53 protein-coding genes and 1 riboswitch (1 of these 54 running past the window's edge) are annotated in these 56,819 nt (G+C 60.4%); of the genes, 21 read left to right on the top strand and 32 right to left on the bottom strand.

The genetic code is table 11. The features are described from left to right. A protein-coding gene (locus tag HTT03_RS14080; protein WP_174860423.1) for an acyl-CoA dehydrogenase family protein crosses the window boundary here: on the bottom strand, positions 1-170 show its beginning. Its footprint begins 1,453 nt before the window's first position; 170 of the gene's 1,623 nt are visible here — the first part of the coding sequence; its start codon is at positions 168-170; its stop codon lies beyond the left edge, outside the window. A 184-nt stretch (positions 171-354) separates the two neighbouring features. Continuing rightward, positions 355-1,488 carry a patatin-like phospholipase family protein gene (locus HTT03_RS14075; protein WP_174860422.1) on the bottom strand — a complete coding sequence of 378 codons (1,134 nt, stop codon included), beginning with the start codon at positions 1,486-1,488 and terminating at the stop codon, positions 355-357. Positions 1,489-1,830: 342 nt separating this feature from the next. Between HTT03_RS14075 and HTT03_RS14070 the strand changes: the two genes are divergently transcribed. Both HTT03_RS14070 and HTT03_RS14065 read left to right on the top strand, forming a co-directional pair. Continuing rightward, a complete protein-coding gene (locus tag HTT03_RS14070) occupies positions 1,831-2,628 on the top strand; it encodes a glutathione S-transferase family protein (RefSeq protein WP_174860421.1) in 798 nt (265 codons plus the stop codon). 147 nt (positions 2,629-2,775) lie between these two features. Next, the gene (locus HTT03_RS14065) at positions 2,776-2,940 is read left to right on the top strand and encodes a hypothetical protein (protein ID WP_217482838.1); all 165 of its coding nucleotides are present in this window, start codon (positions 2,776-2,778) and stop codon (positions 2,938-2,940) included. 88 nt (positions 2,941-3,028) lie between these two features. Here the strand turns inward: HTT03_RS14065 and HTT03_RS14060 are convergent, their stop codons facing one another. Next, positions 3,029-3,316, bottom strand: coding sequence for a hypothetical protein (locus HTT03_RS14060; RefSeq protein ID WP_174860420.1), 288 nt, complete (start codon positions 3,314-3,316; stop codon positions 3,029-3,031). A gap of 352 nt (positions 3,317-3,668) precedes the next feature. Next, on the bottom strand, positions 3,669-3,980 hold the full coding sequence (locus tag HTT03_RS14055) for an ETC complex I subunit (protein ID WP_174860419.1): 312 nt from the start codon (positions 3,978-3,980) through the stop codon (positions 3,669-3,671). Positions 3,981-4,119: 139 nt separating this feature from the next. On the opposite strand from HTT03_RS14055, the gene HTT03_RS14050 reads away from it, so the two are divergent. Together HTT03_RS14050 and uvrB are read left to right on the top strand one after the other, a co-directional pair. Next, the gene (locus HTT03_RS14050; protein WP_174860418.1) at positions 4,120-4,404 is read left to right on the top strand and encodes an antifreeze protein; all 285 of its coding nucleotides are present in this window, start codon (positions 4,120-4,122) and stop codon (positions 4,402-4,404) included. Positions 4,405-4,504: 100 nt separating this feature from the next. After that, the gene (gene uvrB, locus HTT03_RS14045; protein ID WP_281361063.1) at positions 4,505-6,712 is read left to right on the top strand and encodes an excinuclease ABC subunit UvrB; all 2,208 of its coding nucleotides are present in this window, start codon (positions 4,505-4,507) and stop codon (positions 6,710-6,712) included. 45 nt (positions 6,713-6,757) lie between these two features. On the opposite strand, the gene HTT03_RS14040 is transcribed toward uvrB, so the two are convergent. Further along, complete coding sequence (locus HTT03_RS14040) at positions 6,758-7,027, bottom strand: GlsB/YeaQ/YmgE family stress response membrane protein (protein ID WP_174860417.1); 270 nt, start codon at positions 7,025-7,027, stop codon at positions 6,758-6,760. Between the two features lie 265 nt (positions 7,028-7,292). Then, positions 7,293-7,649 carry a PRC-barrel domain-containing protein gene (locus HTT03_RS14035; RefSeq protein ID WP_174860416.1) on the bottom strand — a complete coding sequence of 119 codons (357 nt, stop codon included), beginning with the start codon at positions 7,647-7,649 and terminating at the stop codon, positions 7,293-7,295. 180 nt (positions 7,650-7,829) lie between these two features. On the opposite strand from HTT03_RS14035, the gene HTT03_RS14030 reads away from it, so the two are divergent. Beyond that, on the top strand, positions 7,830-8,015 hold the full coding sequence (locus tag HTT03_RS14030; RefSeq protein WP_174860415.1) for a PLDc N-terminal domain-containing protein: 186 nt from the start codon (positions 7,830-7,832) through the stop codon (positions 8,013-8,015). 136 nt (positions 8,016-8,151) lie between these two features. Beyond that, positions 8,152-8,823, top strand: coding sequence for a hypothetical protein (locus HTT03_RS14025; protein ID WP_174860414.1), 672 nt, complete (start codon positions 8,152-8,154; stop codon positions 8,821-8,823). Positions 8,824-8,861: 38 nt separating this feature from the next. Here HTT03_RS14025 and HTT03_RS14020 read toward each other — a convergent pair whose 3' ends face one another. The 3 genes from HTT03_RS14020 to HTT03_RS14010 form a co-directional block, all read right to left on the bottom strand. Continuing rightward, positions 8,862-11,150 (bottom strand): glycosyl hydrolase family 28-related protein, encoded by a 2,289-nt coding sequence (locus HTT03_RS14020; protein WP_174860413.1) that lies wholly within the window; start codon positions 11,148-11,150, stop codon positions 8,862-8,864. 142 nt (positions 11,151-11,292) lie between these two features. Beyond that, entirely contained in the window at positions 11,293-11,706 is a 414-nt protein-coding gene (locus HTT03_RS14015; protein WP_174860412.1) for a DUF4864 domain-containing protein, read from the bottom strand. Between the two features lie 60 nt (positions 11,707-11,766). Continuing rightward, on the bottom strand, positions 11,767-13,347 hold the full coding sequence (locus HTT03_RS14010; protein ID WP_174860411.1) for a lysine--tRNA ligase: 1,581 nt from the start codon (positions 13,345-13,347) through the stop codon (positions 11,767-11,769). Between the two features lie 123 nt (positions 13,348-13,470). Here HTT03_RS14010 and HTT03_RS14005 point away from each other — a divergent pair, with 123 nt between their 5' ends. After that, entirely contained in the window at positions 13,471-13,893 is a 423-nt protein-coding gene (locus tag HTT03_RS14005) for a tellurite resistance TerB family protein (protein ID WP_174860410.1), read from the top strand. Positions 13,894-13,899: 6 nt separating this feature from the next. On the opposite strand, the gene dacB is transcribed toward HTT03_RS14005, so the two are convergent. Then, complete coding sequence (gene dacB, locus HTT03_RS14000) at positions 13,900-15,516, bottom strand: D-alanyl-D-alanine carboxypeptidase/D-alanyl-D-alanine endopeptidase (protein ID WP_174860409.1); 1,617 nt, start codon at positions 15,514-15,516, stop codon at positions 13,900-13,902. A gap of 100 nt (positions 15,517-15,616) precedes the next feature. On the opposite strand from dacB, the gene HTT03_RS13995 reads away from it, so the two are divergent. Further along, entirely contained in the window at positions 15,617-16,450 is an 834-nt protein-coding gene (locus HTT03_RS13995; protein ID WP_174860408.1) for a DMT family transporter, read from the top strand. On the opposite strand, the gene HTT03_RS13990 is transcribed toward HTT03_RS13995, so the two are convergent. The 3 genes from HTT03_RS13990 to HTT03_RS13980 form a co-directional block, all read right to left on the bottom strand. After that, a complete protein-coding gene (locus HTT03_RS13990; protein WP_174860538.1) occupies positions 16,442-17,035 on the bottom strand; it encodes a nicotinate-nucleotide adenylyltransferase in 594 nt (197 codons plus the stop codon). The two genes, HTT03_RS13995 and HTT03_RS13990, sit on opposite strands and share 9 nt — an antisense overlap. 82 nt (positions 17,036-17,117) lie before the next feature. Further along, complete coding sequence (locus HTT03_RS13985; protein WP_174860407.1) at positions 17,118-18,665, bottom strand: alanine/glycine:cation symporter family protein; 1,548 nt, start codon at positions 18,663-18,665, stop codon at positions 17,118-17,120. A gap of 11 nt (positions 18,666-18,676) precedes the next feature. Beyond that, entirely contained in the window at positions 18,677-19,114 is a 438-nt protein-coding gene (locus tag HTT03_RS13980) for a universal stress protein (RefSeq protein WP_174860406.1), read from the bottom strand. A 339-nt stretch (positions 19,115-19,453) separates the two neighbouring features. Between HTT03_RS13980 and ettA the strand changes: the two genes are divergently transcribed. Continuing rightward, positions 19,454-21,109 carry an energy-dependent translational throttle protein EttA gene (ettA, locus tag HTT03_RS13975; RefSeq protein WP_174860405.1) on the top strand — a complete coding sequence of 552 codons (1,656 nt, stop codon included), beginning with the start codon at positions 19,454-19,456 and terminating at the stop codon, positions 21,107-21,109. A gap of 188 nt (positions 21,110-21,297) precedes the next feature. Here the strand turns inward: ettA and HTT03_RS13970 are convergent, their stop codons facing one another. After that, complete coding sequence (locus tag HTT03_RS13970; protein ID WP_246253542.1) at positions 21,298-22,275, bottom strand: response regulator; 978 nt, start codon at positions 22,273-22,275, stop codon at positions 21,298-21,300. A gap of 372 nt (positions 22,276-22,647) precedes the next feature. On the opposite strand from HTT03_RS13970, the gene HTT03_RS13965 reads away from it, so the two are divergent. After that, on the top strand, positions 22,648-22,854 hold the full coding sequence (locus tag HTT03_RS13965; RefSeq protein WP_007117950.1) for a cold-shock protein: 207 nt from the start codon (positions 22,648-22,650) through the stop codon (positions 22,852-22,854). A gap of 138 nt (positions 22,855-22,992) precedes the next feature. Further along, positions 22,993-23,544: a L,D-transpeptidase gene (locus HTT03_RS13960; protein WP_174860404.1), complete on the top strand. Its 552-nt coding sequence runs from the start codon at positions 22,993-22,995 to the stop codon at positions 23,542-23,544. A gap of 246 nt (positions 23,545-23,790) precedes the next feature. On the opposite strand, the gene HTT03_RS13955 is transcribed toward HTT03_RS13960, so the two are convergent. From HTT03_RS13955 to HTT03_RS13930, 6 genes are all read right to left on the bottom strand, one after another. Continuing rightward, the gene (locus HTT03_RS13955; protein ID WP_174860403.1) at positions 23,791-24,771 is read right to left on the bottom strand and encodes an ABC transporter substrate-binding protein; all 981 of its coding nucleotides are present in this window, start codon (positions 24,769-24,771) and stop codon (positions 23,791-23,793) included. 27 nt (positions 24,772-24,798) lie between these two features. Continuing rightward, positions 24,799-25,638, bottom strand: a complete 840-nt coding sequence (locus tag HTT03_RS13950; protein WP_174860536.1) for an ABC transporter permease — start codon at positions 25,636-25,638, stop codon at positions 24,799-24,801. Beyond that, on the bottom strand, positions 25,638-26,498 hold the full coding sequence (locus HTT03_RS13945; RefSeq protein ID WP_174860402.1) for an ABC transporter permease: 861 nt from the start codon (positions 26,496-26,498) through the stop codon (positions 25,638-25,640). Before HTT03_RS13945 ends, HTT03_RS13950 begins: the two co-directional genes overlap by 1 nt. Further along, positions 26,498-27,283 carry an ATP-binding cassette domain-containing protein gene (locus HTT03_RS13940; RefSeq protein WP_174860401.1) on the bottom strand — a complete coding sequence of 262 codons (786 nt, stop codon included), beginning with the start codon at positions 27,281-27,283 and terminating at the stop codon, positions 26,498-26,500. Before HTT03_RS13940 ends, HTT03_RS13945 begins: the two co-directional genes overlap by 1 nt. Positions 27,284-27,357: 74 nt before the next feature. After that, complete coding sequence (gene hydA, locus HTT03_RS13935; protein ID WP_174860400.1) at positions 27,358-28,818, bottom strand: dihydropyrimidinase; 1,461 nt, start codon at positions 28,816-28,818, stop codon at positions 27,358-27,360. Positions 28,819-28,896: 78 nt separating this feature from the next. After that, positions 28,897-30,147: a Zn-dependent hydrolase gene (locus HTT03_RS13930; protein WP_174860399.1), complete on the bottom strand. Its 1,251-nt coding sequence runs from the start codon at positions 30,145-30,147 to the stop codon at positions 28,897-28,899. A 165-nt stretch (positions 30,148-30,312) separates the two neighbouring features. Here HTT03_RS13930 and HTT03_RS13925 point away from each other — a divergent pair, with 165 nt between their 5' ends. Together HTT03_RS13925 and HTT03_RS13920 are read left to right on the top strand one after the other, a co-directional pair. Continuing rightward, positions 30,313-30,936, top strand: a complete 624-nt coding sequence (locus HTT03_RS13925; RefSeq protein ID WP_174860398.1) for a TetR family transcriptional regulator C-terminal domain-containing protein — start codon at positions 30,313-30,315, stop codon at positions 30,934-30,936. A gap of 116 nt (positions 30,937-31,052) precedes the next feature. After that, entirely contained in the window at positions 31,053-31,547 is a 495-nt protein-coding gene (locus HTT03_RS13920) for a hypothetical protein (protein WP_174860397.1), read from the top strand. 24 nt (positions 31,548-31,571) lie between these two features. On the opposite strand, the gene preA is transcribed toward HTT03_RS13920, so the two are convergent. Both preA and HTT03_RS13910 read right to left on the bottom strand, forming a co-directional pair. Then, entirely contained in the window at positions 31,572-32,891 is a 1,320-nt protein-coding gene (gene preA / locus HTT03_RS13915) for an NAD-dependent dihydropyrimidine dehydrogenase subunit PreA (RefSeq protein ID WP_174860396.1), read from the bottom strand. A 25-nt stretch (positions 32,892-32,916) separates the two neighbouring features. Continuing rightward, positions 32,917-34,248: an NAD(P)-dependent oxidoreductase gene (locus tag HTT03_RS13910; RefSeq protein WP_174860395.1), complete on the bottom strand. Its 1,332-nt coding sequence runs from the start codon at positions 34,246-34,248 to the stop codon at positions 32,917-32,919. Between the two features lie 328 nt (positions 34,249-34,576). Between HTT03_RS13910 and HTT03_RS13905 the strand changes: the two genes are divergently transcribed. Continuing rightward, positions 34,577-34,783 carry a cold-shock protein gene (locus HTT03_RS13905; protein WP_067623368.1) on the top strand — a complete coding sequence of 69 codons (207 nt, stop codon included), beginning with the start codon at positions 34,577-34,579 and terminating at the stop codon, positions 34,781-34,783. Between the two features lie 59 nt (positions 34,784-34,842). On the opposite strand, the gene HTT03_RS13900 is transcribed toward HTT03_RS13905, so the two are convergent. Next, complete coding sequence (locus HTT03_RS13900; RefSeq protein ID WP_174860394.1) at positions 34,843-35,496, bottom strand: arylesterase; 654 nt, start codon at positions 35,494-35,496, stop codon at positions 34,843-34,845. A gap of 49 nt (positions 35,497-35,545) precedes the next feature. Between HTT03_RS13900 and HTT03_RS13895 the strand changes: the two genes are divergently transcribed. Together HTT03_RS13895 and HTT03_RS13890 are read left to right on the top strand one after the other, a co-directional pair. Then, the gene (locus HTT03_RS13895; protein WP_174860393.1) at positions 35,546-36,214 is read left to right on the top strand and encodes an ABC transporter ATP-binding protein; all 669 of its coding nucleotides are present in this window, start codon (positions 35,546-35,548) and stop codon (positions 36,212-36,214) included. Then, a complete protein-coding gene (locus HTT03_RS13890) occupies positions 36,211-38,739 on the top strand; it encodes an ABC transporter permease (RefSeq protein ID WP_174860392.1) in 2,529 nt (842 codons plus the stop codon). Before HTT03_RS13895 ends, HTT03_RS13890 begins: the two co-directional genes overlap by 4 nt. Positions 38,740-38,771: 32 nt before the next feature. On the opposite strand, the gene gcvP is transcribed toward HTT03_RS13890, so the two are convergent. From gcvP to gcvT, 3 genes are all read right to left on the bottom strand, one after another. After that, positions 38,772-41,618 (bottom strand): aminomethyl-transferring glycine dehydrogenase, encoded by a 2,847-nt coding sequence (gene gcvP, locus HTT03_RS13885; protein ID WP_174860391.1) that lies wholly within the window; start codon positions 41,616-41,618, stop codon positions 38,772-38,774. Between the two features lie 113 nt (positions 41,619-41,731). Next, positions 41,732-42,091, bottom strand: coding sequence for a glycine cleavage system protein GcvH (gcvH, locus tag HTT03_RS13880; protein ID WP_174860390.1), 360 nt, complete (start codon positions 42,089-42,091; stop codon positions 41,732-41,734). 21 nt (positions 42,092-42,112) lie between these two features. Further along, positions 42,113-43,246 carry a glycine cleavage system aminomethyltransferase GcvT gene (gene gcvT / locus HTT03_RS13875; RefSeq protein ID WP_174860389.1) on the bottom strand — a complete coding sequence of 378 codons (1,134 nt, stop codon included), beginning with the start codon at positions 43,244-43,246 and terminating at the stop codon, positions 42,113-42,115. Between the two features lie 150 nt (positions 43,247-43,396). Then, positions 43,397-43,483: riboswitch (glycine riboswitch) on the bottom strand. A 101-nt stretch (positions 43,484-43,584) separates the two neighbouring features. Here gcvT and HTT03_RS13870 point away from each other — a divergent pair. Then, entirely contained in the window at positions 43,585-44,175 is a 591-nt protein-coding gene (locus HTT03_RS13870) for a gamma-glutamylcyclotransferase family protein (RefSeq protein ID WP_174860388.1), read from the top strand. Here the strand turns inward: HTT03_RS13870 and HTT03_RS13865 are convergent. From HTT03_RS13865 to HTT03_RS13850, 4 genes are all read right to left on the bottom strand, one after another. Beyond that, a complete protein-coding gene (locus tag HTT03_RS13865; RefSeq protein WP_174860387.1) occupies positions 44,119-45,516 on the bottom strand; it encodes an MATE family efflux transporter in 1,398 nt (465 codons plus the stop codon). The genes HTT03_RS13870 and HTT03_RS13865 overlap by 57 nt on opposite strands. A 195-nt stretch (positions 45,517-45,711) precedes the next feature. Next, complete coding sequence (gene gltX, locus HTT03_RS13860) at positions 45,712-47,049, bottom strand: glutamate--tRNA ligase (RefSeq protein ID WP_174860386.1); 1,338 nt, start codon at positions 47,047-47,049, stop codon at positions 45,712-45,714. 80 nt (positions 47,050-47,129) lie between these two features. Then, entirely contained in the window at positions 47,130-47,546 is a 417-nt protein-coding gene (locus tag HTT03_RS13855; protein ID WP_174860385.1) for a DUF1801 domain-containing protein, read from the bottom strand. 4 nt (positions 47,547-47,550) lie between these two features. Then, the gene (locus tag HTT03_RS13850; protein ID WP_174860384.1) at positions 47,551-49,104 is read right to left on the bottom strand and encodes an MORN repeat-containing protein; all 1,554 of its coding nucleotides are present in this window, start codon (positions 49,102-49,104) and stop codon (positions 47,551-47,553) included. Between the two features lie 204 nt (positions 49,105-49,308). Between HTT03_RS13850 and HTT03_RS13845 the strand changes: the two genes are divergently transcribed. The 3 genes from HTT03_RS13845 (at position 49,309) to HTT03_RS13835 (ending at position 52,270) form a co-directional block, all read left to right on the top strand. Beyond that, the gene (locus HTT03_RS13845) at positions 49,309-50,874 is read left to right on the top strand and encodes a nitrilase-related carbon-nitrogen hydrolase (RefSeq protein WP_174860383.1); all 1,566 of its coding nucleotides are present in this window, start codon (positions 49,309-49,311) and stop codon (positions 50,872-50,874) included. Positions 50,875-51,109: 235 nt separating this feature from the next. Further along, complete coding sequence (locus HTT03_RS13840) at positions 51,110-51,790, top strand: DUF1236 domain-containing protein (RefSeq protein WP_174860382.1); 681 nt, start codon at positions 51,110-51,112, stop codon at positions 51,788-51,790. A gap of 123 nt (positions 51,791-51,913) precedes the next feature. Further along, entirely contained in the window at positions 51,914-52,270 is a 357-nt protein-coding gene (locus tag HTT03_RS13835) for an antibiotic biosynthesis monooxygenase family protein (protein WP_174860381.1), read from the top strand. Positions 52,271-52,275: 5 nt separating this feature from the next. Here the strand turns inward: HTT03_RS13835 and HTT03_RS13830 are convergent, their stop codons facing one another. Further along, the gene (locus HTT03_RS13830) at positions 52,276-53,802 is read right to left on the bottom strand and encodes a cryptochrome/photolyase family protein (protein WP_174860380.1); all 1,527 of its coding nucleotides are present in this window, start codon (positions 53,800-53,802) and stop codon (positions 52,276-52,278) included. Continuing rightward, positions 53,799-54,467: an SDR family NAD(P)-dependent oxidoreductase gene (locus HTT03_RS13825; RefSeq protein WP_174860379.1), complete on the bottom strand. Its 669-nt coding sequence runs from the start codon at positions 54,465-54,467 to the stop codon at positions 53,799-53,801. The genes HTT03_RS13830 and HTT03_RS13825 overlap by 4 nt, the downstream gene beginning before the upstream one ends. Positions 54,468-54,768: 301 nt before the next feature. On the opposite strand from HTT03_RS13825, the gene HTT03_RS13820 reads away from it, so the two are divergent. Further along, positions 54,769-56,337, top strand: a complete 1,569-nt coding sequence (locus HTT03_RS13820) for a 2-isopropylmalate synthase (protein ID WP_174860378.1) — start codon at positions 54,769-54,771, stop codon at positions 56,335-56,337. Positions 56,338-56,819 lie beyond the last annotated feature (482 nt).

Genomic DNA, 56,819 nt, shown 5'->3' with positions numbered 1-56,819 from the left:
TGTCCTAACGTCTGCGCGTAGCTGCGGAGCGGGTCGGCCTGCGCACCCATCTGTGGCGCCATCGACCGCAAAACCGGGTCTGACTCCCACAGGTCGCTGTCGCCCCGGCTCTTCGGCTGGTTATAGACCTCATGTGTGCCAAGATCCGATTGCGGGACAGTGTGCGTCATGACAGCCTCATTAATGCAGACAGACCGGGCCAGCGGGGTGCCACATGGCACGCCAAAGCCGCCCACGGTTGATGCTGAAGTTTAGTACCTATCGTGTTTTCAGTCCATCATAACGCTATCGCGGCCTCGATGTGGCGGGTGCATGGAAATTGCCCGATGATGCCCCAACCCGCCTGCCCCGCCCTTAATCGGCCAAAAATGACGCTAATTCATCTCTGCGTGCGATGGTGTCGGCATAGCCCCGATCGATCAAATCACCGATATAGGCAGGTTCGAACATCAGATAACTTTCCAACCGCCCATCATGGTCCCAAGCGCCGAGCATCTTCATCAGCAGGCGAATTGTGCGCGGCAGGTCACCTGAATGGGGTCGAGCGATGTCCCGCAGGTCGGTCGAAGGCGCGAGCAGCAATGCAGAGATGGGGCGCAGTCTTGCGTTTTGCCGCTGGTCCCTACTCATAATGCTGAGCGTCTCGTTGATCCGCAACATCCGCTCATAGTCGGCTTCAAAGTTGTCATTGAACAAAATGTCGAGCGCATGGCCTGCAATGTCACCAAAGGTTGGTGGCGCTGTTGGCAACTCTTGTGGCGAGACCTGTAGCGACGGGTCGCGTGTGGCGATAACCAAGACCCGATCGGCACCCGTTCGGATCGCAGGCGACAAGGGTGAGGTGGACCTGAGGGACCCATCGCCAAAGTATTCGTCCCCAATCTCTACAGGATCGAAAGCAAATGGCAGGGACGCAGAGGCCAGTAGATGCGCAGGCCCTATCGACACCCGCCGCCCGAGCCGACGTGCACGGTGCCAGTCGGCGACGCCCTCCGCCCCATCAAAGAACGTCACCGCGACACCGTGGCTGTAGCTCGACGCGGTGACGCAAAGGGCATGAAGCGCACCGCTGGATATCGCCTGATCCAACCTTTCGCGATTGAATTCACGTTCCAGCAACTTTCGCAGCGGCGTGTGGTCAAGCAGGCTGCCCCCTGTCCGCGTCCTCCCGAAACGCGATAGGAGAGTCCCGGCCAAGCGAGAACTGCTCAGAAGGGCCGTGAGCGGAATGGTCTCGTAGATTGAAGTGCAATGGAGCCCTCTCCACAACTTTTCAAGATGGCGAACCGCGACTTGAAAGTCCTGCGCCATGACAGCGACCGGGGCCGCGTTAATAGCCCCAGCAGATGCGCCGCAGACAATTTGAAAGGGCGACCGCCGTGCGCCGGTGATCTGCGCAATAGCTTTGAGAACGCCGACCTGATAGGCGCCGCGCGCGCCGCCGCCTTGAAGCACCAAAGCGGTCTTTCCGTAATCTTCCTTGACCATACGCGCATCCCATTGCCGCAGATCGACGGGCAGCTGACCACCCGCCTTGCATCGATCATGCGCCGGTCGCGGCGGCGAATAAAGCACTGTTCGCAATAAAGACTGTCGCGGCATGGCCCGCCCGCACACCCCGCAAGCTGGAAAATGCGTCATAGGCCGTGGACCGCGAAAGCCCCCACCGCGCATCGCGCCATGAAAAACATTTTGGCAGTTTGCGATATATCCGGCTACACTTTCGCCCAAGACAGCGCTTTCGCGTCAGCTCCCCGATCAGGATTGACGCGATATAAAACTTAAGAAGCGATTACTCGACCTCAACCGGCCTGCCAAGGGAGCGATCTGATGTCCGGCAAACATATCGTCTATCACATTCCCGTCTGCCCCTTCTCGCAGCGGCTTGAAATCCTGCTTGCCCTACGGGGACAGAAAGACGCTGTTGAGTTTCGCGTCGTCGACATTACAAAACCGCGCGACCCGGCCCTGCTGGCAAAAACGCAGGGCACCACAGCACTGCCCGTTCTGGAAACCCCGAGCGGCGCAATTTTAAAAGAAAGTCTGGTGATCCTTCGTTATCTGGACGAAGTGATCGAAGGCCCGACGCTCCGCCAAGAGGACCCGTTAGACCATGCGATCGAATCCATGTTGATCACCCGAGAGGGGCCGTTCACCATGGCGGGATATCTCTTTGTGATGAACCAAGATCCGGACCAGCGCGACACACACGCCGAAAAATTGCTCGGCATTTACCGCGATATTGACAGTTTCCTGCGTCATCACAGCCGCAAGGAACCTTTCCTTTTCGATGAGTTCGGGCTCGCCGAAACGGTGTTCACCCCGATGTTCAAACGCTTTTGGTTTCTCGATTACTACGAGGGCTTTGAATTGCCCGACACGCCGGACTACCGGCGGGTACGGGCATGGAAAGACGCCTGCATGGCCCATCCTGCAACCCAGCAAGTCAACAAAGAAGAGATCGTGAAACTGTATTACGATTATGCTCTCGGCGCAGGGAATGGCGCGCTGGTCGAAGGTCGCACAGTCTCAAGCTTTGCGTTCTTGCCGCACTGGAGAGACCGCCCTTGGCCACCGCGCGACAAATATGCAGACAGCGCCAGCGACGAAGCGTTAGGGTTGGTTTAAGCAAGGCCCGCGCTCGTGGGATGTGGCTGTCAGACCGCCGCCAGAAATTGAAGTGCGGAGGTAAGTAACACTTCTAGTCGACGGCGGGTACGGAAAGACGCCTGCGCAACCCATCCCGCAGCCCAGTAAGTCAACAAAGAAGAGGTTGTGAAGCTGTATTACGATTACGCCCTTGGCGCAGGGAATGGCGCGCTGGTCGAAGGTCGCACAGTCTCAAGCTTTGCGTTCATGCCGCACTGGAGAGACCGCCCCTGGCCACCGCGCGACAAATATACAGACAGCGCCAGCGACGAAGCGTTAGGGTTGGTTTAACCACGGCCCGCGTTCGTGGGATGTGGTCTGTCAGGTTGCCGCTCGTAATTGAAGTGCGGAGGTGACTTACACTTCTGGTCGACGGCGCCTATGCCTTCCAGTTCGCCACGACCTCGCAGCCATGGGGCGTTGGCATCTCGGCCAGATGATCGGCCATCCTGCCCCAGAGCTCACGCACCTTTTCGGCATTGTCGTCTGATGTTTTCTGGCTCTCTACGACCGAGATCACATAGCCGCTTCCGTCGTCGTTCAGCACATTCAAGAACTGCTTCAGCCCCGGAAGTGCCAAGATATCGGCTTTCATTTCGCTTAATGTGTTTAACGCAGCCTCTCGGGCTCCGGACTTCAGTTGGTATGGTGTTACACGCGCAAACATAGGACTATCTCCCAATAGTTTTTGAGTGTGCCATGTACCGAGCACTTGATGAGAGTAGCACACAAACGATCCGTCCGGGGAAAAACCGTCGCGGGTCGGCCCTCTCGGCGTTGGTACGCGCAGAACCAACCGCCAGTGCAGACAGGCCGCAGCAGAGCCCTTTTTGCCCCGAAACTCGGGGGCCACCTTAGCGCTGGCGGAAAATCAAGTTGTCGGACCAGTCAAAATGCCACTGTAACCCAGCGGCGCTCATCTAGATAGAACGCCGCGAAGCACACAGTGCCTCGGATCGCGCCGTAATTCGCACAACCTTTACCCGGCTTCCGAGACAGCTTTACCCTGTCTCACAGCCTCAATGCGTCCAAGCGCCCCGCCGTCCGGTCGCGAAGTTCTCGCCATAGCCCCCGGGGCGGATGTTGGGCTTGCGCTTGTTGGGGTCTTGGACCAGCGCATCAATGCCATGGTCGCGGGCGTATTCTTCGGCGGCTTCGCGGGTGTCGAACTGCAAGCGCACTTGGCTTTGCGTATCCCCCGAAGACGTCCAGCCCATGAGCGGATCAACCGAACGCGCCTCTGCCGGGGCGAATTCGAGCACCCAGACGCGGGTCTTGGCGGTGCCGGAGGACATCGCAGTGCGGGCGGGTTGATAGATACGTGCGGGCATGTCGCGTCTCTCATTTCTGGAACCTGTGAACTTATCTAATATTCCACGGCAATGGGCAAGGGACGGCGAGATGCAACTGCTGCACTGGAATGCTGCACCGCAGAGACTACATAAGACCCACCTCAATGGAGCGCCCTTAATGTCCCCCTTCGCTTTCTTCGCCCTGCAAAGCCAGTTCGCCGCGCTTGCAGTGGAAACTCAGATCGTTATGTCCCTGCGCCTTATGGCTATGGCGGGCGCTCTGCCTGCGCGTCCGGGTGAAAACAGCCGGATGATTTCGGAAAAAGGCCCGGCCCTTACGAAAGCCGTCAGCGCCGGAGCACAGGCGGCAATGGCGGGCAAGGCGCCGGAGCAGATTATTAACGCGTCCCTCGCCCCGCTCACGCGTAAGGTGCGGCAAAATCGTAAACGATTGATGAAGTAAGGCGGTTTCGTCGTGAAAACCTTGCATAGCAGCCTCCCGCCCCCTTGAACACAGCGCGAAAGGGGGCACCTATGTCTCTGCCCGACCGAGGATATCCGCGATGCCCTATGCCCATTCCGACAAATCCGAGGGGATGCCCCTGCTGGCTAACCCCGCGCCAGACGTGCGCAACCGCCCCAAGCTTGAGGGCGGCAAGAAGTTCAACCTTGTCACCGAGTTCGACCCGGCAGGCGACCAGCCCACGGCGATCAAAGAGCTGACCGAAGGGGTGATGTCGGGCGAGCGCGATCAAGTGCTTTTGGGCGCGACCGGCACAGGCAAGACCTTCACCATGGCCAAGGTGATCGAAGAGACGCAGCGTCCGGCGATTATCCTTGCCCCGAACAAAACATTGGCCGCCCAGCTTTACGGCGAGTTCAAAGGTTTCTTCCCTGATAACGCGGTGGAGTATTTCGTCTCCTACTACGACTATTACCAGCCCGAAGCCTATGTCGCGCGGTCGGATACTTTCATTGAGAAAGAATCGCAGATCAACGAACAGATCGACCGGATGCGCCACTCTGCCACCCGCGCGCTGCTAGAGCGTGACGACGTGATCATCGTGGCCTCAGTGTCTTGCATCTACGGCATCGGCTCGGTTGAGACCTATGGCGCGATGACTCAAGATCTGAAAGCGGGCGAGATGTATGACCAGCGCAAGGTCATCGCGGACTTGGTGGCGCAGCAGTACAAACGCAACGACGCGGCTTTCCAGCGTGGCTCTTTCCGCGTGCGCGGTGACAGTCTTGAGATTTTCCCCGCCCACCTTGATGACCGCGCATGGCGGCTGTCTTTCTTTGGTGAGGAGTTGGAGAGCATCACCGAGTTCGACCCGCTCACTGGGGAGAAGACCGACACCTTTGACCAAATCCGCGTCTATGCGAACAGCCACTATGTGACGCCCAAGCCCACGATGTCGCAGGCGATCATCGGCATAAAAAAAGAGCTGCGCACGCGACTGGACCAGCTGGTCGCCGAGGGCAAGCTGCTCGAAGCGCAGCGGCTGGAGCAGCGCACGAACTTCGACATTGAGATGCTGGAGGCCACCGGGGTCTGCAACGGGATCGAGAACTACTCGCGCTACCTCACCGGCCGCGCACCGGGCGAGCCGCCCCCGACCCTGTTCGAGTTTATCCCCGACAACGCGATCGTTTTTGCGGACGAAAGCCACGTCTCGGTCCCGCAGATCGGCGGCATGTACAAGGGCGACTACCGGCGCAAGTTCACGCTGGCCGAACACGGTTTCCGCCTGCCGTCCTGCATGGACAACCGCCCGCTGAAGTTCGAGGAATGGGACGCGATGCGCCCGCAGTCTGTCTTTGTCTCCGCCACGCCCGCCGCGTGGGAAATTGAACAGACCGGCGGCGTTTTCACCGAACAGGTCATTCGCCCCACTGGCCTTTTGGACCCTAAGGTTGAAATCCGTCCGGTTGAGATGCAGGTCGATGACCTCTTGGACGAGGTGCGCAAAGTGGCCGCTGATGGCTACCGCACGCTCTGCACCGTGTTGACAAAGCGCATGGCCGAAGACCTTACCGAATATATGCATGAACAGGGCATCCGCGTGCGCTACATGCATTCGGACATCGACACGATTGAGCGGATCGAAATCCTGCGCGACCTGCGGCTCGGGGCCTTTGACGTGCTGATCGGGATCAACCTTTTGCGCGAAGGCTTGGACATTCCCGAATGTGGCCTCGTGGCCATTCTCGACGCGGATAAGGAAGGGTTCCTGCGTTCTGAGACTTCGCTTATCCAGACCATCGGCCGGGCCGCGCGGAACGCCGAAGGGCGCGTTATCATGTATGCCGACCGCATCACCGGTTCGATGGAGCGTGCGATGGGCGAAACCGACCGGCGCCGCGCGAAGCAGATCGCTTATAACGAAGAGCACGGCATTACCCCGGCCACGGTCAAAAAGAACGTGGAGGATATTCTTGCCGGTCTGTACAAAGGCGACGTCGATATGAACCGCGTGACCGCCAAGGTCGACAATCCGCTCGCGGGCGGGAACCTTCAGGCGGTGCTCGATGGCCTGCGCAGCGATATGCGCAAAGCGGCAGAAAATCTCGAATTCGAAGAGGCCGCGCGCCTGCGCGATGAGGTCAAACGGTTGGAGGCGGTCGATCTGGCCGTCGCTGACGATCCAATGGCCCGCCAACAAGCGATCGAAAAGGCAGTTGATACCGCGCAACAAGCCTCAGGCCGCAGCACCAGCGGGCGTGGGGGCATGCGCGGTGGCAATGTCAAACGGCGCAAAAAGCGTTAGGGGCCGCTTCATATCGACCCCCAACCGCTTGTCGTTCACCCTGCGCTAGCGCCGTAGGGCCGCCACCAAAGCCAAAACCAGCGCCGCGCCAATGGCCGCGACGATGAGCAGCACAAGTATCCCGCCCGCGGCGACGACAGTCACCCCAAGGGCGGCGAGGATAAAGGGCAATGCCACTGCGCCCGCCACGCCAAGGATCAGGTACATAAGCCGATTGCGTCCAGCCACAGCGCCCGCAATGGCGCCAGCGGCGAGACCGACAACGACGAGGGCGATCAGCGCAACAGCGCCCAGTGCATCAAGAAAAGCTTCCATAATTTCCGACTTTGTCTTGGAGCAGGCTCTGGGCCCGCCCGCGTGAATTTAAATAAACGGAACGAAAGGCACGCCGCATCCGGCAAGGGACAGCAGCATGCCAAGGATCATCATACGGCGCATTAAAAACCTCAGGTTGGGGCGAAAGTGCCTGCCTGACCATTTGGCCTGAACACCGATGAATATTCAATGACCAAGGTCAGGCGCTTTCCTTAATCCGCCGATACCGCGCGGTTAATGAGGCAGCGAGTTGACGATCTGCCCTTCAGAGCCAGTAATACGGCACGCCGTAATAGTCCAAGGACCGTTCCTGCCAAGCGCGATCTGTGTGCCAATTATCATTCCGCTCCGGAGCGCCTTTGACCTTTTGCTCGTCGATATCGGTCATGAAGCCATCGCGCGCGGGATCATATTTCAGCGCATCCCATGGGACGGGATAATGCTCTTCGCCCAGCCCCAAAAAGCCACCAAAGCCCATTACAGCATAGGCAACCTTGCCGGATTTTTTGTCGATCATAAGGTGATCAATATGGCCGATCTCCGTTCCATCGCGGCCAAAAACCACGGTGCCATTTACATTGTCAGAGGAAACCAAAGATGCGGGTGCAAGCGTATCAGTCATGGCCTGTTCCTTTCGTTGCTAGGTCAGGAATAAAACGCTTTGCTGTTGGGGCCGGTTCCGCGCACTTGCCTACATCTGCGGCAAATGGCCGACCGCCTACCGATCAGGCCCGGCGGAACAAAACCGCGCCGAGCGCTGTTGGTTCGCCAAGCAAACGTAAAAATTTTAAGGAGATCACCAGTGGAATATGGACTTCTCGGCCTCATCATCTTCATCGCGGACATCTACGCCATCTATCAGGTCGTCACCTCTGGCGCCTCTGGTGTTGCGAAAATCGCCTGGGTGCTGGGGATCATCATCTTGCCCGTCCTCGGCTTTATCGCATGGCTGATCGCAGGCCCGCGCGGCAACAAGGCGCATGTATAACGGCGCTACGCCCTGCCGATGACGTCGCCCAAGACGACAACAAACCCGGCGCTTCCCGCGTCGGGTTTTTACATTCCTGAACTCGTCGCAACGAAATGTTAACCACGATTAACCAAGATCGCAGCAGGAGCCTGCCATGCGATCTGTCCCTTCTCTGCTCGTCCTGCTGTATCCGCTTGTCGCCACCCCGGCTCTTGCGGGGCCGTGGCTGCGGGAAGAGGGCAAGGGCTTCCGGTCCACAAGCGTATCGGCCTCTTATTTCTATGACCTGAGCCAAAGCACCTATCTAGAATACGGCTGGCGCGACGATCTTACTCTTGGTCTTGATATCACCACCTCCCAAAGCCGGTTCGGTGAGCTAAAGGGCAGTGGCACTCTGTTTCTCCGGCTCCCGCTCGGCACCCCCGGTGACACGGGCAGATGGGCCTATGACCTTGGCCTTGGAGCCAGTTGGAGGGGGGAGTTGGTGTCGCCTCATATCAAGGCGGGACTTTCATGGGGGCGCGGCTTTACCAAGGGGGACCGAAATGGCTGGCTGACGGTCGATGCCTCTCTCAAATGGGACTTTGGCCTTGCCGAGCAAGAGATCAAAATCGACAGCACCGCCGGGTTTGACTTTACCGACCTTACCAGCGCAATGGTTCAGCTTTTCGTAACCACCACGCCCACCACCACGTCGGTAAGCCTTGCCCCCTCGGTCATTCTATCGCCTGACTGGGCCAAACATCGCATTCAAATCGGCACCGAAACACCCATCGACCGGCCCGAAGACACCTTGCTTAAGCTCGGACTATGGCGGGAGTTTTAATGGACGCCCGCCATAGACCTTTAGGAACGCGTCGCCCCCTAACGGTTGTCCATCCGCACCAAGACCGACACTTTCCCCTTTACCGGCGTTCTCCAAACCACATGCAATTGGTCCCTGTCCGGCCCTTCGGAATGTCGCACATAGGGCATATCGAACTGCGCGACATTATTTCCATTCCGGATCGCCCCATGGGCCACCACCGCATCACTGTGCAACGCCTGCCCCTCAAACGGCAAATGCCCCGCCGTATCGATCACCCAAATGTCCGACGGCGTGGTCTGGCTATGCTCAATCTCGGCCACATTCTCCACCTGCGTGGTAACGGCGTGGAAGGAATTACCCTTCATCACAACATTCTTGCAGCGCGACCGATCAAGATCGGCATAGGTGCTGTCCACCCGTTCAACGCGGTCGATGTTGCCATTAAGGCTGCGGAAACGATTGCCGGTGATATTCACGCCATTGAGGTAATGCCCCGCCCCATGCGGCTTAACGATGATATAGCTGAACCACGGCGCCACCTCGCCTGACAGAAAGATGTTGTCACTAATGGTGAGCGCGCTGAAGGAATAGCCGTTCGAATGATCCGGCGTCGGGTCCTGCTCATTGGTCCATTCGACAAAGCAATTGTCGATGTAATTGCCCGACACCACCGTGCTCGTATGCGCCGCCGCGAGGATGAGCCCCGCTGATCGGACGCCATTCTCGATCGCGTCACCCTGGAAAAAGTGGTTGCCCACTACAATGCTATTGCCCCCGGCAAGCATCGCGAAATGCCGAAACTTTGTGGCCCGGCAATCGCGCAGCTTGACGTCATTGGCATTGGTGTTCAGCGCGATGGTCTTGCGGTTCGGCACTGTCAGCGCATCTTCGGCCGACAGGAACTGGCAGCGGTCAATCAGCATCCCCTGACAGCCCACCCCGGTTGAAGTTACACCCCGATCCATCGGGCGGCTGATGAAACAGTCCCGCAGGTGAAAGATCAGCCCGGAGGGCGCGAGGTTGACCGCACTGCAACGGTTGTTGCACTGAAATTCGACATCCGCCATCACGAATTTCGACAGCGAGGCAAAGCCGCTGAAATCCACCAGATATTGAAACTTGCGGAAGGTGAAGTTCTGCGTGCCTGCCGCATCGAACAAAGGCGCGTTCAGCGTAACCTCCCGCGTGGCCACGTTTTTAGACTTCACGTAGATCTCACGCCCAACCCCGTTGCCTTCGATCAATGCCCCCACCGGCACATTGGCGACATTGGTCACATTGGTCAGCCTGCGGGCGTTGGACGGCGAATAGGTCGCCTGCGAGGTCACCACTTGCGTGTCCCAAGCGCTGCTCGCTCCGGCTTCGATCTGGCCGTTGCGGATTACCCGGCGCGTGGCATAGCTGGTCTTGTCCGGCACCGCGGTCTGCATGTCGAGCGGGCTGGTCACCGTGATCTTGCGCCCGCCCATATCTAGGGAATCGTGATCGGCATTGCTCAACAAGGCCTGAAACGCCTTCAGGAACGCCACACGCTCATTCTCAAAGGCTTCGACATAGCTCGGCAGGTCAAAGTTGCGCCGCAGGATGAGTACAGCAGCCGTGGGCATGGTGACATGACCTTCGAACTTCACCGGCGTGTCGAATGTCACATCCCCGTTCAGCAGGTAATTCCCCGCCGGCACCAACACCGTGCGCCCGTCTGCGGCGGCATTGGCGGCCTCAAAAGCAGCGGTGTCATCCGTCACGCCATTGCCGACCGCCCCGTAATCCCGCACATCGACTTGCGCCAGCATATCCCGCAGAAAGACCGAGGTGACGTCCTCAATAACAATATCATCGATCCGCACCACGCCCCCGCTCGGCCCGGTCAAGTCCAACCCCAAATGGCCATAGGCGGCGCCCGCGCCCCAAACCATATCGACCCCGCCCCGGTCCCCGCTGCCAATGATCGCCGTGACCTCAACCACATCGCCATAGCTGGATAGCTCGGTCGCCGGGCCAAACTCGGCCACCCCGCTCACCTTGGCCCCGCCCGACCGCGCCGGGTAGCCCGCGATCCGCACAGATGGCAGATTGCCGCTCACCGCTTTAACCCGCGCCGTCACCCGCAGATAGCAGCCCGGCAGCAGCGTGGTCTGGCGCATGTAGCGCAGTCTCTGTGTGGCCTCTGTCTTGACCAGTTCCAGCGCCCCGCCAAAATCCTGATCCGCCGGGACAAAGGCCGCATTGGCCGCGTTTTCATAGGAATCCGATCCCGGCGTGCCATTGCCGCTCGACCAGACATCCAGACCCGCTGCAAAGGGTGTGGGCATCAGCACCACGCCATCGGTAATCGCCTTATTCATCGCATTTCCTTTCCCCCGGCCGCCAACGGGGCGCGCCGTACAATTCCTCTGGCTCGGTCAAGCCGAACCGCGAGGTCAGGGAAATATCAACGATGTGTTAAACGGGGCTGAGACGACCGTGCGCTAGAGCCGCAACAAAGGCTCAAACATTCATCCCCGGTGCGTCGAGAATCTGCACCGCACCGATGCGCCACCCTTCGTCAGTCTGCTGCATCAGATAGGCGAGCAAATGCGTAAACCCGGCCGCATCCGTGATCTGCACCACCTGAAATATGTCGCGGCCCTCCCCGCGCCGCTCCAAAAACCGCACCTCGGCGGGGTTCTGGACCATCGGGTAGCCGCTGGTCACCATCTGGCGAAAGTTCTCGGGCGTCTGGAAAAACCGCTGCAACTGCGGCGTGGCAAATTCGAGCGCGCCCGCGAAATCATCGGCGCGAAAGGCGTCGAATTGCCCGGTGATCGTCGCTTCGATCTCAGCCTGCTGTGCGGCTGCGCCAAAGCTTAGGAGGGCCGATAGAACCAGCCCTCCGAAGACTGTCAGGATGCCGTTGCGCATGTCTTTCCCCTTCGCCCTTGCTGACTTAATCTAAGTCACGCAAGAGCGAGGGCAAAAGTTTCACGCCGTGGTCAGCTTGCCTGCCAGCGCATCATCGATAAGTGCCACGGTCTCATCCACGCCATAAAGCGCAATGAACCCGCCGAAACGCGGCCCTTGGCTGGCGCCCAGCAGAACCTCATAAAGCGCCGTGAACCAGTCGCGCAGCGGATCGAAACGCTCCTTGCCCACCGCGAAGACCATGCTCTGCAACGCTTCAGCATCCAGTCCGCCATCCCAGACCTTGAGCCGGTCGCGGAGGTCTTCCAACGCCTCGCGTTCCAACTCCGTGGGCGCACGGAACACCTTCTGCGGCTTTACGAAGTCATTGAAATAGCGCACCGCATGGCCCGCTGCCTGATCCATACCGGGGTTGGTCTCCGGCGTGGCCTCCGGCGCATAGCGTTGAATGAAGCCCCAAAGCTGCGACTTGTCCTCGGCGCTCGACACGCTCGCGAGGTTCAGCAGCATAGAGAATGGCACCACCATATCCGACTTCGGCACGTCACCCCCGTGGATATGCCAGACGGGGTTGTTCAGCCGCGCCTTCACGTCCTGCGTCTCATAGGCGCGCAGCTGTTGGTGGTATTCATCCACCGCCTTAGGGATCACGTCGAAATACATGCGCTTGGCCGTTTTCGGCTTTTGGAACATGAAATACGACAGGCTTTCCGTGCTGGCATAGGTCAGCCACTGGTCGATCGAAATGCCGTTGCCGGAGGATTTCGAAATCTTCTGCCCGTTCTCATCAAGGAACAATTCATAACTGAAATGCTCCGGCTTCTTACCGCCCAAGATCTCGCAAATCCGGTCATAGATCGCCGTGTTGGTTGCGTGTTCCTTACCGTACATCTCAAAATCGACGTCCAGCGCGGCCCACCGTGCGCCAAAGTCCGGCTTCCATTGCAGTTTCACATTGCCGCCAGTCACTGGCAGCGTCATCTCAGTGCCGTCCTCATCGTCAAAGGTGATCGTGCCCTCTTTGGCGTTGACCTCCTTCATCGGCACATACATCACACGGCCTGTTTCAGGGTGGATCGGCAGGAAGATCGAATAGGTCTGCCGCCGCTCTTCGCGCAGAGACTTCAGCATTACCGCCATGATCTCATCGTATTTCTCGCAAGCGCGCAGCAGCACCTCGTCGAACTGGCCGGAGCGATAAAACTCGCGGGCAGAGTAAAACTCATACTCGAACCCAAAGGTATCCAAGAACCGGCGCAGCATCGCGTTGTTGTGGTGGCCAAAACTCTCATGCGTGCCGAAAGGGTCCGGCACCGAGGTCAGGGGCTTATGCATATGCTCTTCCAGCATCTCGCGCTGCGGCACATTGCCCGGCACCTTGCGCATCCCGTCCAGATCGTCCGAGAAACAGACCAGCTTGGTCGGAATGTCACTGATCTCCTCAAAGGCACGCTTGATCATCGTGGTGCGCAGCACCTCGCCAAAGGTGCCGATATGCGGCAGGCCAGAAGGGCCATAGCCCGTCTCAAACAGCACAAACCCCTTTTCTGGCGGCTTCTTCGCATAGCGTTTGAGCACCCGGCGCGCTTCTTCAAAGGGCCATGCTTTGCTGCTGAGTGCCGCGTCTCGGGTCTCGGACATGTCAGATCATCCATATTTTGCTGCCCCCGCGCCCTATGCGCGGCAGGTCGCCTGTTCCTATTGCGTCACCGGGGTCGGGTCAATATTCTGCGCCGCAACATACCTGTTCAAAGGATATACACCATGGACGACGATACCTCCCCTTCCTTTAACGCGCAGGACAGTCTCGTCGCCCTGATGGTCGCGGTTTCTGCGTCAGACGAAGACATCCGCACCGCTGAATTGGTCAAGATCGAAGCCGCACTCTACCTGCTGCCGATCTTTGCAGGCTATGACAATGACCGCGTGTCAACGATCAGCAAGACGGTTCTGGACCTGTTTGAGCAGGAAGAGGGGCTAGATGCCCTGTTCGGCCTGATCCGCGACGCCCTGCCCGAACGGCTGAATGAGACTGCCTATGCGCTCGCCTGCGATGTGGCTGCGGCGGATGGCAAGTTGGGCGAGGCCGAGCTGCGTCTGCTCGAAGAGATCCGCTATGAGTTGAACATCGACCGGCTACACGCGGCCGCGATTGAGCGCGGCGCACGGGCGCGGCATCTGACCTAAGCGGCCTTAAAGCTCCGGTTCCAACTCCGCATCAGGCGCGGGCGCATTGTCCGCCACCGCCTCCGATGCCGGGTCCGACGTGGTCTCGGTCTCCGGCTCTGGCGCGACGACGGGCGCAGGCTCCGGCACCACTGTCACGTTGTAAAGCAGCGCCCAGCGTTCCAACAACCCGCGCTGAACGCGTTTCGCCCGCCCATTCCATGTGCGCGCACCGGGGGGGCGCTCGCGTTCTTCCCGGCTGATCTTGGCGCGTTCCTCCGGGTTGGCTGACAAGACCGCAAAGGCTAGCACCCGCCCTTCCGGCGTTGTCACGAAGCCTGCGAGTGCAGAGACAAAGTTCAGCGTCCCGGTCTTGGCGTCGATCTTGATTGGATTGTCACGCTCTGGCCGCCCCCGGTCATCGCGCAGATAGACAGGTTTTAGGATCGGCCGCAGTCCGGTACCGTGGATGCGGCCCAAAGCCCCCGCCATGTCTCGCGCTGTCATCTTGCTGTCGTCGCTGAGGCCCGAATGATCCACCATCTGCGGGTTTTCCATCCCCAGTTTTTCCACCGACCAACGGTTCATTTCCGCCGCCGATGCGCGCAGACTGTCGAGCGGCCCGGCCCGCGCAACGCTCGCTGCCATCCCAACCATCTCGGCGGTCAGGTTGGTTGAATATTTCAGCATGTCCTTCAGGATCGACCGCAGATCGGCGCTGGTATGAACAATCAAAGCCTTACCACCCGGCAGGCTGTCGATCATCTCAGCCTCCGGCAGATCAATGTCCAAGCTCTTGGCAATGGTGACAAAAACATCACCGGCATAAGGCCCCGGCCTGCGCACCGGCAACCAACGCGCACCGCTTTTGCCCAAAGCGCCTTTCGCCACCGTCCACACATCGCGCCCGGCCTTGTCCTCATAGGTATAGACGGGCCCCCTGCGATCCACGACCTCCATCGTAGCAATGCGCACCGCAGGTTGATAGCGGGCCGAGCGGCCTTCCATCGTGACATCATACCCATTGCTGCCGCGTTGCCATTCGAAATGCACCCGGTTGTAATTCAGCGCAATGCCGGAAAGACCGGGGTTATAGCCGACCTGATCGGGCTGCTCTGGATCAATCGCGGGCGTCCGAGGGAAATCGCCCTCATAGACTTTGAAACCGCCCTTCACCCCTGTGATCCCTGCGGTTTTCAGCTTTTCCGCCATCACGCCAAGATCATCGGAATCCAGTGTCGGGTCTCCGCCTCCCGCGAGGATCAGATCCCCCTGCACGACACCATCGACAACATCGCCGGTCGCAATCAGACGGGTTTCAAACACATGATTTGGCCCCAGCACATCCAGTGCATAAAGCGCAGTGATCGCCTTGGCACTGCTGGCCGGCGGAATGCCCATATTGGCATTTGCGGCCTCCAGCCAAATCCCGCTGTCCACATCGACTACGGCAAAGGCCACATGGCCTTTGATCCCGCTGTCGGCAAGGATCTCCGAGACGTTGGGAATCGCCTGTTTGTAGAGATCCGCATCCCGCCCCACCGGGCGCAGAGAGGCTGTTGGCGGCTCGGCCATGGCAGAGACCGCAGCAAAGGCAGAGACGGCTGCGCCGAGGAAAAATCGTCGTGTGTAAATCTGGCTCATGGGGCTGATATAAAGCGCAAGCTGGACTTGGCCACAACCACTCTGGCGGTCCGGCGCCTTTCGCGGTTGCACAAATCCGCCGACCTGCTAACCCATTGCAATGCAACGCGCCATTCCCATCATGTTTATCGCCATGTCACTTATTCCCGCGGGCGACAGTGCTGGCAAGATTCTGACCGGCAGCTTGGGCGTCGCCCCGGTGTTCGTGGCATGGTCGCGTTTTGCGATTGGAACGCTGCTGGTGCTGCCCTTCCTGTCGTCCGGCACTTGGGCCTTGATGCGCGACTGGCGGCTTTGGCTGCGGGCGGGGACTTTGGCGGCGGGCATCACCTGTATCCAAACCGCGTTGCAAACCGAAGCGCTCGCCAATGTCTTTGCGGCCTTCTTTATCGGTCCGATGTTCAGCTATCTGCTGGCCGCGCTGTTTCTGCGCGAACGTATCTCGTTGCTGCGCAGTGCGCTGATCCTGCTGGGCTTCTGCGGCGTGCTCTTGGTGGTCCGCCCCGGCGTGAACGCCACATCGGGCGGCGCGGGTCTGCTCTTTGCCGTGGCGGCGGGGATGTTCTACGGTGTTTTCCTCACCATGTCGCGCTGGCTTTCAGACATGGCAAGCCCGCTGGCGCTGACCTTTACCCAACTGGCGATGAGCGCGCTGATGTTGCTGCCGCTGGGTCTGATGAACCTGCCCGCCGCAACGGTCGAGATCGCCGGACTGGCCACCGCCAGCGCTGCCTTTTCGATGTTGGGGAACCTGCTGCTGCTCTATGCCTACCGCCGAGCCCCTGCCACGCGGCTTGCGCCCTTGGTCTATTTTCAACTCATCGCAGCTGTGCTCTTGGGGCTGTTGTTGTTCAACACCCTGCCCGATGCGCTAACATGGGCCGGTCTGGCGGTGATCATTACGGCTGGCATCACCTCGGCCCGGCTACGTTGACCGCCACCCCCCGGCGGCCCGCAACGCGGTCGAAGAGATATCCACCATCGGCACATTCACAAAACACCACGCAGGCGTTTCGGCATGGGCCAAAAGCTGACTGTTGCGCCCTGCGATCCGGTAAGGTGCATAAAGCGCTGCCGCCCGGCTCATGCGCGCCGAAATGCGTTGGCCGGGCCGGGCCAGCACGCCCACCGGCACGGTCTGCATGATCTGCTGCCAATCCTGCCAAAGGTGAAACTGCGCGAGGTTATCGGCCCCCATCAGCCAGACAAAGCGCACACCGGGATAACGGTGCCGTAGCGCAGCGAGGGTCTGCGCCGTGTAGCGCGTGCCAAGCTGCGCTTCGATGTCCGTGATCTCGACCTTCGGGTGATCCATCACTGCCTGCGCCCGCGCTTTGCGCTGCGCCATCGGCGCGGGGCCGTGTTCCTTGAGCGGGTTGCCGGGGCTCAGCAGCCACCAGACCCGATCCAAGCCAAAACGTTTCAATGCCTCGCGCGTGATATGCGCGTGCCCGTCATGCGCCGGGTCAAACGACCCGCCCAAAAGGCCGATGACTTGGCCTTTGGTGGCGAATGGCATGGTATTGCGAAACAAAATGGCCCCCGATCCGAAATCAGGGGCCAAAGGAGGGGCATCGCTGCCCTTTGTCAATGCGCAGCGCTTACTTGTGCTTCACGATCTCGCCTGAGCGCAGCCGTGCAACATAGCTGTTTAGCTCGCGCTTCACGATCGGCATCAGGAAGTAGAGCGCAATGATGTTCACAATCGCCATGGAGAACAGCATCGCATCCGAGAAGTCGATCACCGGCCCGAGGCTCGCCGCCGCACCGATCACGATGAAGATGCAGAAGATCACCTTGAAGACCAATTCCTTGGCCGCCCCTTCCCCAAACAGATAGGTCCAGGCTTTAAGCCCGTAGTAGGACCAGCTGATCATGGTCGAGAAGGCAAAGAGCACCACCGCAACCATCAGCAGAACCGGGAACCACGAGAAGGCCCGCGCATAGGCCGCAGAGGTCAGCGCCACGCCGCTGACTTCGCCTTCGGTCGCGATCCGGCCCGCCTCGGCGTTCCAGATGTAAAGACCGGTTTCGGGGTCTTGGTTCAACACGCCGCTGATGACGATCACCAGCGCGGTCATGGTACAGATCACCACCGTGTCGATGAAGGGCTCCAGCAGGGCCACATAGCCCTCGGTCACAGGCTCTTTGGTCCGCACCGCCGAGTGGGCGATGGCCGCAGAGCCGATGCCCGCCTCGTTGGAGAATGCCGCCCGGCGGAAACCTTGGATCAAAGCCCCGGTAAAGCCACCGACAACGCCAAGGCCGGTGAAGGCCCCCATAAAGATCTGACCAAAGGCCCAGCCGATCATATCCCAATTAATCAGCAGGATCAGGATCGACACCAGCACATAGAAGACACCCATAAACGGCACGATCTTTTCCGTCACCCGCGCGATGGACTGCAAACCGCCCGCGATCACTGCAAAGGTCACACCGGCAAGGATGACGCCAGTAATCCAGCCCGGATAGTCGCCCAACACGCCTGCAAGCTGTGCATGGGCTTGGTTGGCTTGGAACATATTGCCCCCGCCGAGCGCGCCCAGAATGGTGAAGATCGAAAACAACACAGCCATAAAGCCACCCAGTGGCAAGCCACGCTCGGAGAAGCCTTTCACAATGTAATACATCGGCCCGCCTGAGACATGGCCGTCGGGAAACTCGTTGCGGTATTTCACGCCAAGCGTACATTCGGTGAATTTGGTCGCCATGCCAAAGAGGCCCGCGATAACCATCCAGAATGTCGCCCCCGGTCCACCGATGCTGACCGCCACCGCGACGCCCGCGATATTGCCCAGACCCACGGTGCCCGACAGCGCCGTCGCCAACGCCTGAAAGTGGCTTACCTCGCCCGCGTCATTGGGGTCTGAGTAATCGCCCTTCACCAGTTGGATCGAATGCCAGAAGCCTTTTAGCTGAATGGCCCCGAAATAGACGGTAAAGACCACCGCACCCACAACCAGCCACAAGGCGATCCATGAGAAATTCGTGCCCGGCAGTGGGGCGAAGATAAAGGAAACATACCAACCGGTATAATCAGCAAAAATCTGGTTAATACGCTCGTCGATGCCGACAGCCTCCTGCGCCGCAGCAAGGGTCGGCAGCAATGACGCGAAAGCGGCCATCGCAACGGTAAATAGCTTGTTCATAGCTTATCCTTTCAAGGAATGATCGTGACCGGCACGCTGGAGCCTGCGACCAACCGGCCGGTCACCCCGCCAAAGAGCCGCTTCAGCCCACGCTCGCCAACCCGACCGACAACGATCTGGATCGCGTCGCGCTGCTTGGCGACAGCTTCAAGGATATCAGCCACGTCCCCATGCCGCACGATCCCCTCAACCTCGATGCCCGAAGTTTTGGCCTTGGCGACGGCTGGATCGAGCACCACCTCGCGGGCGCGCTGCAACTCTTCCTCGCGCCGCTTGTGGCGCTGCTCATTCTCTTCTTTGGTTTGAAAGGTAAAAGGCGACCATTCGATCACATAGCAGAGCGTGATGGCGCAATCCCCGATCTGCTTGGCCTGCGACTGGGCAAAAGATAGCGCGCGCGCGCCGGCCTCCGACCCGTCCAGACCCACAACGATTGTGGCTTTTGACATGCGTTTTTCCCTGTTGTTGTGCCAAGAATGCACGCACCCCAGATGATGCGCCCCATCTCGGCCATCTTGATCTACGCTTGATATGGCGTCGCCCAACAGCGCAGCTGATTGCAATCTTACCGCGAAAAAACGCAAAAAGTCGACTGTTTATCAATGCAATGCCACAGGTAAGCCCGGTAAAGCCTCTCAAGGCTCGGCCAAACGTTGCGCCAGCGCCATATGCGCAGCACCGTGCCTGGCGCCTGAACCGGGGCTGCCCCATCGACAGAGTGTTTGATCTTGTCCGGTCCGAGCGATATGGCACTGCAAACCCCAAAACGCGTTTCGAGGATTCTCCAAATGGCTGCCTATCAATACGTCTATCACATGTCCGGCGTCTCCAAGACCTACCCCGGGGGCAAGAAGACATTCGAAAACATCCACCTGAACTTCCTGCCCGGCGTGAAGATCGGTGTCGTCGGCGTCAACGGCGCGGGTAAATCCACCCTGCTCAAGATCATGGCCGGGCTCGACAAGGATTTCACCGGCGAAGCATGGGCCGCTGAGGGCGCCAAGGTCGGCTACCTGCCGCAGGAGCCCAAGCTCGACCCGACCAAGACCGTGCGCGAAAACGTCATGGAGGGCGTGGCCGAGAAAAAGGCGATCCTCGACCGCTACAACGAACTGGCGATGAACTACAGCGACGAGACCGCCGATGAGATGGCCAAGTTGCAAGACGACATTGACGCGCAGAACCTGTGGGATCTCGACAGCCAGATCGACGTGTCGATGGAAGCCCTGCGCTGCCCGCCGGATGACGCGATGCCGGAAAACCTCTCGGGCGGTGAAGCCCGTCGCGTGGCGCTGTGCAAACTGCTGCTCGAAGCGCCCGACATGCTGCTGCTCGATGAGCCGACCAACCACCTCGACGCCGAGACCATTGCTTGGCTGCAACAGCACCTGATTGAGTACAAAGGCACGATCCTGACGGTCACCCACGACCGTTACTTCCTCGATGACATCACAAGCTGGATTCTCGAATTGGACCGTGGCCGCGGCATCCCCTACGAGGGCAACTACTCCGACTGGCTGGAGCAGAAGGCCAAGCGGCTGGCGCAGGAAGCCCGTGAGGATAAATCCAAGCAGAAGACGCTGGAACGCGAACTTGAATGGATGCGCCAAGGCGCAAAGGCCCGTCAGGCGAAATCCAAAGCCCGGATCGCGGCCTATAACGAGATGGCCGAGACCTCCGAGCGCGAAAAGCTGTCCCGCGCCCAGATCGTCATCCCCAACGGCCCGCGCCTTGGCAACAAGGTGATCGAGGTCGAAGGTCTGAAGAAACACATGGGTGACAAGCAGTTGATCGACGGGTTGGACTTCTCCCTGCCGCCGGGTGGCATCGTCGGGGTGATCGGCCCTAACGGCGCGGGTAAATCGACGCTGTTCAAAATGCTCACCGGCCATGAGAAGCCCGATGCGGGCACCATCGAATATGGTGACACGGTTGAACTGTCCTATGTCGACCAGTCGCGCGATGACCTGAACCATGAGGACACTGTCTGGCAGGCGATCACAGGCGGGGCCGAAGTGATCAAACTGGGTGACGCCGAGGTGAACTCCCGCGCCTATTGCTCGTCCTTCAACTTCAAAGGCGGCGACCAGCAAAAGAAAGTCGGCCTGCTCTCGGGTGGTGAACGTAACCGCGTGCATATGGCGCGGCTGCTCAAAGAAGGCGGCAACGTGCTGCTGCTCGATGAACCGACCAACGATCTGGACGTCGAAACCCTGCGTGCGCTCGAAGACGCGCTGGTCGATTTCGCAGGCTGCGCCGTGGTCATTTCGCACGACCGCTTCTTCCTCGACCGTATCTGTACCCACATCCTTGCCTTCGAAGGCGAAGCGCATGTGGAATGGTTCGAAGGCAACTTCGAGGATTACGAAGAGGACAAGAAGCGCCGTCTGGGTGCTGATGCGCTTGAGCCAAAGCGTCTGAAGCACAAGAAGTTCGCGCGGTAATTTTTACGGAATAGCGATTTGGAGGGCGTCGGATTTCCGGCGCCCTTTTTTGTGCGCACCGTCTCAGCGCCCCGCCCGGTGGCACACCGGGCATCGCCCCCAGGGAGGGCGCTGCCCTTACCGCATACCTCCAACGTAAAAACCCGCCCGCAATGCGGACGGGTTTAATCCCTTAACCTCCGACGCCCTCAGCGTTCGTCGTCAATCGCCGTTTCAAGCTGGGCAAAGAGGTTGTCCTCATCATGCCGCGCCAAGCCGTGCAGCGGATCCCAGCTTTCCAAATGCTCGCGCAGCTTGTTGCTGGCCGACAGCCCCGACCACAGACGCTGCTCACTGACCGAAGTCACGCGAAGGCTCGGCGGGAGCGCATTGTTCATGCCCTTCCCGTCCCAATTCTTCTCCAGATACTCATGCATCCGCTCTTCCATCACCTCGGTGTTCAACCGCGCACGGCTCAGGACCACGCCGACATATCGGCCACTGCCCGCATAGGCGAGGTGAAACCGCATACCGTGAAGCGAATGGATGGTCGCAGAGGCGACCTGTTCCATTTGGCGGCGGAAAGCGGGCGCTTTGACAGCGCGGTAAATCCCCCGCGCCCCTTCAACCGCGACGGAGAAAAGGTTCATCGAGAAACAGCCGCTCGGCAGGCGCAGCAGGTAGTTTTCCAAGGCGAGGAAATCGCTGCACCCCTCGACATTCAGGTCGAAACCTTCGTCGAAGCGGATTTTCATCATCTCCGTCAGTTCAGACAGGGTATGCTGCGCTTCGCGTTCCCGCAGCAAAGAGGCATTCAGCATGCTGGCCGAGTTGATCCGAGCGCTCAGTTCGACCCCATCAAGAGGTTTGCACAGAAAGTCGGTGGCACCGGCGTCGAAAGCCCGTTGCATCATCGCAGGCTCGCGGCTGGCGGTGATCATGACAATCGGCGCGGCACGGTAATACGGCACGTCACGGATCGTCTCGCACAGGCTGATACCGCTGATACCGGGCAACATAATATCGAGCAGGAAGGAATCAAACGGCTTGTCCGAGTCTCGTAGGATGTCCAGCGCTTCCTCCGAACTCTCAGCGCAGACCAATTCGTAATTGTCGTTCTCGGTCAGGCATCCGGTTAACAGGTCGAGGATGACCGGATCGTCATCCACGGCAAGAATTCTCATCATTGTGCAATCTCCGCATGGGGCGCTGGCAGGCGCAATTGGGGCTTTCCGGCAGAAAACCACTTGTGGCGGGCAGCAATGCGACGGGTTTTAGACAATCTTTAGACAGCCGCTGACCCGCAGGCGGCCTGAAAAACAGGGATTGCACCGCGCAACATGGCAGGAAAGTGCCGAAACAGCCTGCCAAAAGGGCCGGGAAAAGCGGTCTGAATCGATCCCTCTTGAACGAATCCCCCTCTAATGCGATAAAGACGGTGCAGACGTTATCTTTTTCGACCCACTGTCTCCCTCATACGGCGCTCAGTCTATCGATCCAGACAAACAACGCCGGGCCATCGCACTCAAGCGGATGGCATCAATATGGAGACTACGGATATGGCCACTGGCACCGTAAAATGGTTTAACACAACTAAAGGCTTCGGCTTCATTGCTCCCGATGGCGGCAGCAAAGACGTTTTCGTTCACATTTCCGCTGTTGAGCGCGCTGGCCTGACCGGCCTGGCCGACAACCAGAAAGTGACCTTCGACATCGAAGCAGGCCGTGACGGCCGTGAATCCGCGACCAACATCGCGCTGGCCTAATGGCCGGGGGCTTTGGCCCTGATCCAAGAATTCAAGCGGCCCGCCAGCAACGGCGGGTCGTTTTTTTATGTGCAGTCTTGCCAAACCGCGCCCCCGTGGCACAATACGGCATCGACTGACCCCCAGATGGAGCCTGCCATGCGCCGCCGTACCTTTCTGACCAGCACATTGGCTGCTGCCACCCTTCCAATGATAGCGCAGGCCCGCACCGCGGCCTATGATCCCAAACCGCAGATCGTCCCGATGAAACCGCAATATGCGCCGGGTCAGTTGTTAATCCTGCCGCGCAGTCATTACCTTTATTTCGTGACCGCACCGGGCCAAGCCATGCGCTACGGCGTGGGTGTGGGCAAAGCGGGGCTGGAGTTCACAGGTACCGCGACGATCGACGTTAAGAAAGAATGGCCCACTTGGCGGCCAACCAACGAGATGATCGAACGTGAGCCGCAGGCCTACAAACGCTTCATCGGCAACACCGATGCCCAGCCCGGCGGTCCCGGCAACCCGCTCGGCGCGCGGGCGCTCTACCTGTTCCAGAACGGGCGGGACACCTATTTCCGTATCCATGGCACGACCCAGCCGAATTCGATCGGCCGCTCGGTGTCGAACGGCTGTATCCGGATGTTGAATGAGCATGTGATTGATCTGTACCAACGTGTGCCGATTGGGACGAAGGTTACGGTGCTGTAACCCCCCCTACTGTAGACCACCCGGCCCGGAATCAAACCGCAGGCGCCGGGCCATCGCCTGCCCGCCCCCCGGGTAGGCGATTTTGTTAGGCTTGGCGCGACTTAGCTCGGTCACGTCACGGCTGAACCATAAAGTGGCAATGTCCACCTGCAGGGGCGCCAACCCGCGTGCAGGCACTGGCCCTCCGTGCATACAAAAAGGGCCAGCGCATCGCGCCAGCCCCTCCCCTTTCATCGCCGGCAAAGCTTACTGAATAGCCTTGTCCGTCACCTCATGCGTCCACGCCCCCTCAGGCGCTTTCGTGATCATGCCACCTTCCATGGTGATCTTTGCACTCCGATCAAAAGCCGCCTCATCCAGCCGCCCATCGCTGCCCTCGGTCAGCTTGGCAATCTCACCCATCATGCGGGTCTGGTGCTTCTCGGTCTGCGCCCCGGTCTGGTCATTCTCCAGCACGATTTCAGCGGCTTCTTCGACATTCTCCTCGGCGTATTTCCAGCCCTTCATCGACGCCCGGACGAACCGCGCCAGCTTATCGACCATCTCAGGGTCTTCGAGGTTCTCTTCGGTGGTATAAAGACCGTCTTCCAGCGTCGAAATACCTTCGTCTTCGTACTTGAAGACCACCAGATCCTCAGGCGTCAGCCCGGCATCAATCACCTGCCAATATTCATTGTAGGTCATGGTTGTGGCGCATTCGACCTGCTTTTGCAGCAGCGGATCAACGTTGAAGTTGATCTTCTGGATCGTCACACCGCCTTCGGACCCGTCGGTGGGATAGCCCAGCTTGCCCATCCAGCTTAGCAACGGAATCTCATTACCAAAGAACCATGTGCCGAGCGTGTTGCCGGGGAAATCCTCGGGGCTTTCGATCCCGTGCTCCTTAAGGCAGGTCAGCATCAGGCCCGATTTCGCGAAAGGCTGCGCGATATTCACAATCGGCGCGCCCTTCTCACGCGCGGCCAGCGCCGAAGGCAGCCAGTCCACCATCACGTCGGCCCCACCGCCCAAGAGCACCTGCACCGGCGCGATATCCGGCCCGCCGGGCTTGATCGTAACGTTCAGCCCTTCTTCTTCGTAAAAACCTTTGTCCTTCGCGACGTAATAGCCGCCGAACTGCGCCTGCGTGACCCACTTGAGCTGCAAGGTCAGGTCATCTGCCGCCTGCGCCATGGCCCCCCAAAGGCCCAAGGCGGCCCCGGCGGCGATCTTCGTGATATTTTTCATTGTTTTCTCCCAGTTGGTTGGTCGTTTTTATGTTCGCTGGCTAGGGTGCCAAAAGGTCACCCGTCCTTCGATGAGGGCCATGATACCATAGAACGCCGATCCGGCTATTGCCGCGACAACAATCTCAGCCCAGACCAGATCAAGCGCAAGCTGCCCGACCGAGGTGGAGATGCGGAAGCCCATGCCAAGCACCGGGGAGCCAAAGAATTCAGCAACAATGGCGCCGATCAGGGCAAGTGTTGTGCCGATCTTGAGGCCGTTAAAGACAAAGGGCATCGCCGCGGGCAGCCGCAATTTCAAAAGGGTCCGCCAATAGCCCGCCGCATAGGTCCGCATCAGGTCGCGCTGCATCGCATCGCTGGCCTGCAAGCCCTGCACCGTGTTCACCAGCATTGGGAAAAACACCATGACCACAACAATCGCCGCCTTGGATTGCCAACCAAAGCCGAACCACATCACCATGATCGGGGCCATGCCAATGATCGGCAGCGCGGCGACAAAGTTGCCGACTGGGAGCAGCCCACGTTGCAAGAACGGGAACCGATCAATCGCCAGCGCCGTCAGAAACGCCGCACCGCAGCCGATGATATAGCCGCTCAGCGCCCCCTTAATGACAGTCTGTACAAAGTCGATCCACAGAATGTCCAGCGAAGTCGCAAAGCGTGCCGCGATCACTGAAGGCGCGGGCAGCAACACCTGATTGATGTCAAAGCCGCGCACCACCCCTTCCCAGACCGCGATCAGCGTCAGGCCAAAAACGATGGGCGAGGCCAGTGTTGCCCAACGCGACGGCTTTTGCCGCGCCAGCCAGATGTTGACCGACAGCCCAACCAGCCAGGCGACAATCGCAAAAAGAACCCAGCCCATCATGCCATTCCCATCCGTTTCAAGGTGATGCGCTGGACCAATCCAATGAGCCCCACCATGACCGCCGCCAAGGCCGCCGCCATGATCAGCGCGCTCCAAATCTGCACCGTCTGACCGTAATAACTGCCCGCCAGCAAGCGCGCCCCAAGTCCGGCCACAGCCCCTGTCGGCATTTCACCCACGATGGCCCCAACCAGCGACGCCGCAACACCGACCTTTAGCGAGGTAAAGAAATACGGCATCGACGAGGGCAACCGCAGTTTCCAAAACGTCTGCCACCCGCTCGCATGCCATGTGCGCATCTGGTCCAACTGCATCTGGTCCGGGCTGCGCAGCCCTTTGACCATGCCGACAACCACCGGGAAGAAGGACAGATACATGCTGATGATCGCCTTCGGCAGTAGGCCCGACAGCCCCACCGCGTTCAGCACCACGATGATCATCGGCGCGATGGCGAGGATTGGAATGGTCTGACTGGCAATGACCCACGGCATCACAGACATGTCCATCGTGCGGTTAAACACGATCCCGACGGCCAGCAACGTGCCAAGCGCGGTCCCCATGACAAACCCTAGAAAGGTCGCGCTGAAGGTGACCCATGTGTGATAGACCAGCGACCGTTTCGAGGTCACTTTCTTCATCACTGTGGTCTCCCACAACTCCGCCCCCACCTGATGCGGTGCGGGCAATTTGGGTTTTTCCTGCGACCACGTATCGGCCACCAGTTCCGAGAACGTTAGCGTCCTATCCGCCCGCGCCGCCACATCCCGCGCCCATTGCGCGTTAAGCGCGACCGCCGCGCCATACCAGACAAGGATCAGCAGGCCCACGACCGTGAGAATGGGAATGATGTTACGCATCAATCGTCCCCATGCCCGGCCCGCAGACCTTCGCGCACGCGATGCGCGATTTCCAAGAACTCCGGCGTTTCGCGAATCTCTAGGGGCCGTTCACGCGGCAGCGGGCTTTCGATCACATCCGTGATCCGTCCGGGCCGCGGGCTCATCACGACGATCTTGGTCGAGAGGTACACCGCCTCAGGGATCGAGTGCGTGACAAAGGCGATGGTCTTTTCCGTCCGCGCCCAGAGCTTCAACAATTGCTCATTCAGGTGGTCCCGCACGATCTCATCCAACGCGCCAAAAGGCTCGTCCATCAGCAGGATGTCCGCGTCAAACGACAGCGCCCGCGCAATCGACGCTCGCTGTTGCATGCCGCCTGAAAGCTGCCACGGAAACTTCTTCTCGAACCCGCTCAATTCCACCAGATCAAGCACCCGTTTGACCCGCTCGGCCTGTTCCGCCTTTGGGATGCCCATGATCTCCAACGGGAGGCGGATGTTGCCGCCGATGGTCCGCCACGGATACAGCCCCGCCGCTTGGAACACATAGCCATAAGCCCGCGAACGCCGGGCTTCTTCGGGGCTGACCCCGTTGATGGTGACCTCCCCGCCGGTGGGCTGCTCTAGGTCAGCCATGACCCGCAGAAAGGTCGTCTTGCCACAGCCCGACGGGCCGATGAAGCTCACGAAATCGCCCTTGTTGATCTCAAGGTTCACGTCTTTCAACGCATGGATCGGCCCGTCATTGGTCTGAAAGGTCAGATCCAGGTTCCGGGCGCTGATCACGCTCTGGTTTTCTTGCACTTATTTTACTTCCCTGTTGGTCGGCCGCTTTTGGCGCGGCACTTTACCTGAGTGTTAAGACGGGTCTACATCGCTTAGATCCCCGCCGGAATGTTCAACGGATCGCGTTTGATCATCTTGGGGCAGTTTAGCTCTTTCCACTTGCTGAGCGCGACGTTGGCACTGGGGAAAGCTGGCCGTGGCACAAAGCGCCCGCGTCCCGGCTGCGGCTGGCTGTTTTGGCCCCAAGCCCAAATCACTTCGCCCCGGCTGAGGGTATAGCGGCTCTGCGCCTTAACCTCAAAGCCTTCAAAAACGTTGTAATCGAGGATCGAATGGTGGTTCGACGCGCTGATCGTCTTGGTGATCTTCGGGTCCCAAACCACGATATCGGCGTCCGCCCCTTCGACGATCGCGCCCTTCTGCGGATAGATATTAAGGATCTTGGCGATATTGGTCGAGGTCGCGGCGACAAACTCATTCGGCGTCAAACGCCCGGTTTCGACCCCCTCTGTCCAAAGCACAGCCAGCCGTTCCTCCAACCCGTTCGAGCCATTGGGAATGATCCGGAAGTCATCGCGCCCCGCCCGTTTTTGCTCGGTGCTGAACGCCGCATGGTCCGTCGCGACCACCTGCAAGCTGCCCGCCTGCAGCCCGGCCCAAAGGCTATCTTGATGGTCTTTGCTGCGGAACGGCGGCGACATGACGCGGCGTGCGGCGTGGTCCCAATCCTTGTTGAAATACTCAGACTCGTCCAGCGTCAGGAACTGGATGAGCGGCTCGCCGTAAACCCGCATGCTCTTCTGCCGCGCCCGGCGGATCGCCTCATGGGTCTGCTCGCAGGAAACGTGCACGATATAAAGCGGCACACCCGCCGTATCAGCAATGGTGATCGCGCGGTTCGCAGCCTCGCCCTCAAGCTCAGGCGGGCGCGAATAGGCGTGGCCTTCCGGCCCGGTGATGCCCTGATCGAAGTACTTTTGCTGCAACTCGGCCACCAGATCGCCGTTCTCGGCATGGACCATTGGCAACGCGCCCAACTCGGCACAGCGCTTGAAGGAGGCGAACATCTCGTCATCCTCAATCATCAACGCGCCCTTATAGGCCATGAAGTGCTTGAAGCTGTTCACCCCCATGTCGACGGCGTCTTTCATCTCGTTAAAGACGGTCTCATCCCAGCCGGTGATGGCCATGTGGTAGCCGATGTCCGAGCAAATCTGCGGCGCCGACTTGCGGTGCCATTCGTTGATGGCATTCTTAATTGAGCCATCAGCACCCGGCAGACAAAAATCCACCACCATCGTCGTCCCACCACAGGCCGCCGCCCATGTGCCGGTCTCAAACGTCTCTGCCGCCGTGGTCCCCATGAAAGGCATCTCAAGATGCGTATGCGGATCAATGCCGCCCGGGATCACATAGGCCCCCTCCGCATCGATATATTCATCACCCTTCAGGTCTTCGCCAATCTGCTTGATCTTCTCCCCTTCGATCAAGACATCGGCTTTCCACGTCCGGTCCGCCGTGCAGACCATGCCACCCTTGATTACCTTACTCATTGTTCTCTCCCCATTCTCTTTTTGGCCGATAATACTTCGGGGGTCCGGAGGCTGGCCCCCGAACCAACACCCGAGATGTCAGCCCTCGATTTCCGCTGTCTCCAACACCGCGTGCAGCAGAACGTCCGCGCCCGCCTTGGCCCAGTCCTTAGTGATCTCTTCCGCCTCATTGTGGCTCAACCCGTCCACACAGGGACACATAACCATGGCCGTCGGCGCCACGCGGTTGATCCAGCAGGCGTCATGCCCGGCGCCTGAAATCAGGTTCATATGGCTGTAGCCCAAACGCTCCGCCGCATTGCGCAGGGCGGTAACGCAGCCTTCGTCAAAGGCCACCGGATCAAAGCCGCCAACCTTCTCAAACTCGATCTGCAACTTCATATCGTCGGCGATCTTCTGACTCTCTGTGCGCAGACGGGCTTCCATATCCTCAATGACCGCAAGCTCGGGCGAACGGAAATCGACGGTAAAGACCGTCTTGCCCGGGATCACATTGCGGCTGTTGGGATAGACTTCGATATGACCTGCCGCTCCCACTGCATGGGGCGCATGGCTCCAAGCGATCTCGCTGACCTTTTCCAGCACCCGCGCCATGCCCAACCCGGCATCGCGGCGCATGGGCATGGGGGTCGAGCCGGTGTGACTGTCCTTGCCGGTGATCGTCACTTGGGTCCAGCTTAGGCCTTGTCCGTGGGTGACGATGCCAATGTCTTTGCCTTCGGCCTCCAAAATCGGCCCCTGCTCAATGTGCAGTTCAAAGAACGCGTGCATCTTGCGCGCGCCGACTTCTTCCTCACCTTTCCAGCCGATCCGCTCCAACTCTTCGCCAAAGGTTTTGCCCTCGGCGTCGGTCTTGGCATAGGCCCAGTCTTGCGTGTGGATGCCAGCAAAAACCCCCGACGACAGCATCGCGGGGGCAAAACGGGTGCCTTCTTCGTTGGTGAAGTTGGTCACGACAATCGGGTGTTTGGTCTTGATCCCCAGATCATTCATCGTGCGCAGGATTTCCAGCCCGCCTAATACACCCAGCACCCCGTCATATTTCCCGCCTGTGGGCTGCGTGTCGAGGTGGGAGCCGACATAGACCGGTAGCGCCTCGGGGTCCGTGCCTTCGCGGCGGGCGAACATATTTCCCATCTGGTCGAGGCCCATCGTGCAGCCCGCCTCCTCGCACCATTTTTGGAACAACGCGCGGCCCTCGGCATCGGCATCTGTCAGGGTCTGACGGTTGTTGCCGCCCGCCACCCCGGGGCCAACTTTGGCCATTTCCATCAAGGAATCCCACAGACGGTCGGGATCAATCTTGAGGTTCTCTCCGGGCGCGGGCATAGGTCACTCCTCTGTCATTTTATCGCGGCTTTTGCCGTGTTGTTTTTTTACCATTTGGTAAATCCACGATTGCGATTAGGTTATGGTCTGTCAAGAACTGCTTTGAAACAACCCATCCGCGATCCGAGAAACGCCTTTATTCGCAGCACTAGGAAAGAGCCTGCCTTGCCTGAAAGCTCCGTCAAGAAACCCAGCCGGATTCAGCTTCGCAACCGCCGGGTGATTCTGGATGCCGCGCTCGAAGTCTTTTCAAAGCATGGGTATCGCGGCGCGACGTTAGACCAGATCGCGGCCGAAGCCGGGCTGAGCAAGCCCAACATCCTCTACTATTTCGACGGCAAGGAAGACATTCACGTCACCTTGCTGTCACAGCTTATGGACACATGGCTCGACCCCTTGGTGGCGCTTGACCCCAATGGCGACCCCCGGCGCGAGATTTTGGACTACATTGACAGAAAGCTAAAGATGGCGGTCGAACTGCCCCGCGAAAGCAGGCTTTTTGCCAATGAAATCCTGCAAGGCGCGCCGCGTATCTCGCCAGAGCTGCACAGCCACCTGAAACCCCTGTTTGACGAAAAATGCGCCGTCATTGCAGGCTGGGTGGACGCCGGGAAACTGCCCCCGCTGGACCCTCAGCATCTGCTGTTCTCGATCTGGGCTACCACGCAGCATTATGCGGATTTTGAAGCGCAGGCGCGGGTCTTGCTCGGCGCAGAGGCTGATCCGCAACCCCGCGCTTTGGCGCATCTTCGGGCGATGTTTGGCGCACTCTTGGCCCAACCGGGCTGACCCCTGCCACCGATTAACCACGCTTCAGCAAAATCAGCGGCATTTACTTTGCGTTAGTATTCACCGCGCAGATTGGACGCGGGTGAGGGCTCCTTTGCAAAGTGAAAGGGGCAGATATGAGTGCGTTACTGCTAACCAATACATTCGCCGCGCCGCAAACGGCGCAGGCACAGAGCTCCGAGGCATCGCCAAGTCTGGCGTCTCCGGGGCAAACACAGGCCGAGACGATCGGCACCGCAACCGGACCAGAGGCGGTGGCACCGGCACAGGCCGGGCGGGAGGCGCGCGGTTCAAGGCAATCGACCTCCTATTCCGGCAGTGGGAGCGGCGCAGGCGGCGCCATTGCCCAACAGCCTGTTTGGGCGCAACGCAGCCCCGATGCCACACCGGCTTCCGTCGTCGCTGCCCGCGCGGCCCCACTTGAGACTGACCGGATAGAGCAGATCGCCCGCGATGCGGCCATGGCATTGATCGATGCACGCCGGGATGCGGCGCTGATCGATAGGATGTCGCAACCTGCCGAAGTCATCGACACGGCCCAGCAAACCCGCGAGATGGCAAATCAAATGCCAGACCCGCTGCCCACGGCCCCGGTGCTTCAGAAAGACTGACACCGGGGCCACAGACGCGCGGCTTTATTCTGCCGGTTCAACCTCAACGACCTTGGCTGATGGGTTGTTGGGGTGCGTGGTCCAGTTGGCATAGTCGGGCGTGACTGTCTTGCCGGTGCGCAAGTCAGTCGCGCCTGCGGCCAGCGGCTCCATCGAGATACAGTCCTCAACCGGGCAGACATTGACGCAGAGGTTACAGGCCACGCATTCCTCTTCGATCACCGTAAAGGTGCGGTCCTCGGACATGGCAATCGCTTGGTGGCTGGTATCTTCGCAGGCGGCAAAGCAGCGGCCACAGGAAATGCAGAGATCCTGATCGATCTTTGCCTTGGCGACGTAGTTCAGGTTCAACTGGTTCCAATCGGTGACATTCGGCACCGCACGGCCCACCAGTTGGTCAACCGAGGTCATGCCCTTCTCGTCCATATACTCCGACAGGCCCGAAATCATTTCCTGCACAACCTTGAAGCCATAGGTCATCGCCGCCGTACAGACCTGCACATTGCCCGCACCAAGCGCCAAGAACTCCGCCGCGTCGCGCCATGTGGTGACGCCGCCGATGCCGCTGATCGGCAGGCCGTGGGTTTCGGGGTTGCGGGCAATCTCGGCCACCATATTGAGCGCGATCGGTTTCACCGCCGGGCCGCAATAGCCGCCGTGGGTGCCTTTGCCGTCGATCATCGGCTCTGGCGCAAAGAGGTCCAGATCGACCGAGGTGATGGAGTTGATCGTGTTGATCAGGCTCACCGCATCCGCGCCGCCACGCTTTGCGGCCTCGGCGGGGTAGAGCACATTGGTAATGTTCGGCGTCAGCTTCACGATCACCGGCATCCGGGTGTACATCTTGCACCAACGGGTGACCATTTCGATATATTCAGGCACCTGCCCCACGGCAGAGCCCATGCCCCGCTCGGCCATCCCATGCGGACAGCCGAAATTCAGCTCAATCCCGTCGGCACCGGTTTCTTCCACATGCGGCAGGATCGCTTTCCACGCCTCCTCCTCGCAAGGCACCATGATCGAGGCGATGAGTGCGCGATCCGGGTAGTCCCGCTTCACCGCCTTCATCTCGCGCAGGTTCACTTCCAGCGGGCGGTCGGTGATCAACTCGATGTTGTTGAGCCCCAACAAACGCCGGTCCGCGCCCCAGATCGCGCCGTAACGCGGGCCGTTGACGTTGACGACAGGCGGCCCTTCCATGCCGAGGGTCTTCCAGACCACCCCGCCCCAACCCGCCTCATAGGCGCGGCGCACGTTGTATTCCTTATCCGTCGGCGGCGCGGAGGCCAGCCAGAACGGGTTGGGGGATTTGATCCCGATGAAATCGCTTCTCAGATCAGCCATGTTATGTCTCCCTCTCGGCGCGGCCTCAGCCCGCCGCCCCCATCAATGTGGTGTGAATGTCCATCGCCGCATCGCGACCCTCGGCCACGGCAGTCACCGTCAGATCATCGCCGCCGCTGGCGCAGTCGCCCCCGGCCCAGACGCCCTCCAGACTGGTGCGCCCGGTGCCATCCACCTTGATCTTACGCCCGTCGAGGTCGGGCAACCCGTCGCCCAAGAGCGTCTGACCGATGGCCTTGAACACCTGATCGGCCTGCAACCGTAGGGTCTCGCCAGTTCCTTTCATCGCTTCGTCGACATATTCGAACTCGATCTCGCGCACCGCACCGTTGCCATGCACAGCAATGGGCACCGCATGAGTCACGATCCGCACGCCTTTGGACGCTGCGAGATCCTGCTCGAACACGCTCGCGTTCATCCGGTCGCGGCCACGGCGATAGACCAGCGTCACATTGAGCGCGCCCAGCAGTTTCGCCTGTACCGCCGCATCCACCGCCGTCATACCGCCGCCGATCACCACCACATCACGGCCAATTGGCACGCCGGAAAGATCGCTCGACTGGCGCAGTTCCGAGATGAAATCGACTGCATTGGCGACCCCGGCCTTATCCTCGCCCTCGGCCCCAAGCGCGTTCACGCCCACCAGTCCCATGCCGAGGAACACCGCATCGTAATCGGCCTTCAGCTCTTCAAGCGTGACATCCCGCCCCACAGCAATCTCATGCCGGAAGGTGATCCCGCCGATCTGCATGAGCCAATTGACCTCAGCCTGCGCGAAACCGTTGGGTGTCTTGTAAGCCGCGATGCCATATTCGTTCAGCCCACCCGGCTTGGGCCGTGCATCGATGATTTCAACGTCATGGCCAAGCATCGCCAGACGGTGCGCACAGGACAGACCCGCTGGCCCCGCGCCCACAACGGCGACGCGCTTGCCTGTGGGGGCCGCCCGCTCGAAAGGATGCACGCCCTGCGCCATCAAATGATCCGTCGCATAGCGCTGCAACTGGCCGATCAACACCGGTTTGCCCTCGGCCACCTCGCGCACGCAGACCTCTTCGCAGAGCGTCTCTGTCGGGCAGACCCGCGCACACATGCCGCCAAGGATGTTCTGGCTGAGGATCGTCTTGGCCGCCGCATCGGGCGTGCCGGTGGCGATCTGCCGGATGAACAGCGGAATGTCGATGTCCGTCGGGCAGGCCGTCATGCAAGGCGCGTCGTGGCAGAAGTAACAGCGGTCCGCCGCAACCAGCGCCTCATGTTCGTCCAAGGGCGGATGAAGATCCGAAAACCCCTCCACGTAGTTCTGCGGTTCTAACCGCCCCGGAACGATCCCCGGCTCAAACACATCTCGTGCCATATCAAAATCCCTGTTGTTTTTTGCTGTTTTAAAAATGCTCACACGGAATCATTTTTTTATCAACTGGTAAATTTTTGGATCGCTCACCGGGGCAGAGGGCGCTTTGCGCCCGCTTTTGTGACAAGCTCATGAAATTACATGCGCGTATCCTTGCCGGTCGCGGGGACGGCGCGAAAAATCCTTGATTTTAAAAATAGGGATTCCAATATCGAAATTGCGACGCGAAGACTTATCGACCCGGCTGCCCTAAGGCTCCACCGATCACGAATTCGACCGAGCCGCGCTGCCGCATGTTGCGGGCAGATCAATTAGAGGGAGACAGCGGGTCATGGCTACTGGCACCGTCAAATGGTTCAACACAACAAAAGGCTACGGCTTCATCGCGCCTGACAGCGGCGGCAAGGACATTTTCGTTCATATTTCTGCGGTAGAACGCGCCGGGCTGACCGGTCTGGCTGACAATCAGAAAGTGACTTTCGATGTCGAAGCAGGCCGTGATGGCCGCGAAAGCGCGAGCAACATCGCGCTGGCCTAAATGGGCTGACCGATAGATTAGAAACGGACGCTGCGGCGTCCGTTTTTGTTTGCGGGGTGTTAGTCTTGCGTGGCCTGCGCTGCCAGTTCCGCGACCGCCGGGCCGATGTCTTGAACGATCAGAGCCACGCCTTCGGCGTTGGGATGGATGCCATCGCCTTGAAAATAACGCCGGATTGTCTCACTGCGTTCAGATGCGCCGTTGTGTTCTTCCGCCAACAATCCCGTGAAGAAGTCGGCGTAAAACAGCGTGTCATACTGTTTAGCCAATGTCGGATAGAGCGCCTCGAACTCGGTCTTGTAGCCCGCGCCATAATTGCCCGGCGCGGACATGCCAACCAGAAGCACCTCCACCTCGGCCTGTTTTGCCGCCGCCAAAATACCGTCGATATTGCTCTGCGCCTGTGCCGGGTCCAGCCCGCGCAGCATGTCGTTGCCGCCAAGCGTCACGATCATTGCGTCGACCTCGGGCGTCAGGGTCCAGTCGACGCGGGCCAAGCCGCCCGCTGTGGTATCGCCCGACACGCCTGCGTTAACGATCTTGGCCTCAACCCCCTTTGCGTCCAGCCATGATTGCAACTGCGGTACGAATCCCTCTTCGGGGGCCAGTCCGTAGCCTTGGGTCAGACTGTCGCCCAAGGCGGCAATTACCACCTCTTCGGCATAGGCTTTGCTGCCTAAAACAAAGGCAAAACAGATCAATACCTTGCGCATCCTTCACGGACCTCCATATCCAACTGATACCCAGAATAAAGGCGGCCCGATGAGCGACCCTGTCTATGACCTTCAAGATGTCACGCTAAGCCTCAAGGGCAATGCCGGAACCGTCGATATCTTGCGCGGCATTTCGCTTGAGGTCCAACAGGGCGAGAGCATGGCGCTCACCGGGGCGTCGGGGTCGGGGAAATCCTCGCTGCTGATGGTTATGGGCGGACTGGAGCGGGCGACGAGCGGTCAGGTCACGGCGCTTGGCCATGATCTCAGCGCGTTGCGCGAGGATGGGCTGGCGAGGTTTCGGCAGGGGCGAATGGGGATCGTCTTTCAGTCCTTCCATCTTATCCCCACCATGACCGCGCTGGAAAACGTCGCCACACCGTTGGAGCTTTCGGGGGCGGACGACCCCTTTGACCGCGCCCGCGTGGAGCTAGAAACCGTGGGCCTAGGCCACCGTATTAACCAATACCCCGCCCAGATGTCCGGCGGTGAGCAGCAGCGTGTCGCCCTCGCCCGCGCTGCTGCGCCGCGCCCGGCGATTCTGTTGGCGGATGAACCGACAGGCAGTCTCGACAGTAGCAATGGCGCTGCGATCATGGATTTGCTGTTTGAACTACGCGATCGCCACGGCGCGACGCTCGTGTTGGTCACCCACGCCGATGATCTGGCCCAACGCTGCGACCGTGTGGTGCAACTGGCCGATGGGCGCATCGCATGAGCCTGCCCCTCGCGGCTCGTTTCGCCCGCCGGGAAATGCGCGGCGGATTGCGCGGTTTCCGCCTGCTACTGGCCTGCTTAGCGCTTGGCGTGGCCGCGCTGGCGGCTGTCGGTTCTATCCGCGCGGCGATCGAGGCGGGGTTGGAAGCCGAAGGTGCCGCCCTTCTGGGCGGTGATGCAGAACTGGATTTCACCTACCGTTTTGCCAGCGCAGAGGAGCGCGACTGGATGGCCGCGCGCGCCGACCGGGTGTCCGAGATCGTCGAATTCCGCTCTATGGCCGTGGTCGGCAGTGGCGAGAAATCCGAGCGGGCGCTGACGCAGGTGAAAGCGGTGGACGACCTCTATCCGCTGATCGGAGACATGGTGCTGGACCCTGCCATGCCGCTCGACAGGGCGCTGGCCCCCACCGATGGCCTTGCCGGAGCGGTCATGGAACGGGCGCTTTCAGATCGGCTTGGCCTCTCCCCCGGCGATGTTTTCGCGCTTGGCGAAGCTGAATTTCGCCTGAACGCCCTGATTGAGCGCGAGCCGGATTCTGCGGCCAGTGGCTTCTCGCTCGGCCCCCGCACCATGGTCTTGCGCCGTGCTCTGGACGGATCGGGCCTGCTCTCAGCCGGGACGCTCTTTAACAGCAAGTACCGCCTTGCATTGCCCGAAGGCACCCCGCTCGACCCGCTTGAGGCCGAAGCGAAAGAACGTTTCTCTGACGCGGGGATGCGCTGGACCGATGCCCGCAACGGCGCGCCCGGTGTGGCGCGTTTTATCGAACGGCTAAGCGCCTTCTTGGTGCTGGTGGGGCTTTCGGGCCTTGCTGTCGGCGGGGTTGGCGTGGCCGCAGCAGTGCGCGCCTATCTGCAACGAAAGACCGCCGTGATCGCCACTTTCCGCGCTATGGGCGCGTCTCGGGCGACGATCTTTCAGACCTATTTTATTCAAGTCGGGTTTTTGGCGGTGATGGGTGTGGCGCTTGGCCTGCTGATCGGCGCAGGGCTGCCGCTCCTGCTTTCCCCCCTGATTGAGGCGCGCCTTCCCCTGCCCGCCCGTTTTTCCATCTACCCCGCCCCGCTGATCGAAGCTGCGCTCTACGGCCTGCTGACCGCCGCCCTTTTCACCCTCTGGCCCCTTGCCCGCAGCGCTGATGTGCGGGCCGCGACCCTGTTCCGCGATGACTGGCAGCGCCAATCGCCATGGCCCGCGCCCCCCTACCTCGTGGCGATGGCATTGCTGCTGGCGGCGCTGCTGGCATTGGCGGGATGGTTCAACGGCTCGTGGTTTCTGACGCTTTGGACGCTCGGCGGTTTGGCCGCGACATTGACGGTGCTGGCGCTGGCAGCGGCGCTCTTGCGCCTGCTGGCCCGCGCCGCCGCCCGAGGCGCGCGCGGGCATCCGCGCCTGCGATGGGCGCTTGCGGCCATCGGCGGGCCGGGCGAAGGGGCTACGGCGGTCGTGCTTGCGCTTGGGCTCGGCTTGTCGGTGCTGGCCGCTGTCGGGCAGATCGACGGCAACCTGCGTCGCGCGATTGCGGGTAATCTGCCGGATGTCGCGCCGTCCTACTTCTTTGTCGATATTCAGAAGGACCAGATGCCGGGCTATACCGCGCGGCTCGAAGGTGACCCCGCCGTGTCCCGCATCGAAAGCGCCCCGATGTTGCGCGGGGTGATTACCGAAATCAATGGCCGCCCGGCCCGCGAAGTCGCAGGCGACCATTGGGTGGTGCGCGGTGACCGGGGCGTGACCTATGCTTCCTTGCCGGGCAAGGACACACGGATCACCGCAGGCGAATGGTGGCCCGAGGATTACAACGGCCCACCGCAGATCAGCTTTGCCGCCGAAGAGGCCGAAGAGATCGGGGTCGAGTTGGGCGACACGCTCAGCGTCAACATCCTTGGCCGCGACATTACCGGCACGATCACCAGCTTTCGCGAGGTCGATTTCTCCACCGCCGGGATCGGCTTTGTGCTGACGATGAACCCCGCCGCGCTGGCGGGCGCGCCGCATAGTTTCATCTCGACGGTCTATGCCGAGCCGGAAGCTGAATCTGCGATCCTGCGCGATCTGGCAAGCGCCTACCCGAATATCACCGCCATCCGCGTGCGGGATGCGATCGACCGTGTGGCGGCGGTTTTGGCAGGGCTCGCCTCGGCCATTTCCTTCGGCGCTTTGGCGACACTGGCGACAGGTTTCATGGTGCTGATCGGCGCAGCAGCCGCAGGCACCGGGGCGCGCAGCTATGAGGCGGCGTTGCTTAAGACCATGGGCGCGTCACGTCGGGCAATCGCAGCCAGCTTTGTGCTGCGGGCGGCTTTGCTGGGCCTTTTTGCCGGGGCCGTGGCGCTGCTGGCCGGGATCACCGGGGGCTGGGCGGTGAGCCATTATGTCATGGAAACCGATTTCGCCGTGGTCTGGCCTAATGCGCTGATGATCATCGCAGGCGGGGTGCTGGCCACGGTCTTGGCAGGTTTGGGCTTTGCGCTGAAGGCGCTGAATGCCCGGCCTGCGGATATGCTAAGGGCGCAGGAATGATCCCGCGCCCTCTGGCTGTCTTGGTGGTCTGATTACTCAGCCGCTTCGGCGTAGTCTTCCAGCGGCGGGCAGGTACAGATCAGGTTGCGGTCGCCATGCACATTGTCGACGCGGTTGACCGGCGGCCAGTATTTGTCGACGCGGAAGGCGCCGGGCGGGAAGCAACCCTGCTCGCGGCTGTAGGGACGGTCACCCCATTCCACGACCAGATCTTCGACCGTGTGCGGCGCGTTCTTAAGTGGGTTGTTGGCGCGGTCCATGCGGCCTTCTTCAATCTCGCGGATTTCCTCGCGGATCGCCAGCATGGCATCGCAGAAGCGGTCGAGCTCGGCCTTGGTCTCGCTCTCCGTCGGCTCCACCATTAACGTGCCCGCCACCGGCCAAGACATCGTCGGCGCGTGGAAGCCGCAGTCGACCAGACGTTTGGCGACGTCTTCGTTGGTCACGCCTGCCGTTTCCTCATAGGGGCGCACGTCGATGATGCACTCATGCGCCACCCGTCCGCTCGGCCCTTTGTAGAGCACGTCGTAAGCCCCTTCGAGACGCTTGGCGATGTAGTTGGCGTTCAGGATCGCAACCCGCGTCGCCTGTGTCAGCCCGTCGCCGCCCATCATCAGGCAGTAGGACCAAGAGATCGGCAACAGCGAAGGCGAACCGTAGGGCGCCGCCGAGACCGCCGCGCCATCTTCATTCGGGTGGCCCGGCAGATGCGGGATCAAATGCGCTTTCACACCGATCGGCCCCATGCCGGGGCCGCCGCCGCCATGCGGGATGCAGAAGGTCTTGTGCAGGTTCAGGTGGCTCACGTCGCCGCCCAGATCGCCGGGGCGCGAGAGCCCCACCATGGCGTTCATATTGGCCCCGTCGATATAGACCTGACCGCCGTGGTCGTGAGTGATCTTGGTGACCTCATGCACGGTTTCCTCAAACACGCCGTGGGTCGAGGGATAGGTGATCATGCAACCGGCGAGGTTCTCACTGTGCTGCTCGGCCTTGGCACGGAAATCATCAAGGTCGATGTCACCATTGGAAGCGGTCTTAATCACCACAACCTTCCAGCCGACCATCTGCGCCGATGCCGGGTTGGTGCCATGCGCGCTCATCGGGATGAGGCAGATGTTGCGGTGCCCCTGCCCCTGTTCGCGGTGGTAAGCGGCGATGGAGAGCAGACCCGCATATTCCCCCTGCGCGCCAGAGTTCGGCTGCATAGAGATCGCGTCATAGCCGGTGATCTCGCAGAGCTTGTCGCTGAGATCGTCGATCATCTCCTTATAGCCAAGCGCCTGATCAGCAGGCACGAAGGGGTGGATCAGCGAAAACTCCCGCCATGTCACCGGCATCATTTCCGCCGCTGAGTTCAGCTTCATGGTGCAAGACCCCAGCGGGATCATCGCCCGGTCCAGTGCCAGATCGCGGTCGGCCAAGCGGCGCATATAGCGCATCATCTCGGTCTCGGCCCGGTTCATGTGGAAGATCGGGTGGGTCAGATACTTGCTCGTCCGCACCATGGCATCGGGCAAACGATACTCTGGCGTGAAGTTGTCATCGGCCTGACGGATGCCAAAGGCGCGCCAGACCGCTTCGATGGTGTCCGGGCGGGTGCGTTCATCTAGCGAAATACCAACGCGGGTCTCGCCCACGCGGCGCAGGTTGATGCCCTCGTCCACAGCGGATTTCATCACCGCGGCCTGCAAGGGGCCGACATCGACGGTGATCGTGTCGAAATAGACCTTTGGGTCGACCTTAAAGCCCGCGTCCTCCAACCCTTTCGCCAGACGCACAGTCTTGCGGTGGATGCGCTGCGCGATGGCTTTCAGGCCTTCCGGGCCATGGAACACGGCGTACATTGACGCCATGACCGCCAAGAGCGCCTGTGCGGTACAGACGTTCGAGGTCGCCTTCTCACGCCGAATGTGCTGCTCGCGGGTCTGCAGGGACAGACGGTAGGCGCGGTTGCCATGAGCGTCGATGGAGACGCCGACAATCCGCCCCGGCATCGCGCGTTTCATAGAATCGCGGCAGGCCATATAGGCCGCGTGCGGGCCACCGTAGCCTTCGGGCACGCCAAAGCGCTGTGTGCTGCCCACGGCAATGTCCGCGCCCATCGCGCCCGGTTCTTTCAACAGGGTCAGGGCCAGCGGGTCAGCGGTAACGATGCCTACCGCCTTGGCGTCATGCAGAGCTGTCATGTGATCGGTGAAGTCGCGCACATGGCCATAGGTGCCGGGGTATTGGAAGATCGCGCCAAAGACCTTGTCGGCCTCCATCTTGTCGGGATCGCCGATGATGATTTCAATGCCCAACGGTTCAGCGCGGGTTTTCATCACGGCGATGTTCTGCGGATGGCAGTCGCGGTCCACAAAGAAAGCCTTGGCTTTCGACTTGGCCAAACGCAGCGCCATCGTCATCGCTTCGGCACAGGCGGTGGCCTCATCGAGCAACGAGGCATTGGCAACCTCAAGCCCGGTCAGATCGCTGACCATGGTCTGGAAGTTCAACAGCGCCTCAAGACGGCCCTGCGAAATTTCGGGCTGGTAAGGTGTATAGGCCGTGTACCAGGCGGGGTTTTCAAGGATGTTGCGCTGGATCGCAGGCGGGGTGACGGTGCCGTGATACCCCTGCCCAATCAAACTGGTGAGCACCTTGTTCTTGCCCGCGATCGTGCGCATATGCTCCAGCACTTCGCGCTCGCTCATCGCCTTACCAAAATCAAGCGGCTCCTTGGCGCGGATCGCCTTGGGCAGCGTGTCGTCGATCAACGCATCAAGGCTTTCGGCGCCCACAGTGTCGAGCATCTGCGACATTTCGGAAGGGGACGGGCCAATGTGACGCCGGTTGGCGAAATCATAGGGCAAATAATCGGTGGGCTTAAAGCTCATGTCGGGTTCCTCGTCACGGCGCAGCAGCGGCGCCCCCTTGTTTACAAGCGCCGCCCAGGGGGGCGACGCAATCGGTCGGTTCGCGGTGCCGGACACGCCGACACCAAGGCCATTCAGCCGATGAATTTCTGATAGGTCGCTTCGTCCATGAAGTCGTCCATCTGGCTGGCGTCGGTGAACTTCAGCTTGAAGAACCACGCCTCGCCCTGCGGATCATCATTCACCATGCTGGGGTTGTCGGTGAGCGTGCTGTTCACCTCGGTGATCTCACCATCGATGGGGGCAAGGATGTCTGACGCCGCCTTGACGGATTCGATCACGACCACTTCGTCATCCTTGCTGACGGTGGTGCCTTCGTCGGGCAGTTCCACGAATACGACATCGCCCAACTGCTCTGCGGCGTGCGTGGTGATGCCCACGACCACTTCGTCACCCTCGACGCGCAGCCATTCATGTTCTTCGGTAAATTTCATCTTAATCATCCCTGTGTAGGTTCAGCGTTTGACGTTCGCCGCAACGAACGGCATTTTCGTGACAGTCAGTGGCAAGCGCTTGCCGCGTACCTCGCCCCAAAGCGGCGTATCGACCTTCGCATGCTCGGCGGTGACATAGCCCATGGCAACCGGGCCGCCAACCGTCGGACCAAAGCCGCCGGAGGTCACTTTGCCCACTTCATTGCCGCCTTCAGCCGCATCATAGATCGCCACCCCTTCGCGCATCGGTGCGCGACCCTCGGGCAATAGACCCACCCGCTTGCGCACGGCGCCATCGGCAAGCTGTTGCAGCACGACACCCGCGCCGGGGAAGCCGCCGGCCCGTTCTCCGTCTTCGCGCCGCACCTTCTGGATGGCCCAGTTCAGCCCCGCCTCGACCGGTGTGGTGGTGGTGTCGATGTCATGGCCATAGAGACACAGACCGCTTTCCAGCCGCAAACTGTCGCGCGCGCCAAGACCGATCGGCGCGACTTCATCCATCGCCAACAACCGGCGCGCCAGCGTCTCCGCATCATCATTGGCGACCGAGATTTCATACCCATCTTCGCCGGTATAGCCAGAGCGCGAGATCGTGGCTTGGACCCCATCAAGATCGACGTCCTGCGCCACATCCATGAATTTCATATCCGCAACGGCGGGCTGCAACTTCGCCAAAACGGCTTCGGCCTGTGGCCCCTGCAACGCGAGCAACGCGCGATCTTCCAGCACTTCGATCGCGCAACTGTCCGACAGCGCTTCTTTCATCAGCGCGATGTCGTCATCCTTACAGCCTGCATTGACCACGACGAAAATGTGATCACCCATATTCGCCAGCATCAGATCGTCCAAGATACCGCCCGTGGTATCGGTAAACATGGCATAGCGCTGGCGCATCTCGCCCAAGCCCAGAACATCGACCGGCACCAGCCGCTCCAACGCCAAGGCCGCATCTTCGTAGCTGCCAGATTTCGCCCGCAGCACGACCTGCCCCATATGGCTCACATCGAACAACCCGGCGGCAGCGCGAGTGTGCAGATGTTCCTTCATCACGCCAAGGGGGTATTGCACGGGCATGGAATAGCCCGCAAAGGGCACCATCTTGGCCCCCAGTTCCACATGCAAATCATGCAATGCCGTCTGCTTGAGATCGCTCATCCGGTTCGCCTTTCCTGTCGCTTCCGGATGACCTTATGACCACGCCGGCACCTTAGCGCCGCTATCGCCGCGCATGATGCCCCCTCTGTCCTTCCGCCTGAGATCGTTATCCCTTCGGCGTGCGCATCCGCGCCTCTCTCCAGAGTCTTTGGTCACGTCACGGTCCTGGGGCCTGAGAGTTTCCGGGGCGGTTGCTCCTTCGGCATCGGTGTTAACCGATTCTCCCGTGACGATTGGCCCTTTCGTATGCTGCGGCATACCTCTGCGTCAAGCATGGTTGTGGGCCGATGCGACACATGTTTTGGTAGCGGCAACACGGCAATCGGAAAGCACCCCTGATGACCCCCTATTTCTTTGGCTACGGCAGCCTCGTGAACCGCAACACCCACAGCTACCCCGACGCCCGCCCGGCGCAGCTTGACGGCTGGCGGCGCCAATGGGTGCGCACCGAAGGGCGCGATATCGTCTACCTTTCCGTGGTGCAGGACCCGGCAACCCGCATCGACGGTCTGATCGCCGCCGTGCCGGGTGCCGATTGGGCCGCACTTGACCAACGCGAATACAGCTACGAACGCCACGCCTCAGGCGGCGCAGTGGTGCATGATCTGGTCCCCGCGCCCGACATCGCGCACTACGCCATCCCGCCGGAAATCGCGGTCAACGATGGCGATCATGTCATCCTGCTGAGCTATCTCGACGTGGTGGTCCAAGGTTTCCTGCGCGAATTCGGCACAGATGGCGCGGCGCGTTTCTTCGACACGACAGACGGCTGGGACACCCCCATCCTTGACGACCGCGCAGCCCCCCTCTACCCCCGCCACCAGACGCTGACGGATGAGGAAACCGCGGTGGTCGACCACCACATAAACCGCTTATCGGCGCGCGTGAAACAACGCCATGAGGCGGCCTTCGCGGCCAAAAATTTCTGACCGCACCCCGGGCCTGCCGCCCCGCGCAATCGTGCGCCGCGCCAGCACCCAAGCCACGCTGCCAAACACAACCCCGGCGGCAAACTGCCCGATCAAGACGCCGGGGGCGCCAAACAGAACCGAACCGAGCCAAACAAGCGGAATGAGCGCCACCGCATTGCGCCCCCAATTGGTAAAGGTCGACAGGAAGGGCCGCCCCATGTTGTTGAAGGTGGCATTGGCCACAAACATCACACCGGGAAAGAAAAACGCCAGCGCCAGCGGCCCGCAAAACAGATAGATCAACTCGCGGGTGACCCCCTCCGCCTCAAACAGCGCCGCAATCATTTCGCGCATGAAATAAAGCGCAGTCGACACCACAACGATCACCACGGCAACAAAAACCACCGCCGCATCAAAGCCGCGCCGCACCCGGTGCAAATCCCCCGCCCCAAAGTTCTGCCCGATGATCGGCCCCACAGCCCCCGACAGCGCGAAAATCACGCCAAATGCCACCGGCATCATCCGCGTCACGATCGCCATGCCGGCCACTGCCGCTTCGCCATAGCCCGCCATCGCGCGGGTGACATAGGCTTGCCCCACAGGCGTGGCGATCTGTGCAAGAATGGCGGGAAAAGCGATTGACAGCACCGGCCCAAGATCCCGCGCCATCCCCGCCAAACGCGGCGCCGCCACCCCGCCGTGATGCCGAAACAGCGGCCACATTGCCATGCCCGCGATCACCACCCGCGCGATGGACGACGCAATCGCCGCGCCCGTCAGTTCCAGATCCAACCCAAAAATCAGGATCGGGTCCAACACTGCATTCACCACCCCGCCAGAAATCGTGGCAAACATCGCCCGCCGCGCATCCCCATGCGCCCGCAGCACCGCCCCGCCCATCATCCCAAGGATCAAAAACGGCACCGACGGCACAACGATCTGCAAAAACAACACCGCCTGCTGCGCTGTCTCCCCCGTGGCGCCCAAGAGCCCCACCAACAGGGGCAGCGCCAACCAAATCGCTACCGAAAATATCAGCCCAAAGACCGCGCCATAGCTCAACGCATGGGTGGTCCGCTCCCGCGCCAGCGCGTCATCCCCCTGCCCAAGCGCCCGTGCCACCAGCGCGCCCGCAGCGATGCTTAGCCCAATGCCAAAAGAAGTCGTGAAAAACAGGATCGCCCCGGCATAGCCAACAGCCGCCGCCAGCTCAGACTTGCCCAGCATGGCGATAAAAATCATATCGACGAAATCGACCAGAAACACCGCCATTAGTCCGACCGAAGAGGTCAGCGACATCACCGCAACATGGCGAAACAGATTGCCCCTCAGAAATGTCGCCCGCGCACCCGATGCCATCCGCCGCCTCCCCATGATCCCCAGCCCTACCCGCAACCCCCGCCAGCGTTCCGGCACATAGGATCACAATCGCTACAACACCGCGAAACCACAAGCCGCACAGCAAAAAGGAGAGCGCCACCGCCCTCCCCTTTTCATCCTTTTAAAAATACCCGCGGGGGTCCGGGGGCAGCGCCCCCGGTCCGACAGACGGATCTAGCCGCGTGCTTTGATATTTTGCAGCAACGGCATGACCTGCGCCATCTCCGGCCCGTGATCCTGACCGGTCAGCGCCAGACGCAAAGGCCGGAACAGCCCCCGACCCTTGCGGCCTGTTGCTTCTTTCACCTGCGCGGTCCAACTGCCCCATGTGGTCTCATCAAAAGGCATCTCGGGCAGCAGCAGCATCGCTTGAGCCACAAACTCGCGGTCTTCCTCGGCAATGACCGGCTCGGCGCCATCGCGGAACATGACCCACCACGCATCAAGGTCTTTGAGCGTCGAGATATTCTCGCGCGTCACTGCCCAGAACTGCGCGGCTTTTTCCTCTGGCACGCCCATCGCGATGATGTCGTCCTTCACCGCCTCAAGCGGCAGTTGTTGCAGATAGCGCCCGGTCAGCGGGAAGAGGTCCTGCACATCGAATTTCGTCGGGGCAGAGCCAAAGCGGTTGATGTCAAACCCCTCAACCAATGCCGCCATATCGGTGCGCAGTTCCACCGGGTCCGACGACCCCAGCCGCGCCATCAGGCTTAAAAGCGCAAAGGGCTGCACCCCCTGCTCACGCAGATCGCGCAGCGCCAGTGTGCCAAGACGTTTGCTCAGCGCTTCGCCCTGCGGGCCGGTGAGCAGCGAATGGTGCGCAAAGGACGGCACCGCGCCATTGCCCAACGCCTGCATGATCTGGATCTGCGTGGCAGTGTTCGTCACATGGTCCGAGCCGCGCACCACATGGGTCACGCCCATTTCGGTGTCATCCACCACGCTTGCCAGCGTATAAAGGATCTGCCCGTCGCCGCGAATGAGCACCGGGTCACTGACCGAGGCCGCGTCGATGGAGATATCGCCCAGAATACCGTCGTCCCATTCGATCCGCTCATGGTCCAACTTGAACCGCCACACCCCGTCACCCCGTTCAGCACGCAGAGCGTCTTTCTCGGAATCGCTGAGGTTCAGCGCCGCGCGGTCGTAAACTGGCGGCTTTCCCATGTTGAGCTGCTTCTTGCGTTTCAGGTCCAGTTCCGTCGGCGTCTCAAACGCCTCATAGAACCGCCCCTTGGCCCGTAGATCGTCAGCAGCGGCGTGGTAGCGGTCCAGCCGTTCGGATTGACGCTCAACCCGGTCCCATTCCAAGCCCAACCATTCAAGGTCTTGCTTGATCCCGTCGACATATTCTTCCTTGCTGCGCTCGGGATCAGTGTCGTCGATGCGCAGGATAAATGTCCCGCCCGCCTTGCGCGCGATAAGGTAGTTCATCAGCGCGGTGCGCAGGTTGCCCACGTGAATATAGCCAGTGGGGGACGGGGCGAAACGGGTGACGGTGGGGTTGGACATCGGGCGTACTCCTGTTGCGCGCGGGCTTGCCACAGGGCGCGGGCGTTGTCCAGTAAAGGCGGGGGTGGGAGCCCGACGGTTCACGTTGGCTGGACGGGCCAGTGGCTTTGCAGATTGGCCAACCCTGCACGGATAAGCTCGGCCAGAACATTGAGGTCTGCATCGGCCAGTTTGTTCAGATAGAGGCAAGACTTGCCGATCCGATGTTTGCCCAAACGAGACAGGATCGCAGAGAAGTCCGCATATCCCGGCATAATATAGATCGACAGTTTCGCCTTGCGCGGGGCAAAGCCGGTGGCAAGCGACGTGCCGGAATGGCCCGAGGCATAGGTGTAGTCATAAGTCCCGTAGCCAAGGATGCCGCCAGAGTAGAGCCGGGGGGCAAAGCCCGTAACCTGCTGAAAAAGCTGATCAAGCGTTGCCGCTTCGTGAAAACGCCGTTCCGGTGTGACCTGTTCTAAGAAAGCCACCACCTCGCTCGGCGCCACCCCAGACACGGCGTCACCCCCCGTCGGCTGCGGTGCTGGGCGGTGGGGTTTCCTCAGCTGTCACATCTTCGGCGGGCGCAGCCGCTTCAGGCGTTTCTTCGTCAGCAGGTGCCTCATCTGCAGGCAATGGCTCGGCCGGCGCCTCGGCCTCAGTCTCCCCTTCTGGCGCGGCCTCGGGCGTCCCATCGCTCAACGCGCCATTCTGCCAATTGCCTGAGGCTTCCTCGCCGCTGGCATAGCGCATGGTGCCGGTGCCTTGGCGTTTGCCAGCCTTGAATGTTCCCTCATAAACATCGCCATTGGCATAGGTAGCCACGCCTTCGCCCTCAATCTCGCCCTCGGTCCATTCGCCCTCATAGACAAAGCCGCTGGCCATGGTGATCTTACCTTGCCCGTGCCGCTGCCCATTGCGGAATTCGCCTTCATAGACCGTGCCATCGGGATAGGTCGCCTTGCCCTGCCCATGCCGCTGGCCGTCTTTCCAGCCGCCTTCATAGCGATAACCATCGGCATAGGTCATCACCCCTTGGCCGTGGTTGCGGGCGTCTTTGAACTCGCCCTCATAGACCACACCATTGGTATAGGTGGCCACACCCTCGCCCTCAATCACGCCAGCCACCCATTCGCCTTCATAGGTGGAGCCGTCGGGATAGGTGATCTTGCCGGTACCATCCGCCAGATCATCGCGGAAGGTGCCGACATAGACCGACCCATCAGGGTAAGTCACTTGTCCCTCGCCCTCGATCTGCCCGGCGACCCAAGAGCCGGTGTAGACATAGCCATCGGTGCCGGTGAAGGTGCCTTGCCCATCGCGGCGGTCGTCTTTGAAGTCGCCTTCATAGACATCACCGTTTTCATAGGTGACCTTGCCCTTGCCCTCGCGACGTCCGGCAACCAGTGTGCCTTCGTAAACATCGCCATTAGGCTGGGTCAGCGTGCCGGTGCCGTCGATCTGGCCGTCTTTCCACCGACCGACATAGACCAGCCCATCCGGCATGGTCAGCGTGCCTTCGCCACTGCGCTTGCCGCCTTCGATCTCGCCTTCATAGACCGCGCCATCTGGATAGGTGATCGTGCCAACACCCTGTTTGACGCCATCGACCCAATCGCCCTTGTACTCATAGCCGCCCGGGCTTTGCATCACGCCCTTGCCGTGATGTTTGGCATTGCGAAAGCCACCCTCATAACGCACGCCATTGGCATAGGTCGCCACACCCTGCCCCATTATTGCACCGGCTTCCCATTCGCCCTCATAGGTGCCGCCGTCGGCAAAGGTGATCTTGCCCAGACCATCCGGCTTTCCCTTGGCGAAATTGCCTTCATAGACCGAGCCATTGGGAAAGCGTGCCACGCCTTCGCCCTTGATCTCGCCCTCGACCCATTCGCCGGTGTATTCATAGCCATTGGGCAGTTTATAGGTGCCGGTGCCGTGCTGAAGACCGCCCTGAAAGGTGCCTTCGTAGATGCCCCCGTCGTCATATTCCTTGGTCAACACCTGCCCATCCTGCGCCCAGAGCGGCGCGGCCAGAAAGGCGATCAGACAGATGGACAGGCTGCGGTGCAACATGGGCGGTACTTCCCGATCTCGTTAAATGTCATTTCCGCAAGAGGTTAAGGCTGATGGGGGCCAGAGGCAACGGCTTTGCAGGCAGCCCATGCCGGATTCAGCCGATCCGCCTTGTCACACCCCCCATCCGGCTTGGCGCGGGGGTTTCGCTGCTGCCGCGATCTGCTACATCGCGATCACCCTCTCTTTTGCCGGAGCCTGCACATGACGGACCGTTTTCGCATCACACTGGGGCAGATGAACCCCACCGCTGGTGATCTGGCAGGCAATGCCGCCTTGGCGCGGCAGGCATGGGCGACCGGACGCACAGCGCAGGCGCAGTTGATTGCCCTGCCCGAGATGTTTCTGACCGGTAACGTGGGCGGCCTGCTGCGCAGCCCTGCATTTCTGCGCGATGCCTATGCGCAGCTTGAAACACTGGCACGGGACTGCGCCGACGGTCCTGCGCTTGCCATCGGTGCGCCGTGGCAGGAGGGTGAGAAGCTATATAACGCCTATCTCATCCTTCAAGACGGGCGTATCACCCAGCGGGTGCTGAAACACCGGCTCGCTGCCGATGAAGTCGCGCTGTTCGACGCCGGTCCGATCTCCGGCCCCTATGTGGTCGAGGGGTTGCGGCTCGGCAGTCCGATTGGCGCGGATCTTGCTGAGGCCGATGTGGCCGAAACGTTGGAAGAAACCGGCGCGGAGGTGCTGCTTTCTCCCCATGCCTCCCCCTATCGGCGCGGCATATTGGACCTGCGGTTCAATCACACCGTTGCGCGGGTGATCGAAACCGGGCTGCCGCTGATCTACCTCAACCAGATCGGCGCAGAGGGGCGGGACGTCTGCGATGGCGCTTCCTTTGCGCTGAACCCCGGCGGGGCATTGACGCAGCAACTGCCCGCTTTCGAAGTGGCTGTGACACATGTCGATCTCGAACGCAGTGCAGAGGGCTGGCGTGTGCTGTCGGGCGATATCGCTGTCCAAGCAGATGAAACCGAGAAAGACTACCGCGCGCTTGTGTTGGGTCTGCGCGACCATCTGCGCAAAAGCGGGCAGCGCAAGCTGTTACTGGGGCTTGAGGGGGACGCCTGCTCGGCGCTCGTGGCCGCGCTCGCTGCTGACGCGATAGGGCCGGATCAGTTGCACTGTATTCACTTCTCCGGCGCGGAAACATTTGATGCCGCGCGGGAGCAGGCCGAGTCTACCGCCACCCGCCTTGGCTGCACCTTGGACGTCGTACCCCTCGGCACGCTTCAAAGTCATGTTGGCGAGACGCTCGCGGCGCTACGAAAAGGTGCAGACATGCCAGCCGGCCCGGCCTCAGCCCTCGGCCTGCGGCGGTTTCTGCTTCAAACCCTCGCGGAGGAACGCGGCGCGGCGCTGCTCGACAGCGCTAGCAAGACCGATGTGGCCATGGGCAACCCTTCCGCGCATCTTGCGCCGATCAGCGACCTCTATGACAGTGAGGTTCTTGTGCTCAGCCAGTGGCGGAACGCGCAGCACCGTGATTGGATGAACGGCCCGGCGGGTGAGGTTGTACCCGTCGCAACCTTGGCCGACATGCCGCGCGCAGCAACCACCGACGCCATTCTCAAGCTGCTGCTGGAAAAGCACGCCACCCCCGCCGACTGTATCGCCGCCGGGTATGAAGAAGCCGTTGTTCAAAACGTAGCACAACAGGTTTTCCGCGCGGGCCGTATCCCCCGATTGGGGCTAAAACTCTCCAGTGCAAAAAACACCACCATAGCGCGCATTGCGGCCCAGAAGCGTTGGCTCGATTCATGATAACCACGCCCGTTGCGCGAAAGTTTCACATGAATCTAAACACCTGACCCTTAGCAATTTTCCGCCGACTTTCTGCGGTATATTGCCGAGTTCTCCCCTCTTTTCCCGCGTCAAAACGAAAGCGACCAAACCCCCGGAACCTTCCCGCAATGCTGGTGTTGTGGTGGCACGACGAGCAACTGGTGGCGTCGGCATCCCACCGGGGTGCAGCGCTGCGGAAAGAAAGGATATCGACATGAATATCATGAAACTCGGAATGGTCTCTGCAATCGCTCTTGGTGCCGCGGCACCGGTCTATGCGCAGACGGCTGAGGCGATCGCAGCAACAGATCTTAACGTTCGTTCGGGCCCCGGCCCACAGTATGACATTGTCGGCGTCATCCCAGGCGGCGAAGCCGCTATGGTCGATGGCTGCCTCGACAGCGCGTCCTGGTGCCAAGTCAGCTTTGACGGCACCCAAGGTTGGTCCTATTCCGACTATCTTGCCGTGGAAGTTGAAGAGCAGGCTGTGGCCCTGACCGAACGCCCCGCAAGCGTCGAAATCGGCACTGTGACCTATGAAGATCCCGAAGGTACTGCTAAAAATGAAACCGCAGGTGCGACTGCTGGCGCCACGCTCGGCGCACTGACCGCCGCAGCCGTTGGTGGCCCGATTGGCGGTATCGTAGCCGGTGGCATTCTGGGCGGTGCAGCAGGCTCCGCAGCAGCCGAACCGGATGAGAAAACCGTGACTTACGTCCGCGAAAACCCGGTTGAGACCGTGTATCTGGATGGCGAAGTGGTCGTTGGCGCAGGCATCCCGACAACTGTCGAGACCTATGAAGTGCCAGAGTCCGAGTACCGCTATGTCAACATCAACGGCGCGACCGTTCTGGTGGACAACGAGACGAACCTGATCGTTGACGTTGTACGCTAAACGACGCAGCTAGCATTCAAGACGGCCCGGAGAGCAATCTCCGGGCCTTTTTCATGCAGTGTTTCCTGCTGCGGGGTTGGGCGAAAAAGCATAAGCTGCCCACAACAATGCAGGAGCCCCCCCATGATCGCCGTTATCTTTGAAGTCTTCCCAGACCCCAATCACCGTGACGCGTATCTTGATATCGCCGCCGAAATGCGCCCGCTGTTGGAAGAGGTTGACGGTTTTATCTCGGTCGAACGGTTCCAAAGCCTGACCAATCCTGACAAGTTGCTGTCTCTGTCCTTCTTTCGTGACGAAGAAGCGGTGCAGACGTGGCGCAGCCTGACCGCCCATCGCGGCGCGCAAAAGGCAGGGCGGGCGGGCATATTTACTGACTACCACCTGCGCATCGCTCATGTGATCCGCGACTACGGTATGTTTGACCGCACTGAGGCGCCGCAGGACAGTCAGGAAGCTCACCCGCCAAAAGACGCCTGACCGCTTTAAACGACCTCTTTCGCGTCCAATCGGCTGAGCCAGGCATTTGCGTCCCGCAACACGGTTTCGCGCCGTTCGGCGTCCATTCGGTCCCATGCGGCATAGATGTTCTTCATGCGCATGTTGCCTTGGAAGCGGTCGCGATGCCGGTCGAGAAAATGCCAGTACAGCAGGTTGAACGGACAGGCCTTCTCGCCCGTCTTAGCCGTCACACTATAGGCGCAGGTTTTACAGTAATCCGACATGCGGTTAATGTACGCGCCCGAGGAAACATAGGGCTTTGATGCGATCACACCGCCGTCCGCGAATTGGCTCATGCCCACGGTATTTGGTGCTTCGACCCATTCATAGGCATCGGCATAAACCTCCAGATACCACTCATGAACCTGATGCGGGTCGACCCCGGCGAGCAGGGCGAAATTGCCCGTGACCATCAACCGTTGGATGTGATGGGCATAGGCGTATTTCTGGGTCTGCGCGACTGTTTGGCTGATGCAGTTCATATGCGTGGCCGCCCCCCAATAGAACGCGGGCAGATCCCTGTCATGGCGCAGCGCGTTGCGGGTCGTATAGTCCGGCCCTTCGAGATAATAGATACCGCGCACATATTCGCGCCAGCCGAGGATTTGTCGGATGAACCCTTCGGCCGCGTTGATCGGCACGTCACCGTCCTGCCAAGCCTTCTCCGCCGCGCGGCAAACCTCCATCGGGCTTAGCAGGCCAAGGTTCATGTAAGGCGAGATCAGCGCGTGAAAGAGATAGGGTTGGTCCTGCATCATCGCGTCTTGGTAATCGCCAAAACGCGGCAGGGCGTGGGTGACGAAATGCGCCAACACTTGCAACGCCTCATCCCGCGTGGTCGCCAAATCAAAGGGCATCAAGTCACCAAAGTTTTCGCCATAGCGCTCGGCCACAAGGTCCAACACAGCCTGTGTTTCTGCATCTGGGGCAAAGCTGATGGGGGCGGGAAATTCCAGACCCTCTTTCGGCGGTTTGCGGTTGTCGTGGTCAAAATTCCACTTACCACCTGCGGGGGCGTCGCCCTCCATCAGCAGCCCGGTTTCGCGGCGCATCTCGCGGTAGAAATACTCCATCCGCAACGCCTTGCGTCCCTTCGCCCAATCCTCAAACCGTTTGCGGCTGGCGATAAAGCGATCATCCGGCAAAAGATATGTCGGGATCGGGGCGTGGGTGAGGCTCTCCACCAATCGCCATTCGCCGGGTTCGGTCGCGATCACTTCACCGGCGCCTGTTTCCTGCGCACGCCGCAGCAATTCACCCACGATGGAGCCTGCGTTTTCGGGATCATCGAGCGGGGTGTAGCGCACCGACCAGCCCTCAGCCTCCAACGCACGGGCAAATTTGCGCATGGCGGCAAAGACCAGCGCGATTTTCTTGGGGTGATGCCGAACATATTCAGCCTCTTGTGCCACTTCGGCCATGACGACCACATCGCGGGCCTTATCACCCTCACGCAACGCAGAAAGGTGCGCGGAAAGTTGATCGCCTAAGACGAGAATAAGCCGGCTCACCACGGCACCACCTTTCCAGCCCAATCGTAAAAGTTGCCGCTGTCTTCCGGCGTCAAACTGTCCATCACCTTGAGCAAATTCTGCGCCGCGTCTGCCGGCGGAACGGCAGGATGGCGACCAAGATATTTCTCGGTAAAGGCGGTTTCGACCGTGCCGGGGTGCAGCGCCACGCAGATACTTTGCGTGTGGCTGCGGCTTAGCTCAATCGCGGCGGTATGGACGATCTGGTTCACCGCCGCCTTGGCGCTGCGGTAGCTGATCCAGCCTCCCAATCGGTTATCGCCAATCGAGCCAACCCGCGCTGAGAGAACGGCAAAGACCGCCCGCCTGTCGCGTGGCAGAAGCTTTCCCGCATGGCGCAGGATCAGTGCAGGGCCGACCGCATTTAGTGCGAATTGATCCATCATTGCCTTTTGGCTTATGGAGCGGATCGACTTTTCCGGTGCCGCCCCGTCGATCTCCAAAGCACCAGTGGCGACGATCACGCGGTCGAATGGACCGTCAATCCTCTGCATCACTTCGGCGACGGAGGCCTCATCCGTTACATCCAGCCCATCAGCGCTGCGCGACAGCGCGACCACATCATCGCCACGCGCCCTGTAAGCCGCCGTCAGCGCCGCGCCAATTCCGCCGCTTGCGCCGATCACAAGCACCCGCGTGCTCATGCGCCTTCACTTTGCTGTTTCACTGCTATCTGCTGCATCTGTGCTCCCTTGCTCACAAGGAGATAGGCGGCGCTGACGCAGGGGCAAACAAAACCCGCAAGACCCCCTTTTCATTTGAAAAGACGGGCGTATAACTACCCCTATGACACAGGCCGTCCATATCCCGACCCTGCCGCGCGATTGCGCGGGCCTGCTGCGCGCCAACTTGCTGCTCCTAATTCGCCTCTGAGCGTGCCCTTCGGCGCGCCCGCTCAGAGGGATGTGTTGCGCGCCAAGGAGACCAGCAAAGAAAGAACCCAGGATGACCGATATGACGAAACAGGACCGTGTACTGATTTTTGACACCACCTTGCGGGATGGCGAACAATCCCCCGGGGCGACGATGACCCATGCCGAGAAGCTGGAGATCGCGCAGCTTTTGGATGAGATGGGGGTCGACATTATCGAAGCGGGCTTTCCCATCGCTTCGGAAGGTGACTTTAACGCGGTGAGCGAGATTGCGCGCCAAAGCCAGAACGCTGTGATCTGTGGCCTCGCCCGCGCGCAGTTGGGCGATATCGACCGCTGCTGGGAGGCCGTAAAACACGCCCGCCAGCCGCGCATTCACACCTTCATCGGCACCTCGCCCCTGCACCGTGCCATTCCGAACCTCACGCAAGACGAAATGGCCGACCGCATCCATGAGACTGTGACCCATGCGCGCAACCTTTGTGACAATGTGCAATGGTCGCCGATGGACGCCACGCGGACCGAGCTTGATTACCTCTACCGCGTTGTTGAAATCGCCATCAAAGCCGGGGCCACCACGATCAATATTCCCGACACCGTGGGCTATACCGCGCCGCGCGAAAGCGCCGATCTGATCGCCAAGCTGCTGGAGAATGTGCCCGGCGCGGATGAGATCATCTTTGCCACTCACTGCCACAACGATCTGGGCATGGCGACGGCCAACTCGCTCGCCGCGGTCGAAGCGGGCGCGCGTCAGGTGGAGTGCACGATCAACGGTCTGGGTGAACGCGCTGGCAATACCGCGCTTGAAGAGGTCGTCATGGCGCTCAAAGTGCGCAACGACATCATGCCCTATGAGACGCGTATCGACAGCACCAAGATCATGAACATCTCGCGCCGGGTGGCGACGGTGTCGGGCTTTGCGGTGCAGTTCAACAAGGCAATTGTCGGCAAGAATGCCTTTGCCCATGAGAGCGGCATCCACCAAGACGGGATGCTCAAGAACGCCGAAACCTTCGAGATCATGCGCCCGGAAGATGTCGGCCTCACTGAGACCAATATCGTCATGGGCAAACATTCGGGCCGTGCGGCGCTGCGCTCCAAGTTGGAAGACCTCGGGTTTGAGCTGGGGGACAATCAGCTCAAGGATGTCTTTGTCCGGTTCAAGGAATTGGCGGATCGTAAGAAAGAAATCTACGAAGATGACCTCATCGCGCTGATGCGCACGGCGACCGACCCCGAAGAAGACCGCATCCGCCTGAAGTCGCTGAAAGTGGTTTGCGGCACCGAAGGCCCGCAGAGTGCGGATATGGTGCTTGAAGTGGACGGTGCAGAGCAGTCGACAAGTCAGACCGGCGATGGCCCGGTTGACGCGGCGTTCAACTGCATCAAGGCGCTGGTGCCGCATACGGCACGGTTGCAGCTCTATCAGGTCCATGCGGTGACCGAAGGCACCGACGCGCAGGCGACGGTGTCTGTACGGATGGAGGAAGAGGGTCGCATCGTGACCGGGCAATCCGCCGATACCGATACGGTTGTGGCAAGCGTGCGGGCCTATGTCCACGCGCTCAACCGCCTGCTGGTGCGGCGCGAGAAGGGCGGCACGGATAAGCGTGAGATTAACTATAAAGACGTGAGTTGAGCGACGGGGCGGGGGGTAAGACGCCGCCCTTTTTGTTTATGCTAAGGGTTGCCCCCTGACCGGTTTTTGCGGCTGACCCTGCCTCGCTTCTAAACCATTAGACTGAGGGCCATCATCTGCCTGCGGGTCGGCAATGTAACGTGCTTTGATACCGCTCTATGGCTCAACCGTGATGTTCCTTCGCGAGGTTACGCCCAGCCGCATCAAATCGCCTACCCACCACACCAGAGGTGCGAAAATATTAAATGGCATGCGTTTGGCGTAACGGGCGGGCAGTCGTTTGCCCGGCGCCCGCGGCTTAAATCCCGCCCCGGTGGCACGGAAAACCGTCGGGAAAGACGGTCCGCCCCCCTTTGCCTAGCTACCTGCGGGCTTGCGACACTAAAAGCCGTAAAGAACGAGGGCAAGCGTCTGCCCGTGGGTCGGCGATGCGACCTGCGTCGATACCACTTTATGGCTCAGCCGTGATGTGCGCTCGCGAG

This window comes from Sulfitobacter maritimus, assembly GCF_013346665.1.
In the GTDB taxonomy this organism is placed as follows: domain Bacteria; phylum Pseudomonadota; class Alphaproteobacteria; order Rhodobacterales; family Rhodobacteraceae; genus Sulfitobacter; species Sulfitobacter maritimus.
Note: the sequence above shows the minus strand (reverse complement) of the source record. Positions and strands in the feature narration are given on the sequence as shown.

Bases quoted from the DNA above. Each gene is read 5' to 3' on its own strand.
- HTT03_RS14075 (WP_174860422.1), bottom strand. From the start codon at position 1,488: ATGGTCAAGGAAGATTACGGAAAGACCGCTTTGGTGCTTCAAGGCGGC.
- HTT03_RS14070 (WP_174860421.1), top strand. From the start codon at position 1,831: ATGTCCGGCAAACATATCGTCTATCACATTCCCGTCTGCCCCTTCTCG.
- HTT03_RS14060 (WP_174860420.1), bottom strand. From the start codon at position 3,316: ATGTTTGCGCGTGTAACACCATACCAACTGAAGTCCGGAGCCCGAGAG.
- HTT03_RS14055 (WP_174860419.1), bottom strand. From the start codon at position 3,980: ATGCCCGCACGTATCTATCAACCCGCCCGCACTGCGATGTCCTCCGGC.
- HTT03_RS14050 (WP_174860418.1), top strand. From the start codon at position 4,120: ATGTCCCCCTTCGCTTTCTTCGCCCTGCAAAGCCAGTTCGCCGCGCTT.
- uvrB (WP_281361063.1), top strand. From the start codon at position 4,505: ATGCCCTATGCCCATTCCGACAAATCCGAGGGGATGCCCCTGCTGGCT.
- HTT03_RS14040 (WP_174860417.1), bottom strand. From the start codon at position 7,027: ATGGAAGCTTTTCTTGATGCACTGGGCGCTGTTGCGCTGATCGCCCTC.
- HTT03_RS14035 (WP_174860416.1), bottom strand. From the start codon at position 7,649: ATGACTGATACGCTTGCACCCGCATCTTTGGTTTCCTCTGACAATGTA.
- HTT03_RS14025 (WP_174860414.1), top strand. From the start codon at position 8,152: ATGCGATCTGTCCCTTCTCTGCTCGTCCTGCTGTATCCGCTTGTCGCC.
- HTT03_RS14020 (WP_174860413.1), bottom strand. From the start codon at position 11,150: ATGAATAAGGCGATTACCGATGGCGTGGTGCTGATGCCCACACCCTTT.
- HTT03_RS14015 (WP_174860412.1), bottom strand. From the start codon at position 11,706: ATGCGCAACGGCATCCTGACAGTCTTCGGAGGGCTGGTTCTATCGGCC.
- HTT03_RS14010 (WP_174860411.1), bottom strand. From the start codon at position 13,347: ATGTCCGAGACCCGAGACGCGGCACTCAGCAGCAAAGCATGGCCCTTT.
- HTT03_RS14005 (WP_174860410.1), top strand. From the start codon at position 13,471: ATGGACGACGATACCTCCCCTTCCTTTAACGCGCAGGACAGTCTCGTC.
- dacB (WP_174860409.1), bottom strand. From the start codon at position 15,516: ATGAGCCAGATTTACACACGACGATTTTTCCTCGGCGCAGCCGTCTCT.
- HTT03_RS13995 (WP_174860408.1), top strand. From the start codon at position 15,617: ATGCAACGCGCCATTCCCATCATGTTTATCGCCATGTCACTTATTCCC.
- HTT03_RS13990 (WP_174860538.1), bottom strand. From the start codon at position 17,035: ATGCCATTCGCCACCAAAGGCCAAGTCATCGGCCTTTTGGGCGGGTCG.
- HTT03_RS13985 (WP_174860407.1), bottom strand. From the start codon at position 18,665: ATGAACAAGCTATTTACCGTTGCGATGGCCGCTTTCGCGTCATTGCTG.
- HTT03_RS13980 (WP_174860406.1), bottom strand. From the start codon at position 19,114: ATGTCAAAAGCCACAATCGTTGTGGGTCTGGACGGGTCGGAGGCCGGC.
- ettA (WP_174860405.1), top strand. From the start codon at position 19,454: ATGGCTGCCTATCAATACGTCTATCACATGTCCGGCGTCTCCAAGACC.
- HTT03_RS13970 (WP_246253542.1), bottom strand. From the start codon at position 22,275: ATGATGAGAATTCTTGCCGTGGATGACGATCCGGTCATCCTCGACCTG.
- HTT03_RS13965 (WP_007117950.1), top strand. From the start codon at position 22,648: ATGGCCACTGGCACCGTAAAATGGTTTAACACAACTAAAGGCTTCGGC.
- HTT03_RS13960 (WP_174860404.1), top strand. From the start codon at position 22,993: ATGCGCCGCCGTACCTTTCTGACCAGCACATTGGCTGCTGCCACCCTT.
- HTT03_RS13955 (WP_174860403.1), bottom strand. From the start codon at position 24,771: ATGAAAAATATCACGAAGATCGCCGCCGGGGCCGCCTTGGGCCTTTGG.
- HTT03_RS13950 (WP_174860536.1), bottom strand. From the start codon at position 25,638: ATGGGCTGGGTTCTTTTTGCGATTGTCGCCTGGCTGGTTGGGCTGTCG.
- HTT03_RS13945 (WP_174860402.1), bottom strand. From the start codon at position 26,498: ATGCGTAACATCATTCCCATTCTCACGGTCGTGGGCCTGCTGATCCTT.
- hydA (WP_174860400.1), bottom strand. From the start codon at position 28,818: ATGAGTAAGGTAATCAAGGGTGGCATGGTCTGCACGGCGGACCGGACG.
- HTT03_RS13930 (WP_174860399.1), bottom strand. From the start codon at position 30,147: ATGCCCGCGCCCGGAGAGAACCTCAAGATTGATCCCGACCGTCTGTGG.
- HTT03_RS13920 (WP_174860397.1), top strand. From the start codon at position 31,053: ATGAGTGCGTTACTGCTAACCAATACATTCGCCGCGCCGCAAACGGCG.
- preA (WP_174860396.1), bottom strand. From the start codon at position 32,891: ATGGCTGATCTGAGAAGCGATTTCATCGGGATCAAATCCCCCAACCCG.
- HTT03_RS13910 (WP_174860395.1), bottom strand. From the start codon at position 34,248: ATGGCACGAGATGTGTTTGAGCCGGGGATCGTTCCGGGGCGGTTAGAA.
- HTT03_RS13905 (WP_067623368.1), top strand. From the start codon at position 34,577: ATGGCTACTGGCACCGTCAAATGGTTCAACACAACAAAAGGCTACGGC.
- HTT03_RS13900 (WP_174860394.1), bottom strand. From the start codon at position 35,496: ATGCGCAAGGTATTGATCTGTTTTGCCTTTGTTTTAGGCAGCAAAGCC.
- HTT03_RS13895 (WP_174860393.1), top strand. From the start codon at position 35,546: ATGAGCGACCCTGTCTATGACCTTCAAGATGTCACGCTAAGCCTCAAG.
- HTT03_RS13890 (WP_174860392.1), top strand. From the start codon at position 36,211: ATGAGCCTGCCCCTCGCGGCTCGTTTCGCCCGCCGGGAAATGCGCGGC.
- gcvP (WP_174860391.1), bottom strand. From the start codon at position 41,618: ATGAGCTTTAAGCCCACCGATTATTTGCCCTATGATTTCGCCAACCGG.
- gcvH (WP_174860390.1), bottom strand. From the start codon at position 42,091: ATGAAATTTACCGAAGAACATGAATGGCTGCGCGTCGAGGGTGACGAA.
- gcvT (WP_174860389.1), bottom strand. From the start codon at position 43,246: ATGAGCGATCTCAAGCAGACGGCATTGCATGATTTGCATGTGGAACTG.
- HTT03_RS13870 (WP_174860388.1), top strand. From the start codon at position 43,585: ATGACCCCCTATTTCTTTGGCTACGGCAGCCTCGTGAACCGCAACACC.
- HTT03_RS13865 (WP_174860387.1), bottom strand. From the start codon at position 45,516: ATGGCATCGGGTGCGCGGGCGACATTTCTGAGGGGCAATCTGTTTCGC.
- gltX (WP_174860386.1), bottom strand. From the start codon at position 47,049: ATGTCCAACCCCACCGTCACCCGTTTCGCCCCGTCCCCCACTGGCTAT.
- HTT03_RS13850 (WP_174860384.1), bottom strand. From the start codon at position 49,104: ATGTTGCACCGCAGCCTGTCCATCTGTCTGATCGCCTTTCTGGCCGCG.
- HTT03_RS13845 (WP_174860383.1), top strand. From the start codon at position 49,309: ATGACGGACCGTTTTCGCATCACACTGGGGCAGATGAACCCCACCGCT.
- HTT03_RS13840 (WP_174860382.1), top strand. From the start codon at position 51,110: ATGAATATCATGAAACTCGGAATGGTCTCTGCAATCGCTCTTGGTGCC.
- HTT03_RS13835 (WP_174860381.1), top strand. From the start codon at position 51,914: ATGATCGCCGTTATCTTTGAAGTCTTCCCAGACCCCAATCACCGTGAC.
- HTT03_RS13825 (WP_174860379.1), bottom strand. From the start codon at position 54,467: ATGAGCACGCGGGTGCTTGTGATCGGCGCAAGCGGCGGAATTGGCGCG.
- HTT03_RS13820 (WP_174860378.1), top strand. From the start codon at position 54,769: ATGACCGATATGACGAAACAGGACCGTGTACTGATTTTTGACACCACC.